A 55,613-nucleotide genomic window follows, 5' to 3' on the forward strand; every position below is an offset into this window, starting at 1 on the left:
GGCACCGGTTGCACCGTTAGCACCCGTCTGACCCGTCGCACCCGTCGGACCAGCAGGACCGGTCGCACCATTGGCACCATTGGCACCCGCCGGACCCGTGGCACCGGTGGCACCGTGAGCACCCGTCTGACCCGTCGCACCCGTCGGACCAGCAGGACCGGTCGCACCATTGGCACCCGTCGGACCCGTCGGACCCATGGGTCCCGTCGGGCCGGTGTCGCCCGAGCCCGGGTAGTCGTCACAGAACGGCACTGTGGTCTGCGTCGAGATGTAGCGGGCGCTCATCCAGCCGCTGCCGTTGGACAGCAGGTACCAGAACGAGTTCCCGTCGACGTTCTGGCCGACCACCTTGCAAGCGATGGACACAATGCCGCCGGACGGCACGTTGCCCACGATCTGCGACTGGGTGGTGGGGCCGCTACGGATGTTCTGAGAGGTCTGGGAGGTGACTGTCCCGGACACGCTGGCCGCCACCCTGCTGGCCATCACTCGGTTGGCAGCCGCCGAACCCGTGGGGTTCGGCGCTCCATGAGCGATGTCCATGGGGCACAGCGTCAGGGTCACACCCAACGACATGGCACCCAGGGTTGAACGGGACAGGATGTCCCAGCTTCTCGATTTGTGCATCTTCGGATTCCTTACCGGGTCTGCGTGGATCGGAGCCGTGACTGTGACAGCCGCAACAGGGTAGGGGCATATGCGCCACGCCGATGATCAACCGTCTGAGTAGCGACAGCTCCCCTTGTGAGTGAGTAAAGCTTCGGCCATCTGCCCCTATTCGCATATCGGTTAGGCCCGTTGGCCATTTCGGCCCGACCACCCACACACCCCCGAGAACTCCGTGTCGCGCCGCAATCGCCGGATTCCGGCGCACTAGCGTCACTTTCCTCGGTGACCGGATCGGCCGATCCCTTACACCGCACCAATTCGCCGTGGAGCGTTACTCCATAGAAGTCAGATCGGGAGATGTATATGACAAATCTGATCGACCGTCCTACCGAAGAACGGCCGCCCGCCCTGCTCCGCAAGCCGTCGATCTGCCTCTGCATGATTGTCAAGGACGAGGCGAAGGTCATCGAGCGATGCCTGAACTCCGTACGCGACCTGGTGGACACGTGGGTCATCTCCGACACCGGCTCCCGTGACGGAACACAGGAACTGATCCGGGCCACGATGAAAGGGATTCCGGGAGAACTCCACGAGGACCTCTGGGCCAACTTCGGTCACAACCGCACCCTGAACATCCAGCGCGCACGCGGCAAGGCCGACTACCTCCTGCTCATCGACGCAGACATGGCCGTCCGACGAGAGGGCCCACTGTCCGAACTGTCCGAACTGAGCGCCGATTCCTACATGTTGCGCCATCTCGGTTCCCTCGAATACCGCATCCCCCGGCTGGTCAAGGGGGACATCCCATGGCGCTACGAGGGTGCGACACACGAATTTCTGACCACCGCCCAGCAGCACACGGTTGCCGATCTCTCGGCCCTCAGCATCGAGCATTTCGCCGACGGCGGCTCGCGCGGGGACAAGTTCACCCGGGATGCCCGCCTGCTGCGCGAGGACCTCAAGCGCAACCCGGACAATCCCCGCACGGTCTTCTACCTCGCGCAGACTCTCCGCGACATGGGTGAGACCCGAGAAGCGATCGCGGCGTACGAACGTCGGTCCGGCATGGGCGGATGGGACGAGGAGGTGTACTACGCCCTGTTGCAAGTGGGAGTGCTCAAGGCCGACTCCGGTGACTGGCCCGGCGGCATGGACGCTCTCACCCGCGCATGGGAGAGCCGGCCGCAGCGGTTGGAGGCCTGCTACGAACTGACCAGCCGGCTGAGGAAGATGGGGCGCTATCAAGCGGCCAACGCAGTCGCCGTCGCCGGTCTCAATCGGCCCACCCCCAAGGACTGGCTGTTCATGGAGCCCTGGATCTACAGCTGGGGCCTGCTCTTCGAGCACTCCATCACCTCCTACTGGACCGGCGACGCGCGCGGATCGCTGGCTTCCTGCGACCGCCTTCTCGCGCTGCCGGACCTTCCGGCCGAGTACCGCGAACAGACCGTCAGCAACCGCAAGTTCGCGGCCGACCTCGTCGCAGCACGCTCCAGCCGGTCAGCACCCGCCACCTTTGCCCGCCCGAAGACCGCATGACAGGCGCGCGGGGCGGCTGAGGGGGAATGCGGGAGGGGCGCGGATGCGGATCAGGTGTCCGGCCTCGGTGACGATGTGCCGCCGCTTATGCGGTCACTTCCGGTACAGCGCCTCGATCTCCTTCTCGAAGTCCCGTGCGATCACATCGCGTTTCAACTTCAGCGACGGCGTCAGATGCCCGCTCTCCTCCGTGAAGTCCCCCGGCAGCACAGCGAACTTACGGATCGATTCGGCGCGCGAGACCAGACGGTTGGCCTCGTCGACCGCGCGCTGGAGCGCGCTGCGCAGCTCCTCGTCCGCCACCAGTTCGCGGATCGGCACGTCCTGCTTCTTCTTCATCTGCCGCCAGTGGGCGAGTCCGTCCGGCTCCAGGGTGATCAGCGCGGTGATGAACGACCGGTTTTCGCCGACCACCATGCACTGGCTGACCAGCGGGTGGGCGCGCAGCCAGTCCTCCAGTGGTGCCGGGGTGACGTTCTTGCCGCCGGAGGTGATGATGATGTCCTTCTTGCGGCCGGTGATCGTGAGATAGCCGTCCTCGTCCAGCGCGCCGAGGTCGCCGGTGGCGAACCAGCCGCCCTCCTGTACGGGCACAGCCTCGCCGCGTTCGGCGTCCCAGTAGCCCCGGAACACCTGGCCGCCGCTGAGCAGCACCTCCCCGTCGTCCGCGATCCGTACGGCGGTGCCCGGCAGCGGCCAGCCGACGGTGCCGAGGCGCGGTTTGAGCGGTGGGGTGACGGTGGCGGCCGCGGTGGTCTCCGTCAGGCCGTAGCCCTCGAAGATCTCGATGCCGGCGCCCGAGTAGAACGCGGCGAGCCGGCGGCCCAACGGGGAGCCGCCACAGATCGCGTACCGGACGTGTCCGCCGAGTGCGGCCCGGATACGGCGGTAGACCAGCGGGTCGTACAGCGCACGAGCTGCGCGCAGCCCCCAGCCCGGTCCGGGGCCGGTGCCGTGTTCGGCGGCCTCGACGGCCTGTCCGTACCGCTGGGCGATCCTCGCGGCGCGGTCGAACGACGAGGCGCGTCCCATCTTCTCGGCCATGGCGCGACCGGTGTTGTAGACCTTCTCCAGTACGTACGGGATGGCCAGCAGGAACGACGGCCGGAACCCGGCCAGGTCGGCCAGGAGGTCCTCGGTCCGGATGGACGGGGCGTGGCCGAGGCGGACCCGGGCGCGCAGACAGCCGATCGCGACCATGCGTCCGAAGACGTGGGAGAGGGGGAGGAAGAGGAGCGTGGACGCGGGGTATTCGCTGACCGACTTGAAGACCGGGTGGAGGAGTTCGATCGCGTTGTCGACCTCGGCGAAGAAGTTGCCGTGGGTGAGGACGCAGCCCTTGGGGCGGCCGGTGGTGCCCGAGGTGTAGATGAAGGTGGCGGGGGTTGCGGGCTCCAGCGTGGCGCGGCGGGCGGTGACGGCGTCGTCGGGGACGTCCCGGCCGAGGCTCTTCAGCCGGCCGAGCGCGCCCGTGTCGAACTGCCACAGGTGGGTGAGGTCGCCGAGCTGCTTGCGTTCCTGGCTGATCAGTCGGCCCTGGTCCGCGGTCTCGACGGCGCAGGCGGCGGCGCCGGAGTCCTGGAGGATCCAGCGGGCCTGGAAGGCGGAGGAGGTCGGGTAGATGGGGACGGTGACGAGTCCGGCCGCCCAGGCGGCGAAGTCGAGCAGCGTCCATTCGTAGGTCGTACGCGCCATGATCGCGATCCGGTCGCCGGCGCCGAGGCCCTCCGCAATGAGGCCCTTGGCGACTGCGAGCACCTCGTCGGCGAACTCCGCCGCCGTCACGTCCTGCCAGCCGCCGTCGGGCTGCTTGCGGCTGAGGACGGCGTCGGCCGGTGCTTCGCGGGCGTTGTCGAAGGGGATCTCGGCGAGCGAACCGCGCCGTACGGGAGGCGCGAACGCGGGTACGGAGACCTGCCGTACGGAACCGTCCTCCCCCCTGACCTTCGTCGGCTCGACCAGGGCGGGTACTGCGGACGTCACGGCGGGTGCGGTGGCGGAAGCGGGCGTGGACACGAGCGGCTCCTCAACTCGGGGGTCGGGCGGTGCGCCGGTTCTGTCCGGTGACCGTCTCGTCCTCGGTCGCCGAACGGTCTTGCACAGGCCTTCAGCCGCGCCGGGCAACCTGACGCCGGCGGGCACGAAACGTCAGGGTGTCAGGGCGTCACGGGCGTCACAGGAGAGCGCGGGGGATCAACTCGACCAACTCATCTCGACCAGCTCCTGACTCTTAAGTAACCTTACTCTGGAGTAAATTTACGACCGCGCAGGGAGTCTGGACAATGGCCGACCGCTATCTGCACGTCACCGGCACAGCACCCGGCCGATTTCTGGCCCGGAAGCTCGGGCTGCCGCAGCCCGTGCCACTGCGCCGCTGGACGCTGGAGAACCAGGCGCTGGACGGTCCGCTCCTGCACCTCACCGCCGGGGACTCCTCGGTCACGGAGGAGCTCGCCGCACTCCTCGCCGCGACCGGCCTCCCGGTGACGGACCGTGCCGAAGCGGCCGCCCGCCCGGCCGGAATCGTCCTGGACGCGACGGCAGTTGCCACCGCCGCCGGGCTCGGGAACGTGCACGGCGCGCTGCACCCCGTCATACGTTCGTCGGCGCCGAACGGACGGATCGTGGTCCTCGGGGAGCGGCCGTCGGCCGACAACCACCACCAGGCGGCCGCGCAGCAGGCCCTCGAAGGGTTCGTCCGCTCGCTCGGCAAGGAGATCGGCAGGGGCACCACCGTGCAGCTGCTCCGGATCACGCCGGGGGCCGTCGCCTCGGCCGAATCCACTCTCCGCTTCCTGCTCTCACCCCGGTCCGCGTACGTCAGCGGCCAGGTCGTCGAACTCACCGGCGCCGCGCCCGACCCGGTCACCGACTGGGCCGCGCCGCTCACCGGGCGCACCGCACTGGTCACCGGTGCGGCGCGCGGCATCGGCGCCTCCGTCGCCTCGGTCCTGGCACGGGACGGCGCCCAGGTCATCTGCCGGGACATCCCGCAGTCCGCCGACGAGTTGAAGCACACCGCCGAGCGGCTCGGCGCGACCGCCCTGCCACTGGACATCACCGCGGACGACGCGGCCGAACGGATCGCCGCCGCAGCCCCCGACGGCCTGGACATCCTCGTCCACAACGCGGGCATCACCCGCGACCGGCGGCTCGCGAACATGCCCCCCGACCGCTGGGCCTCGGTCATCGAGGTCAACCTCGGCAGCGTGCTGCGCACCACGGACGCCCTGCTCATGTCGGGCACCGTCAACCGGGGCGGCCGGATCGTCGCCACCGCGTCCATCGCCGGTATCGCGGGCAACAACGGGCAGACGAACTACGCGGCCGGCAAGGCGGGCATCATCGGCCTGGTCCGCTCCCTGGCCCCGCGTGCCGCCGCCGACCACGGCGTCACGGTCAACGCGGTCGCCCCCGGCTTCATCGAGACGAAGATGACCGCCGCGGTCCCCCTCCTCATCCGGGAGGCGGGCCGTCGCATGAACTCGCTCTCGCAGGGCGGCCTTCCGGTGGATGTCGCCGAGACGACCGCATGGTTCGCCCAGCCCGCGTCGACGGCCGTCAACGGCCAGATCGTCCGGGTCTGCGGCCAGAGCCTGCTGGGGGCGTGACGTCCGATGACGGCCGCTGCCCCTTCCCGGACCCTGACGGCATCACTCGTACGGGGTGCCCTCACGTCCCCGTTCAAGCGCGCCGGCCGGTCCGGTGCCACGCTCACCGCCGACCGGCTGACGGCCGGGAACGTCCGCATCGCCCCCGGCGCCCTCGCCTCGTACAGCAGGATCTGCGGCTTCCCCGAGCCGGGCCCGCTGCCGCTGACGTACCCCCATGTGCTCGGATTCCCCCTCGCGATGCGGCTGATGACCGGGCGGAGCTTCCCGCTGCCGGTCGTCGGACTGGTCCACACCTGGATCGAGATCACCCGGCACCACGCGGCACCCGTCACGGATCCGTTCGAACTGACCGTGTACGCAGACAGGTTGACGCCGCACCGACGTGGCACCGAGGTCACGATGGTGACGGAGGCCCGTTCGGGCGGTGAGCTGGTCTGGGAGTCGCGCAGCGGCTATCTGTCCCGTCACCCGACCACGACCGCTGTTGCTCCCGGCGCCGTCGGCGCGGCCCACGCCACCGAGCTCCCCACCGTCACCCAGTGGCGGCTCCCCGGCGATCTGGGACGTCGCTACGGTGCGACGTCCGGTGACCGGAACCCCATCCATCTGTACCCGCTGACGGCCCGGCTGTTCGGCTTCCCGAGGGCCATCGCGCACGGCATGTGGACGGTCGCCCGCTGCCTGGCCGAGGCCGGTGATCCGGGCCGGATCCGTTCCGTACGCGCCGACTTCAAGGCACCGGTCCTGCTCCCGGCGACGGTGACGTACGCGGCCGACGGATCGCGCTCCGCCTTCCAGCTCCGCACCGGCAGCCGGGTCCATCTCACGGGGTCGACGACGCGGGACGGTGGAGGAGCGGATTCGTGACCGGCCGCTGCTACCTCTGACCGGCGGACTGGCTCGGCGGCAGCCACGGGCGCCCCTGCATGAGGTTCTCCAGACCCGCCCAGGCGAAGTTCATCAACGTGGCCGCGGCTTCCTTCGCCGAGACGCCCGGGGTGTCGTTGGCCCAGCCGGCGAGCGACTCCGCGGCCCCCACGAGGGCCTGCGCCAGACCCGCCACATCGCGGTCCGGCAGTGCCGGATCACGGTGGGCCTCACGAGCCGCCGCACCGATCAGACCCGTCACGAACGCAACGATCTCGTCGCGCATCACCATGACCTCGGTGGCGAACGGTTCCCCGTGCGTACGCGCCTGCCGGTGCAGTACCGCCCAGCCGTCCGGGTTCTGCGCGGTGTGCGTGAAGAACGCCCGCAGCCCTGCCCACAGTTGCCGATCCGCCGGAAGCCCCGGCTCCACCCCCGACCGCACTGCTGCGACCAGCGCTTTCGCCTCACGCTGGATGCAGGCGGTGAAGAGCTCCTCCTTGGAATTCAGGTACAGATAGACCAGCGGCTTGGACACTCCGGCCAGCTCCGCGATCTCGTCCATCGAAGCGGCCCGGTATCCGCGCTGCCCGAACGTCCGCACCGCGGCGTCCATCATCTGCTGCTCGCGCACGGCACGCGGCATCCGTTTGCTCTTCACAGCACCCACGTCCGACTTCCTCCCGCCCCCGCTGCACTGCTCCCCGGCAAGAGTACGGCGACCTGAGGTGCCGGCCGGAGCCCGCGCAAGGGCGAGCGCCCCTGGTCCGTCGACGGACGGACCAAGGGCGCTCGGCGCAAGCAGCAATCGTTATGCGGCGACCGGCACGCGCTCCGGCTCGGCGTCGCGCACCTCGGCGTCGTCGACCGGGGAGGACGAGGCCGAGTTGTACGCGTCGTGGTCGAGGATCTTCTCACGGGCCGAGACGATCACCGGGACCAGCGCCTGACCCGCCACGTTGGTGGCCGTTCGCATCATGTCCAGGATCGGGTCGATGGCCATGAGCAGACCGACGCCCTCCAGCGGGAGGCCCAGCGTCGACAGCGTGAGGGTCAGCATGACCGTCGCACCGGTCAGACCGGCGGTGGCCGCGGAACCGATCACCGAGACGAACGCGATGAGGACGTAGTCACCGACACCCAGCTGGACGTCGAAGATCTGCGCGATGAAGATCGCCGCCAGCGCCGGGTAGATCGCCGCGCAGCCGTCCATCTTGGTGGTCGCGCCGAACGGGACCGAGAAGGAGGCGTACTCCTTCGGGACGCCGAGGCGCTCGGTGACCTTCTGGGTGACCGGCATGGTGCCGACCGAGGAGCGGGAGACGAAGGCCAGCTGGATCGCCGGCCAGGCGCCCTTGAAGAACTGCAGCGGGCTGAGCTTGGCGACGGTGACGAGCAGCAGCGGGTACACCCCGAACAGCACCAGGGCGCAGCCGATGTAGACGTCGGCGGTGAACGTCGCGTACTTGCCGATCAGGTCCCAGCCGTAGTCGGCGATCGCGTAGCCGATGAGGCCGATGGTGCCGATGGGAGCGAGGCGGATGACCCACCACAGGGCCTTCTGGAGCAGTTCCAGGACGGACTCGCTGAGGGTGAGGATCGGCTGGGCCTTCTCACCGAGCTGGAGAGCTGCGACACCGGCGACGGCCGCCATGAAGACGATCTGGAGCACGTTCAGCTCGGTGAACGGTGTGATCACGTTGTCCGGGATGATGCCGGTGAGGAAGTCGAGCCAGGAGCCCGCGTGCTCCGGCAGCTTGCCGTCCTTCGGGGTCAGTCCTGTACCGGAACCCGGGTTGGTGATCAGGCCGATCGCGAGGCCGATGGCGACCGCGATCAGCGAGGTGATCATGAACCAGAGCAGGGTACGGGTGGCCAGCCGGGCGGCGTTGTTGACCTTGCGCAGGTTGGTGATCGACACCAGGATCGCGAAGAAGACGAGCGGCGCGACGGCCAGCTTCAGCAGCTGGACGAAGATGTGGCCGACCTTGTCGAGCGTGGTGTAGAGCCAGTTGATGTCGTAGGAACGGGCAAGCCACCCGAGCACGACACCGAGGACGAGACCGGCGACTATCTGGGCCCAGAACGGGACCTTGGGTATACGGAAACCAGAACCGGAGCCGGACGGGCTGTCGGTCGCGGCGGCGGACGCGGGATTCGCGGACACGGACACACTCCAGATGTGACGCATCGGGGCGCACGGGGACGTCGTGCGGGGGGACGGGGGTGCGGCGCCCGCGTCAGGGGCGGCGCCGCTGCATGGTGCCGGTTCAGACGTTGCGGCAACAGACCGCGGACATACAGCGGCATAGATCGACATGCAGGCGCTCCACGAGCGGGACGCTCGCGGCGGATCGATGGCGCACTGCTGTCTTCATGTCGAACACGTTAACACTTGAACTTTGAGAACCTCAAAGGACTCCTTTGAGTCGGAAAACGGTCCCAGGAGCGCCCGGCACACGCGCGGGAACGACGAAACCCCAGTACAGGAGCGCTCGCTCCGGCACCGGGGTTTCGTACGGAAACTGTGCGGGGTGTGAGGAACCTTACGTTGTCCTTACGTCATCCTCACCGGGTCGTCACGAGGTGACGTGGTCCTCGCGGGTCCGGTTCTCTTCGAGCCGCGCCTTCGCGCGGTCGACCTTGGACACGATCTGCTCGGACATCTCGTCACGCTGCTTGCGCAGCAGCACGAAGCTGAGCGGCGCGGACAGGACCAGTGCGAGCAGGATCACCCAGATGAAATTGGAGCCACTCACCCCTGCGGGAAGCAGACCGAAGTGGACGGCCACGGCTGCGACGGCGAAGCAGCCGACGAAGATGCTGAGGCGCATCGCGGTGTACCGAATCGTCGCGCTCGGCTTGGCAGCGGACACAGTTGGCCTCTCTCTCTACGTACGACAGTCCTGCGATCCTGCCCGACCAGTGAAGCATGCCCCGGAATCGATCACTTCGGAGGGCTGCACCAAAAGAGGGCCGACGGGCCGCGTGCCCGGCCGGTGGACCGGGGCCGAGGACCTCAGCCGAGCGGCAGCAGCATGATGATGTCGTCGCGGTCGTCGCCGTCCGCCACCCGTATCGCGTCGGGCACCCGCCCGACCTCCTTGTACCCGCACGAGGCGTAGAAGCGGTCGACACCGGTGCCGCCACGGCAGGTGAGCCGGATCGCCTCGATCCCCTCCATCCCGCGTGCGGCCTCCGCCGCGGCATCCATCAGGTCGCGCCCGTAGCCCTTGCCCTGGTGACGGGGATGGACCATCACCGTGTAGAGCCAGAGCCAGTGGGTCATCAGCCGGTGTGTGTTGAAGGCCAGGAAGGCCGTGGCCGCGACGGCGCCCTCCTCGTCGTGACCGACCAGCAGCCGGGTCCGCCCCTCGGCCATGGCGACCAGGTGCTTGACCAGTTCGGGCCGGACGTCGTCGGCCGTGACGGGCGGTACGAAGCCGACCGCACCGCCCGCGTTGGAGACATCGGTCCACAGCTCGGCGATGCCGTCCCGCAGAGTGCGGTCGAACGTGGGATCCAGCTCAAAAGTAAGCGCCATAGAGGGAGATTAACTATTACCGATCCTTCGCCTCAAGCCTTGTCCGGTACGCGAGAGAGCCCCGGCCGACGGCCAGGGCTCTCGTGCATCTGAACAACTGACGGCGCGGCAGCCGGACGGGTCAGACGCGCATCGGCTGCGGCGACTCGCGGCGCTCCGCGTCCGGCCCCGGGTACTCGCGGATGATCTCGTACCGGGTGTTCCGCTCGACGGGGCGGAAGCCCGCGTCCCGGATCAGGTCCAGCAGATCGTCGCGGCCGAGCTTGTTCGGCGTGCCGTAGTTGTCCGCGTCGTGCGTGATCTTGTACTCGACGACCGAACCGTCCATGTCGTCCGCGCCGTGCTGGAGCGCGAGCTGGGCGGTCTGCACCCCGTGCATCACCCAGAAGACCTTGACGTGCGGGACGTTGTCGAAGAGAAGACGCGAGACCGCGAAGGTCTTCAGCGCCTCGGCGCCGGTCGCCATCGTCGTCCGCGCCTGGAGCTTGTTGCGGACCTTGCCGTCCTTCATGTCCACGAAGTCGTGCTGGTAGCGCAGCGGGATGAAGACCTGGAAGCCGCCGGTCTCGTCCTGCAGCTCACGCAGCCGCAGGACATGGTCGACGCGGTGACGAGGCTCCTCGATGTGGCCGTACAGCATCGTCGCCGGGGTCTTCAGACCCTTCTCGTGGGCGAGGCGGTGGATGCGCGACCAGTCTTCCCAGTGGGTGTTGTGGTCCACGATGTGCTGGCGGATCTCCCAGTCGAAGATCTCCGCGCCGCCGCCGGTCAGCGACTCCAGACCGGCCTCGATCAGCTCGTCGAGGATCTCGGAGGCCGAGAGCCCGGAGATGGTCTCGAAGTGGTGGATCTCGGTGGCGGTGAACGCCTTGAGGGAGACCTGCGGCAGGGCCTCCTTCAGCGCACTGAGCGAGCGCGGGTAGTAACGCCACGGCAGGGTGGGGTGCAGCCCGTTGACGATGTGCAGCTCGGTGAGGTTCTCGCCCTCCATCGCCTTCGCCAGCCGGACGGCCTCCTCGATGCGCATGGTGTACGCGTCCTTCTCGCCCGGCTTGCGCTGGAACGAGCAGTACGCGCACGACGCGGTGCACACATTGGTCATGTTGAGGTGCCGGTTGACGTTGAAGTGCACGACGTCGCCGTTCTTGCGCGTACGCACCTCGTGCGCGAGGCCGCCGAGCCAGGCCAGGTCGTCCGACTCGTAGAGGGCGATGCCGTCCTCACGGGTCAGCCGCTCCCCTGCGCGGACCTTCTCCTCCAGCTCGCGCTTGAGCCCAACGTCCATGCGGCTGCCTCCCAGTTGTCGACGCGCTGTGCCTTCCCGGTGATACCGGGCGAAACCCCCGGTCACCCGGGGGCTCCACCACGTTACGCCTACGCCTCCTCGGGAAGTTCCCCGACCCGGTTCTCCCACTTGGTGGAGAGCACGATCGTGGTGCGCGTGCGCGAGACGCCCTTTGTGCCGCTGAGCCGGCGGATGGTCTTCTCCAGGCCGTCCACGTCACCGACCCGCACCTTGAGCATGTACGAGTCGTCGCCGGCGATGAACCAGGCGTCCTCGATCTCCGCGAGGTCCTTCAGCCGGCGCGCCACGTCCTCGTGATCGGCGGCATCGGAGAGCGAGATGCCGATCAGGGCCGTGACCCCGAGCCCCAGGGACGCGGCGTCGACGGTGGCGCGGTAGCCGGTGATGACACCGGCGGTTTCCAGCCGGTTGATGCGGTCGGTGACGCTGGGCCCGGAGAGCCCGACGAGCCGCCCCAGCTCGGCGTACGAGGCCCTGCCGTTCTCCCTGAGTGCCTGGATGAGCTGCCTGTCCACCGCGTCCATGTGACTGAAACCTTCCATTGTTCAGCAGTATCGCGAGTTTACGTGTAGAATCTAAGGCATGCAGGCTTCAGGGCCTGCAAATCTTCCCGAGTATCCAAAAAATGCTTTCGAATCTTCAGGAGTGAGAACACCGTGTACACGATCGAGATGGCCTACGCCCGAATGCGCGAGCTGCAGGACCTGGCCAACCGCTCGCGTGCCCACCAGCCCGCCGCCGCGCACCGGGTCGACCGGACCCGCACCCCGCGCGCCAAGAAGAAGCGCTGACCACAGGCTCAGCCCCCGGAGCCGCGAGAGCCGCCACCGAGCTCTCCCTCCCACCGGCGGTACAGGTCGTGCGGCACCCCAGCCGCGTCCAGCACCCGCCCCGCGACGAAATCCACCAGATCCTGGATGTGCGTCGCTCCCGCATAGAACGCCGGAGAGGCGGGCAGTACGACGGCGCCCGCCTCGTCCAGGCTCACCAGATGCTTCAGCGTCTGCCCGTTCAGCGGTGTCTCCCGCACCGTGACGACCAGCTTCCGCCGCTCCTTGAGCGTCACGCTCGCGGCCCGCTGGAGCAGATCCTTCGAGAGTCCGAGCGCCACCCCGGCCACACATGCCGTCGAGGCCGGGACGATCAGCATCCCCTTCGCCGGGTACGACCCCGAGGACGGCCCGGCGGCGAGGTCACCGGCCGCCCAGTGCCGTACGCCCTCGACGTCCACATCGAAGGTGTGCGGCTTCCCGTCCGCCCCACGCGCCAGCCAGCTGCGCAGATCCTCCTGCCAGTGCGCGTCGCGGAACGCGATTCCGGTCTCGTCCAGCAGCGTCAGCCGTGACGCCCGGCTCACCACCAGATCGACGCTCTCCCCCGCGGCCAGCAGACCGCGCAGCACGGCGGCGGCGAATGGGGTGCCCGAAGCGCCTGAAACCCCGACAATCCAAGGCTGCCGCTGGTGCTGACTCACTGAAGTCCCGGAATCCACACAGCCGAGCCTATCCGGCTGCCCGAACCCGGAACCGAGTAAGGTGCCCCAGCCGTTCTGAGGGGTGGAGGCAGGGGCGACAGCAGGAGACCGGCAGGGGAGGGCGCGATGGCCGCATCGCCAGATCGAATCGCACCGGCGTGGAGCACGGGCGACCGCGCGAAGGCCGCGGCCAAGCTGATGCTGGGCTGGGTGGCGTTCCTCTGGATACTCGAAGTCGTCGACGTGTCGAGCGGCCATTCACTGGACACGTACGGCATCGAACCGCGCCGGCCGGCCGAACTGCTGGACGTCGTGCCCGCGTCCTTCATCCACTTCGGCTTCGGCCATGTCGCCTCCAACAGCGTGCCGCTGCTGGTCTTCGGCTTCCTGGCCGCGCTGGGCGGCATACGCCGGTTCGTGGCCGTGGCCGCGCTGATCACCGTGGTGGACGGTCTCGGGGTCTGGCTGGTCTCGCCGGCCGGCTCCAACACGGCGGGCGCGTCCGGGCTGGTCTTCGGCCTCTTCGGCTATCTGCTGGTCCGTGGCTTCGTGGACCGCAGAGTGCTGGATATCGGCGTCGGGCTGGTGATCGGCGCGATATGGGGCTCGTCGATCCTGCTGGGGATCTCCCCCGCCAACACCTCGGTCAGCTGGCAGGGCCACCTGTTCGGACTGGCGGCGGGCGTGGCGGCGGCGTTCGTCTTCCGCCGCCCCGCGCGCGGTCGGGGCACGGTGCCGCCCGCCCGGCCGCTCATACCGTAGAGCGCGGACGGATCCCCTGGTGTCCTGGCCTTGATCCGCCGGACACGACCCCGGGCAGGCTCAGACCGTCAGACCCCGCACCAGCAGATCCAGCAGCGCGCACGCGAACAGCGCTATTCCGATGAACCCGTTGACCGAGAAGAACGCCCGGTTCAGCCGGGACAGATCGTGCGGCCGCACCACCCGGTGCTCGTACACGAAGGCGACGGCGACGATCACCATGCCGATCCAGTAGAACAGTCCGGCCTCCGTGGCCAGCCCGAACCAGACGAGCAGCCCGGTCGTCACCACATGGCAGACCCGCGCACCCCACAGCGCGGCGGGAATCCCGAACCGGGCCGGCACCGACAGCACCCCGTGCGCCCGGTCCGCCTGGACGTCCTGGCAGCCGAAGATCAGGTCGAAGCCACCGATCCAGATCCCGACCGCGAGACCGAGGATCACCGCGTCCCACGACCAGCTGCCGGTCACGGCCAGCCAGGCGCCGATCGGCCCTATGGCCTGCGCGATCCCCAGGATGGCGTGCGGGTAGTGGGTGAACCGCTTCCCGTACGGATAGACCACCATCGGCACGACGGCGACCGGCGCGAGCGCCAGACAGAGCGGGTTCAGCAGAGCCGCCGCCCCGAGGAAGGCGACAACGGCGACGAGCGCCCCCGTCCACGCCGACTTCACGGACACCGCCCCGGTGACCAGTTCCCGGCTCGCGGTGCGCGGATTACGGGCGTCGATCTCCCGGTCGATGATCCGGTTGCAGGCCATCGCGAACGTCCGCAGCCCCACCATCGCGATGGTGACGAGCAGCAGCGTGACCCAGTGGATGGACTTGTCCGCCTGGAACATCGCGGTCAGGGCGGCGATGTACGCGAAGGGCAGCGCGAAGACCGAGTGCTCGATCATCACGAGCCGCAGAAACGCCTTGACCTTGCTGTTCGGTTGTACGGGCCCTGAGCCCAGTGCTGCTTCGGCGGCGCTCACAGTCCGTATTCCTTCCACCGGCGGTCGACCTTCGCCGCCGTCCGCGGGTCGGACTCGACCATGTTCGGCCAGCCCCCGTCCCGTGTGTAACCCTCCTCGGGCCACTTCTTCGTCGCGTCGATGCCCGCCTTGCCGCCCCAGAACTGCTGGTAGGAAGCATGGTCGAGGTGATCGACGGGCCCCTCGGTGACGGTGAGGTCGCGCGCGTAGTCCGTATTGCCGAGCGCCCGCCACGCCACCTCGTGCAGATCGTGGACGTCGCAGTCGGAGTCCACGACGACGATCAGCTTGGTCAGCGACATCATGTGCGCACCCCAGATGGCACTCATCACCTTCTGGGCGTGCTTCGGGTACTTCTTGTCGATCGAGACGATCGCACAGTTGTGGAAGCCGCCCGCCTCCGGCAGGTGGTAGTCCACGATGTCCGGCACGATGATCTTGAGGAGCGGCAGGAAGAACCGCTCCGTGGCCCGCCCCAGCGGCCCGTCCTCGGTCGGCGGCCGGCCCACCACGATCGACTGCAGCAGCGGACGTTTCCGCATGGTCACGCAGTCGATGGTCAGTGCGGGGAACGGTTCCTGCGGCGTGTAGAAGCCGGTGTGGTCGCCGAACGGCCCCTCGGGAAGCATCTTCCCGGGCTCCAGCCACCCCTCGATGACGACCTCCGCCTGTGCCGGGACCTGCAACGGCACGGTCTTGCAGTCGACCATCTCGATCCGCTTGCCCTGGATGAACCCGGCGAAGAGGTACTCGTCGATGTCCCCCGGCAGCGGCGCCGTGGAGGCGTACGTCACCGCGGGCGGCGCCCCGAACGCGATCGCGACCGGCAGCCGCTCCCCGCGCTTGGCGGCGACCTGGTAGTGGTTGCGGCTGTCCTTGTGGATCTGCCAGTGCATCCCGATGGTGCGCCGGTCGTGACGCTGGAGCCGGTACAGGCCCAGGTTCCGCACACCCGTCTCCGGGTGCTTGGTATGGGTGAGCCCCAGATTGAAGAACGATCCGCCGTCCTCGGGCCAGGTGAAGAGCGCGGGCAGCTGGTCCAGATCCACGTCATCGCCGGTGAGCACGACCTCCTGCACGGGCGCGCTCTCGGACTTCACCTTCTTCGGCGGCACATGCACCATCGAGCCGAGCTTCCCGAATGCCTCCCGCACCCCGACGAAGCCGTGCGGCAGCTCCGGCTTGAGCAACCCGCCGATCTTGTCGCTGATATCGGCGTACGACTTCAGCCCGAGTGCCTTGAGCAGCCGCTTGTCGGTCCCGAAGACATTCATGGCCAGGGGCATCGAGGACCCCTTGACGTTCTCGAAGAGCAACGCGGGCCCGCCCGCCTTGTTCACCCGGTCGACGATCTCGCCGACCTCCAGATACGGGTCGACCTCGGCCTTGATGCGCTTGAGCTCGCCCTCGCGCTCCAGGGCCCGGAGGAGGGAACGAAGATCGTCGTAAGCCATGCCGTCCAGTTTGTCATCACCCCGGTGGATCACCTGGGGTGCCCCACCTCTCCGCCTCTCCACAACATGGACGCGCGCGTTGAGGGTGGCCTCGATCGAAGCGACGTCATCAGAGGATGGGCGGCCTGCCGGCGAAAGCGAGTCGCGCCACGATGTCCCGGCTCATCGGTGACCGCTCGCCCCGGCCGCCGCGCAGTCCCTCCCTGAGGCCGTCGAGGGGGCCCGTAGCGTGGCGCGGTCGCGAAACCGCCACAGGGTCAGCAGGGCCCAGGTGGCGAGATACTTGGCCGGTCGGAGACGGATGTGCGGTCGGTCACGCAGGACTGGCAGCGGCTGGCCTGCCTGGCAGTCGTTGTTCGGGCACCGCTGATTGATGCATCGCCTGCTCGCGGAGGGCCTCGATGAACGTGGTGACGTGTGGGTGGTCGCGACGGCGGCCGATCGTGGCAACGCCGATGTGCCGGGTCGGAGTCGGCGGCTGGATCGGGACGGCGCGCAGACCCGGCACCGTCGGGACGAACGCGATGGAAGGGATCAGGGAGATTCCCATTCCCGCGGCGACGAGCGAGCGGGCAAAGAAGTAGTCGGTGGTGGTGCCGCGTACTTCCGGTTCGAAGCCTGCGCGCTCGGCGTAGCGGCGCAGGTATGTCTCGGTCTTGAGGCAGCCGAGTACCCAGGGCTCGGCCGCCAGCTCGGTGATGTCGAGCGAATCGCGGTCGGCGAGTCGGTGCTCCTCGTGCATGACGACGTGCAGGGGGTCTTCCAGGAGTGCGGCCCACCGCAGGCTGGAGCCGGCGCCCGGCCCGACGGGCAGCGGGCCGTCGAAATGGTAGGCGAGTGCGAGGTCGACGGCGCCCTGTCGGACGAGGGGCAGGGTCTCTTCGGGCTCGCCCTCCTTGACGTGGAGCAGGGTGCGGGGATGGGTTGCCATGAGCCGAGGGAGAGCGCCGGGCAGCAGGTGCCTGCCGCCGCTGGTGAAGGTGGCGACGGTGAGCTGTTCGTGACCCGTGCCGAGTTGCTCGACCTGTTGCTTTGCCTGTTCGAGCTCGGCTGCGACGGACTCGGCGGCCCCGACCATGATCTGGCCGGCCTGAGTGAGGGTTACCCCGCGCGTACTACGTGCCACGACCTGGGCACCGAGGCTGCGTTCCAACACCGCTACGTGCTGGGAAACGGCGGAGGGGGTGAGATGGAGAGCTGTCGCCGCCTTGCTGAAGCTGCCGTGGTCCGCCACCGCTCGCAGGACGCGGAGCCGCTGCACATCGATCAACAGTATTCCTTAATACGCTTTCAGTAAGTCGCCACTTCTGCTGATGACGGTAGGCATCCAGGGTGGGGGCATGCAAAGGATCTGTGTCATCGGCGGAAGCCGGTACTTCGGAAGGCTCCTGGTCGAGCGTCTGCAGGCCACCGGTCACACCTGGCCGCGATCATCGCCGCGCAGACCGGCCGCGAGCCCGTCCACCGGACCGTCGACGCGGGCGGGACCGCCTCACCTTTCTCCTTCGACCGCCACTACGCCATGAGTAACACCCGCGCGAAACAGCTGGGTTTTGCCTTCTCCCGTACTGCCGACCGGCTGCCTGGCGCCGTCGCCGAAGCCCTCACAGCATCCGCCGCCCCCGTCGCCTGAGGAACACGAGCCGCCATGGAACACCGCACCATCGCAGACATCACCGTCAGCGCCGTCGGACTGGGCGCCATGCCGCTGTCCATCGAGGACCGCCCGGACGAGACGCGGGCCATCGCCACCGTCCACGCCGCCCTCGACGCCGGCGTCACGCTCATCGACACCGCCGACAGCTATCACTGGTACGCCGACGAGGTGGGCCACAACGAGCTCCTGGTCGCCCGCGCGCTGGCCGGCTACGGCGGCGACACCTCCGGCGTCCTGATCGCGACCAAGGGCGGCCGCGGACGGCCCGGAGACGGCAGCTGGACCGTCACCGCCACCCCGGAACATCTCAAGCGCGCCGCCGAAGCCTCCGCCAGGCGACTGGGCGTCGAAGCGATCGGCCTGTACCAGCTGCACAAGCCGGACCCGGCAGTGCCCTGGGCGGAGTCCGTCGGCGCTCTGCGCGACCTGCTCGACGCCGGCACGATCCGCGCCGCCGGCATCTCGAACGTGACCATCAGCCAGATCCGACAGGCGCATCAGATCCTCGGCGACGGGCTCGTCTCGGTACAGAACCAGTACTCGCCCGCCGTCCGGGACAGCGAGCCCGAGCTGCGGCTGAGCACCGAGCTGGGCCTGGCGTTCCTGCCCTGGAGCCCCCTCGGCGGCATCTCCCGCAGTTCCCTCGACGGCCCCTCCGGCCCGACCTCCATCGGCACCGCTTTCCACCGCATCGCGGCCGAACACGGCGTCAGCCCGCAGCAGATCGCCTTGGCGTGGCTGCTGAGCCGCTCCCCCGCGGTGATCCCGTTGCCGGGAGCCAGCCGCCCGGCCTCGATCACTGACTCGGCCCGGGCCGCGGAGCTCACACTGAGCCCGGGGGAGCTGACGCAGCTCGACCACACGCTTCCGGGCTGATGCAGCTCCAGGCGTCGATGCCGAGTTCCTCGGCCGAGGACGGCCGCTCCCACCAGTCGACTCGGCCACCGCCCCGACGGCGGGGCGGGTTGCGCCAGTGCTCACGAGGACGAGCCCTTGCCCGGTCGAGCTGGGCCTGCGTGCCCGTCACCTTCATGTCACGTTGCCGACGGCGCCCCCGTATACGGCATCGAGGGCCCCGCCCGGGCGCTGTTGAAAACGGCCGAGCAGCATACCGGTGAGTCACTCACCGGATCACGGATGTTCACCTCCGCGCCGGCCGCGGCGCGCACGGCGGAGCCGTACTCCGGCCTGCTCGCTGCCGGTTCCCACCTGCTCACCGTGGGACGTCATCGGCACCGGTTACTCTGGGCCCGTCACCGGGGCGGGACAAGCCCCGCCAACTCTCCGCAGGGGGACCTTTCCATCATGTTCCGGGCCCTGATCTATCTCCTGCCTCTGGCACTGACGATCTACGCGTTCATCGACTGCCTGAACACCCCTGAGGACGAGGCCAAGCACCTGCCGAAGATCGCCTGGGTCTTCATCATCCTGCTGTTCTGGATCGTCGGCCCGATCGTCTGGCTGGCCGCGGGCAAGATGCGCCAGGTGCCCGCCGGGGGCCGTACGCCGTCCGAATGGCACCGCAATCACCGCTCGCAGTGGGTGGCGCCGGACGACAATCCGGAGTTCCTGAAGGCGCTGAAGGAAGAGAACAAGAAGGACGAGTCGCTCCTCAAGGACTGGGAGGCGGATCTGCGCCGCCGTGAGGAGGAGCTCAAGCGTCGCGAGAGCGGGGCGGGGCCGGAGGAGTCGGCGCCACCCGCTTAGTAATCACGAAGGGCCGGCCGGCCCTTGTCGGCGGCCCGTCCATGTCGTTGGACACGCTGCGGCCCTCGTGGGTGCCGGGAGTCCGCTGCCCACACGGTGGAGAGTGGGCGCGTGAACGACTACCGCGCCATGCTCGCCACCGCCCTCGCCGAGGCCCGTGCCGGGCTCGCCGAGGGCGGCATCCCCATCGGTGCCGCGCTCTACGGGCCGGATGGCAACCTCCTCGGCCGCAGCCACAACCGCCGCGTCCAGGACGGCGATCCGTCCATGCACGCGGAGACGGCGGCGTTCCGAGCGGCCGGACGGCAGCGCTCGTACCGGGGCACGACGATGGTGACGACGCTCTCCCCGTGCTGGTACTGCTCCGGCCTCGTGCGGCAGTTCGGGATCTCGCGGGTGGTGATCGGCGAGGCGGAGACCTACGCCGGCGGGCAGGACTGGCTGGCTCGGCACGGGGTGGAGATCGTGCTGCTCGACGATGCCGAATGCGTCGCACTCATGCGGGACTTCGTACAGGACCATCCCGACGTGTGGAACGAGGACATCGGCGTTGACTGATTTACCGCCCCGCGCCCCTGATCGTTCGAAAATCTTGCCCTTGCTCCAACACCCTGCCGATATCCTTGTGTTGACGGTGTGACAGGTCGGATGGGGTATCGGCGCTGGGAGTGCTGTGGAGAGAGAGCTGTACGGGCGCGAGGCGATCTTCGGCAACGACGGACTTGCGGCGCGTCTGACAGGTCTCACTCCGTACGGCTCCGCTCGGGTCGCCTACGAGCACCGTGACGATCCGCCGGTCGCCGTGCTGACCGGCGGCCGCGGCATGGGAAAGACGGCCGTGCTCAAGCAACTGCGCCATCTGTACCGGGAGATCACCCCGGTGGCCCTCGTCGACTGCGAGGCCGTCGTGCCGCCCGCGGACCCGGGTCCCGGCTGGACTCCGGTCACCGGGGCGCTGCCGGAGCTCGCCACCCAGCTGACGGCGAAGGTGCATGCCGCCCGGCCGGTGCAGTTTCCCCGGCTGAGCCTCGGCCTCGTGGCGGTCGCCTCGATCTCCTGGACACGGGAGGACGAGACGCGGGCGCAGCGGGATCTGCAGTCGCTCGGCCCGGTGCTGGCGACCGTCGACACGCGTGGGGACGCGGCGACGGGCTGGGTCACCAAGGTGCTGACGAAGCTGGCCGCGAGTGCTTTCGACTCGGTCGTCCCGCTGGCCGGGATGGTCGCCGAGGCCACGATCGAGACGGTGCTGGAGGAGACGTTCAGCCGGTTCCAGCGGCGTTCGGCGGACTGGTACGGGAGTTATCCGCACGCGGGCGGCAACGGCAGGATCGGGCTGCGGCAGCTGGCGGTCGATTTCGAGCGCGGCGGCGATCTGCGCCGCCGGGCCGAGGACCATCTGGTGCTCGCGCTGGTCGCGGATCTGGTGCGGGCGTACGGGGGTCTGGCGCGGGGCGCCCGCCGGGGCCGTCCCGTGCTGCTGCTGGACAACGCGCACACGTTGCTGGGCCGGCAGCTGGTCGAGCCGGTACTGCGGCAGCGGGCCTCCGGGGTGCGCGATCAGATCGCCCTGTTCGCCTCCTCGCGCGCCCGTGACCACGAGGGGCTGAGCCATGCGGTGCGTCGGCGGCTGCCCGAGGTGGCGCACGGCTCGCACTGGGCCCGTGGTTCGGAGGTGACGTCCGGGATTCTGGCCGTGGAACTCACGACGCTGGGCCCGGCGCACGTACAGGCGGCGTTCGACCGGCACGATCCGCTGGGCCGCACCCCGGCCGGGCTGGCACGTGGGGTGCACCGGCTGACGGGTGGGCGCCCGCTGGGTGTGGCGCTGTTGGCACAGGCGGCGGGCGAGGCGCTGGTGCCGGGGACGCCGCGGCCGGGATCACCGCGGCCGGGCAGCACGTCGCAGCTGGGCTCGCTGGTGCCGGGGGCGCTGCTGGACCGCACGGTGGAGCTGCGTGAGGACCGGGCGCCGGTGCGGGTCGCGGACGAGCTCCTGGCGCGGCTGCTGCCCGGGCAGCAGCTCGACGTACTGAGTGTGCTGGCCGCCGCGCACGGTGAGGACTCGGCGCGGCTGCTGGCCACGGCCCGGCTGCGCGGCCGGTCGCTGGACGGCGATGTGGCGCTGCAGGTGCGGGACGTGCTGCGGGCCCAGGACTGGCCGGTCGGTCCCGAGTACTTCGTCGCCGATCCGCTGCTGCGTGCGCTGCTGCTGCACCGGCTGCGATTCCAGGACGACGACCATCCGTACTACGCGGTGTGGCGTGCGGTGCACGAGACGCTGCGCTCGGCGTACGCGCCCGGGGGCCGCTGCCCGAGCGTCCCGCACCGGCTGCACCAGGAGCTGGTGCTGGGCAGGACGGGGGACTGCGTGACGCATCTGCGGGAGCGGTTCACCGACGGGGATGTCACCGCCTGGCTCGGCTCGTTGCGGTTCATCGCTTCGGCGCCGTATCCGCGTCCGCCCGGTCACGCCGGCCCCGATCCGCGGCGGGCGGTGGCGCTCGGCCGCGAGGCGGCCGGTTCGAGGGCTGACGGGGAGACGGGGCTCGCGGGGCTCGGCGAGCGGGCCGTGGAGCTCCAGCTGCAGCTGCGCCGGCTGCTGCACGCCGTATGGCTGCTGTCCGATCCACTGGCTCTGCCGGACGAAGAGGTGATCGACAAGATGGCGCACGAACTGCGACAACTGTCCGGCAGGCATCCGACGGGCAACAGCGTGCTGTGGGACGCGGCGACGCACTGGCCGCAGGACATCAGGGCCTGGCGGCCGCTGTCCATGCCGCCGGGGTCGGCGGACACGGGCGGAAGCGGGCAGCAGCGGGGGAACGGTGGCTCGGATGCGTAATCCACTGCGTTATCGCGTCTGGTACACGGCAAGGCAGAAGGTGGTCACCACGGTGGTGGCCGGCGCCCTGGTCGTCACGTCCGGCTGGTACGGCATCGGCCGGCTCACCGCCCCCGAGGACCGCTCCTGCGCGAAGGGGGTCGAGCGGCCGCAGGGCAGCGACGAGTGCATAGGTGTCTCCGGCGACGGATACGACTTCGGGCGGCCGAAACTGACCGAGATCGCCGCGGCCATCGCCCGGGAGAACGACACCCTGAAGCCCGGCCGGTACGCGACGGTCGCGCTGCTGCTGCCGCTGACGTCGACGGACGAAGCCATGCAGACCAAGATGCAGCGCGAGCTGCAGGGCGCGTTCGCCGAGCAGTACCGGGCCAACCATCTGTCGAACGAGCAGGTGCCGGGGATCCGGCTGGTTCTCGCCAACACGGGGAAGAACAACCTGCTGTGGCAGCCGACGGTGGACCGGCTGAAGAAGATGACCGGGGCCCCGGACCAGCTGCGGGCCGTGTCGGGGGTCGCCACCAGCAGTACGCAGGTCAGGTCGGCGGTCAAGGAGCTGACCGCCGCGCACATCGCGGTCGTCGGTACCACGATCACCGCCGACGACATCGCCAACGGCCCGGGCGGCGACCCGTTCCCCGGTCTGGCGCGGGTGTCGCCGACGAACCGGGACGAGGCGCGGGCGCTGGCGCACTTCGGGAAGGTGAAGGCGGACAAGGCGCTGCTGGTGCAGGACACCCGCACCGGCGACCACTACACGGACACGCTGCGGGCGGCGTTCACCTCGCTGGTGAAGGGAACGCAGTACGAGCCGCAGCTGTTCACCTCGCGCGAGGACCCCAACGACGAGGGCACCACGGCCAACACGTTCCAGCAGATCACGCACCTCATCTGCGACACGGATGCGGATACGGTGTTCTTCGCCGGACGCCACACCCAGCTGCGGCAGTTCATCAACGCGCTCGGGGCCCGCGGCTGCCAGAGCCGCCCGTTCACGATCCTGACCGGCGACGAGGGCTCGTACCTCGGCAGCGACAAGAAGCTCGACCGGGGCGCCCTGCGCCGCAAGGTGACGGTCCGCTACGCCTCGCTGGCGCACCCGGACGCCTGGGCGGTGGCGAAGGAGAAGGGCGGGGCGGCGACGGGCGGTTCCCCGGCGGACTACCGGAGCTTCCTGGACCTGCTGGCCACGGTGGCGAAGAAGCCCGTGGGACCGATCGGTCCGACCGGTCACCAGGAGCTGACCGACGGCCAGGTCATCATCGCGCACGACGCGATGTCGCTGGCGGTGCACGGCATCCGGCAGGCGACCCCGGACGGCAAGCGGCTTCCGCAGCCCGCGGACGTGGGTGAGCAGTGGCCGCGGGTGAAGGGTTCGCTGCGGGTGTCGGGGGCCAGTGGCTGGATCTGCCTGGACAACCACGGGAACCCGTACAACAAGGCGGTGCCGGTGGTGGAGCTGGCACCCGAGGACGCCCGTCAGCGGTTCGTGGCGATCGCCTGGCCCGAGCGCACGCCGCCGGACCCGAAGTGCCTGCCGCCGTCCTCGGCACCGTGACGTCGCGTCACCGCTCGGCCGCCGCGTACTCCTCACGCAGCCCCGCCCACCGGACCGGGGTCCACTTCGACCAGTCGGCGGGGTATCCGTCGAGCGCGTCGACGAGATAGCGGAAGTGGTCGTGCCAGCCGGCGAGGCAGTCCAGGCGCAGCTCGTCGTCGCCCCGGAACTCGTTGGTGAAGCGCAGCAGCACATGGTCGCCGCGCGGTGGCTCCAGGTGGAAGCGGATGCGGCCGTGGAGTCCTTCGAGGGTGTATTCGGCGACTCGCTCGATGTCCCAGGCGGTGACGGTGCCGGAGGCGACCGTGGCATGACCGTCGCGGCCGGTGTTCAGCCAGCGCAGCGTGACGGCCCCGCCGATGCGCGGTTCGAACGGGTCGGCGCAGGCGAGCCAGCCGGGCAGCCCCTCGGAACTGGCAACGGCTGCCCACACCCGTGGGACGGGGTGGGGCAGCCGTAGCGTGAACCGCAGAATGTGCTGGTCACCGTGGGTTTCGCTGGTGCCACGCTCGATGACGGGGATCGCATCGGTCATGGTTCCAGCGTGGCCCGGTGGTGCGGGATCCGCACCCGTACGGGACGAGGGCCGGTCAGACGCCCGCGTAGGAGTGCTTGCCGGTGACGAAGATGTTCACGCCGTAGTAGTTGAAGAGCCAGCAGCCGAACGCGATCAGTGCCAGGTAGGCGGCCTTGCGGCCCTTCCAGCCTGCGGTGGCGCGGGCGTGCAGGTAGCAGGCGTACGCGACCCAGGTGATGAAGGACCAGACCTCCTTGGGGTCCCAGCCCCAGTAGCGGCCCCATGCGTCGCCCGCCCAGATGGCGCCCGCGATGATCGTGAACGTCCACAGCGGGAAGACCGCGGCGTTGATGCGGTACGAGAACTTGTCGAGCGTCGAGGCGGCGGGCAGCCGGGAGAGCACGGACTGGGCGAACGAACCGGGCTGCACGCCGTTGGCGAGCTTGCTCTCGTAGCTGTCGCGGAAGAGGTAGAGCAGGGTGGCGACCGCACCGATGTAGAAGACGGCGCCGCAGATGATGGCGGTGGAGACGTGGATCCACAGCCAGTACGAGTGCAGTGCGGGCACCAGCTGGTCGCTGGAGGTGTAGAGCACCGTGGTCGCGATACCGAGGTCCAGCAGGACGGTGGTGACCAGGAGCAGTCCCATCCAGCGGACGTTCTTCTTCAGCGCGAGGAGGACCAGATAGGCGCCGACCGCCACCGTGGAGAAGGTGATGGAGAACTCGTACATGTTGCCCCACGGGGCACGCTGCACGGACAGCGCACGGGCGAGGACACCGCCGGCCTGCACGAGGAAGGCGAGCACGGTCATGGAGACCGCCATGCGTCCGTACAGGTCGCCCTTGAACGTGCCGCCGGCCGCGCCGGGCCCGTCCGGGACGTCGCGGGTACCGGCCGCGGAGCGCGTGATGATCTTCGGGCGGTCGAGTACGGCGGTGCCGCCGCCCTTCTGTGCGACCTGCACCTTCACCGTGGGGGCGGCCGCGTCCTCGGCACCGGTCAGCGCGGCGGCGGTGCGGCCGACCTTGCTGCGGCTGCCGAACACCCATTCCGCGATGTGCGCGAAGAAGGCCAGGGTGTAGACGGCCATCGACGAATAGATCAGCACATTGCTGGTGTGCGCCAGGTTCTCGTTGGTTGCGGCGGCGAGATTCACTTCTCAGCCCCTTCGGCAGGTTCTTCGGAGGATTCTTCGACGGAGTCGGATCCGGGGTCGGTGTCGGGGCCGGGCGCGGTGGGCGCGACGGCGTTGAGCGTGACCGCGAGATCGGCCAGCTCCTCGGGAAGCTTCGCGGACTCGCTGCGGCCGAGACCCGCCATTTCGACGACGGTGACGCCGTCCGCACCGCGTACGGCCCGCACCCAGATGCGGCGCCGCTGGATGAACAGCGAGCCCGCGAGTCCGGCGATCGCGGCGACGGCGCCGGTGAGCGCCCAGCCGCTGGCGGGCTGCTCGGAGATCTGGAAGCTGGCCCACTCCTCGACGCCCTCGAAGGTGATCGAGCCTGCGCCGTCGGGCAGCTTCATCGTGTCGCCGACCGCCAGGCGCTGCTTGAGCTGGTTGCCCTTGCTGTCCTTGAATTCCTTCATCTTGGACTTGTCGAGCTGGTACACGTTCTGCGCCAGCCCGGAGTCCGGCCCCAGGTAGCCGTGGTAGCCGTTGAGGGCGAGCCGCGGATTGTCGGCGGCGGGGAACTGGGAGAACATCGTGCCCTGGTTGTCGCCCGCGAAGCTCGGCACGAAGAAGGCCTGGAAGCCCAGCTGGGTCTTCTTGCCGTTCTCGTCGCGGTAACCGTCCAGCACCTTGATCGCACCGGTCGAGGTGACGTTGTTGTCGATGGGCAGCAGCGGTACGGCGTTGCGGTAGACCACCTTGCCGCTGCCGTCCTTGACGGAGACGACGGGCGCGTAGCCGTGCGCGTTCAGATAGACCTTGGTGCCGTCGATGACGAGGGGCTCGTTGACCTTGATGACGGTCTTCTGCGGCTTGCCGTACGCGCCCTGCTCGTACGTCACATGGGCCTCGTAGGTCCGGGGCGTACCGATCTGGGGGCCGCTGCGCTCGTACGTACCGGTGAACTTGTCGAGCTTGAAGCTGAAGGGGACGAGCGAGTCGCTGTCGAACAGCGAACCCGACTTGAAGTCGTCGTACTGCGTCAGCGTGTTGGAGAAGCCGTCGCCCTCGACGATCAGCTTGGCGCCCTCGGACTTGAAGAGCTGTCCGAAGGCGAACGCCACCAGCATCACGATCAGCGCGATGTGGAAGATCAGGTTCCCGGCCTCGCGCAGGTAGCCCTTCTCGGCGGCGACCGCGTCCCCCGCGGTGTGCGCGCGGTAGCGGCGCCTGCGCATCATGGCGAGCGCGGCCTCGCGGACCTGCTCGGGCTCGGCCTCGGTGCGCCAGGTGGTGTACGCGGGCAGCCGGGTCAGGCGCCTCGGGGCACCCGGCGGGCGGCTGCGCAGCTGGCCGATGAACTGGCCGGTGCGCGGGACGATGCAGCCGATGAGCGAGATGAACAGCAGGATGTAGATCGCGGAGAACCACACCGAGCTGTAGACGTCGAAGAACTGGAGCTTCTCGTAGATCGGCGTGACGGTGGTATGGGCGTCCTTGAAGGTCTGCACCTTCAGTTCGTCGACGCTGTTCTGCGGGATCAGCGAGCCGGGGACGGCGCCGAGCGACAGCAGGAAGAGCAGGATCAGCGCAACCCGCATCGAGGTGAGCTGCCGCCAGAACCAGCGGACCCAGCCGATGACGCCCATGGCCGGCAGACCGGCCGCGCTCTCCTCGCGGGGGGCGGTGGAGAGCTGGGAGCCGGCCGCACCGAGTTCGCGGGCGTTCTCCCGGTCCTGCTCGTCCCGGATCTCCCGCTCGTCCCGGTGCTCGCGCTCCGGGGCCGGGTTGGACTTGGTGTTGCTCATGGAACTCAGATCCCCACAGTGAAGCCGTTGGACCAGCCCTGCAATTCCTGCATCATGGTGTCCCAGACGCCGGTCAGCAGGAGCAGCCCGGTCGCGATCATCATGACGCCGCCGATCCGCATGACCCATGCGTAGTGGCGCTTGACCCAGCCGAAGGCGCCGAGCGCCTTGCGGAAGGCGACCGCCGCGAGCACGAAGGGCAGGCCGAGCCCGAGGCAGTACGCGACGGTCAGTATCGCCCCGCGTCCGGCGGTGCCCTGGTCCATCGCGAGGATGCTCACCGAACTGAGCGTCGGGCCGAGGCACGGGGTCCAGCCGATCCCGAAGAGGGCGCCCAGCAGTGGTGCGCCCGCCAGCCCGGTCACCGGCCTCTTGTGGATGCGGAATTCGCGCTGCGTCATCCACGGCATCAGACCCATGAAGAAGATCCCCATCAGGATCATCAGCACGCCGAGGATCTTGGTGAGCGTCCCGCTGTGCTCCTGGAGGGTGTCGCCGAAGAAGCCGAAGAGCGCGCCGCCGGAGACGAACACGGCGGTGAAGCCGAGCACGAAGAGCGAGGCGCCCACGACCATCCGCCCCCGCTTGGCCTGCGCCAGGTCCGTGCCGCTGACCCCGGTGACGTAACTGAGGTAACCGGGGACGAGCGGCAGGACGCACGGCGAGAAGAACGAGACCAGACCGGCGAGTACGGCGAGGGGCAGGGCGACGATCAGCGCCCCGTCCACGATGGTCGAGTTCTCGCCCTGGAGCGCGGCAAGGGTGTGCACGGAATCACTTCTCCGCGATCAGCGGGTCGATCATCTTGTGCAGCTTGTCGGCGTCGAGCGCGGCCAGCGAACGGGCGGCGATCTTCCCGTCCCGGTCGAGCACCACGGTCGACGGAATGGCCTGCGGACGCAGCGTGCCCTTGGGGAAGCGCAGCATGAGCTTGCCGGTCGGGTCGTAGAGGCTCGGGTAGGGGACCCCGTAGTCCTTCTCGAAGCTGATCGCGGGGCCCTTCTTGGGGTCCCGGGTGTTGATCCCGACGAACTGGACGCCCTTGTCCTTCGTCTCCTTCGCCACCCTCGCGAAGTACTGGGCCTCCAGACGGCAGGGTCCGCACCACGAACCCCACATGTTCAGTACGACGACCTTGCCCTTGTAGTCGGCGACGTCGAGCTGCTTGCCGTCGAGGGTCTCACCGTCGAGCTTCGGGGCGGCCTTGCGGTCCCCCTTGGCCACGGTGGAGATTCCGCCACTGCCCGTGACGAAGTTCGTGTTGCCACCGCCACCGACCTTGTTGTCGTCGCCACCGCACGCCGTCAGCGTGAGTGCGAGTGCGACGACCGCTGCGGGGGCGGCGAGCAGGGTGAAGCGGCGTCGAGGTGCGCGGCCATAGCTCATGTGAAAAGTTTCGCATGGCGGTTCCGGCGATCTCGGGCACCCCCCTCGGTGCCCGTAAAGCCCGTTGTCAGGCCTGTTTAAAGAAGGCGTTCCAGCCGCCTTCGGGCGACTGTCCGACTCCCAGCGTACGGAGCTTGTCGAGCACGGCCGGGGTCTGGACGTCGAGCCAGTCGACGAACTGCTTGAAGGAGACGAGCCGCACATCCGGCTTCCCCGCGATTTTCTTGAGCGCTTCCTCGACCGCGTCCATATAGATGCCGCCGTTCCACTCCTCGAAATGGTTTCCGATGTAGAAGGGTGCGCGATTCGTCGTGTACGCGCGGTTGAAACCGGCGAGATACGACTGGGCGGCCTGCTTGCGCCAGGCCGGATAACGCGAAGGCATGCCCTTGGTCGAATTCACCGACTGGTTGGCGAGGATGTTGTAGTCCATCGAAAGGACTTCGAAGGAGTGCCCCGGGAACGGCATGCCCTGCAGCGGCAGATCCCACACGCCCTGACGCTTCTGGGGCCACACCTGGGTACCACCGGGCGAGCTGGCGTCGTAGCGCCAGCCGAGCTTGCGCGCCGTGGGCAGCAGATTGTCCTGGCCGAGCAGACAGGGAGTGCGGCCGCCGACCAGTTCCTTGCGGTAGTCGAAAGGCAGCGGATCGAGGTCGCTCCAGCCGGTGTTGGTGCGCCATTCGGTGACGAAGGAGACCGCCTGATCGATTTCGCTCTGCCACTGGGAGGCCGACCAGTTCGCGACCGATCCGGAACCGCCGCAGAAATGCCCGTTGAAGTGGGTGCCTATCTCATGTCCGTCGAACCAGGCCTGACGGACACACTTCAGCGTCTCCTTTATGTGGTCATCGGTGAGATAACCGATGTCGGAAGCGCCGATCGGGTTGTTGGGCGGCCGGTACTTGGACTTCTTCGACTCGGGCAGCAGATAGAGGCCGGAGAGGAAGAAGGTCATGGACGCCTCGTGATCCTTGGCGAGTTCCAGAAAGCGCGGGAAGAGCCCGTTGCCGACCTCGCCCGCCCCGTCCCAGGAAAAGATCACGAACTGCGGTGGCGTCTGCCCGGGTTCGAGCGGAACCGGCGCGGAGGGCTGGTGCGGCTGCTTCCCGGTGTCCGCGGTGGAACCGTCGCCTATCTCGCGGACGTCCTTCTTCGCGGGTCCGGCCCCCGGGTGTGCCCGTCGGCACCCTTCTCCCCCGTACCGGCGCCCGGCAGGCCCGTATCGGAGGAACCGCACCCCGTCAGACCGATGGCGGCCGCGGCCCCAAGCCCGGCTCCGAGCAGACCCCTTCGGCTGATGTCGCGCATGAATTCCCCATCTGCGGTCGTTTTGCCTCAAGTCCATACAAACTGACAAAGGCTTAGATGAGGGAAGCAGCACAAGGGTTCCGCCATTTAGCATATTTTTCTGTGTGCGACCAGACCTCGGCCTTGGTCGAACGCATGACCGAGCGAGCTGGACGCGGCGGGAGCAGGGCTCAACCGCCACCTCGGAGCGCCGGTCCCGTGACGGCGGCAAAACGCCGGACGGGCGAAAAGATCTAGCCCGTCCGGCGATTGAGGACAAACCGGCAACCGGACGACCAAGGAAGCCGGCAGGCCGGACCCGGGGCTGGGGCTCGGGCGCACTCCACCCCACACCCCGCCGGCCCCGGGCCGGCTACGCGCCGAACGCCTTCGACTTCCCCTTCACCGGCTTCGCACCGGCCCGCAGATGCGCCGGCACCAGATCCCGCGCCGGCTCCGTGTACCCGACCGACACGATCTTGTCGCCCTGGTACGTGAAGCTGGTCAGCGAAGCGAGCGTGCACTGCCGCTTGCGCGGGTCGTGCCACAGCCGCCGCCGCTCCACGAAACTGCGCACGATCCAGATCGGCAGCTGATGGCTGACACACACCGCCTCGTGCCCGCGCGCCGCGTCACGCGCGGCGTCCAGGGCGCCCATCATCCGTACGACCTGCTCGATGTACGGCTCGCCCCACGACGGCCGGAACGGATTCGTCAGGTGCTTCCAGTTGTCCGGCTTGCGCAGCGCCCCGTCACCGACCCCGAAGGTCTTGCCCTCGAAGACGTTGGCGGCCTCGATGAGCCGCTCGTCGGTGGCCAGGTCCAGGCCGTGCGTCTTGGCGATCGGTGTGGCCGTCTCCTGGGCGCGCTCCAGCGGGGAGGCGACGACATGGGTGATGTCGCGGCCTTCCAGGTGCTCGGCGACCCGGTCGGCCATCTGCCGGCCGAGCTCGGAGAGGTGGTAGCCGGGGCGGCGCCCGTAGAGCACGCCCTCCGGGTTGTGCACCTCGCCGTGCCGCATGAGATGGACGACGGTGATGTCCTTGCGGTTTCCGTTCTCGCTCATGCGGTGGCCTCCGATGCGGCGCGGGCAGCGGCGGGCAGGGCGGCGGCGATGCGTTCGACGGCCTGCGTGTCGTGGGCGGTGGAGACGAACCAGGACTCGAAGGCGGACGGCGGCAGGTAGACGCCCTGCGACAGCATCGAGTGGAAGAAGGCGGTGAAGCGGAAAGCTTCCTGCTGCTTCGCGTCCTCGTAGTTCCGCACCGGCCGGTCGGTGAAGAAGACGGAGAACATGTTGCTCGCCGCCTGCACGGTGTGGGCCACACCTTCCTTCGCGAGCGCCTCGCCGACCAGACCGCGGATCTCCGCGGAGACGGCGTCCACCTTCGCGTACGCGGCGTCGTCGAGCAGTCGCAGCTGGGCGAGACCGGCGGCGGTGGCGACCGGGTTACCGGAGAGAGTGCCCGCCTGGTAGACGGGACCGACCGGGGCGAGGTGCGCCATCACGTCCGCACGCCCGCCGAAGGCCGCGGCCGGGAAGCCGCCGCCCATGACCTTGCCGAAGGTCATCAGGTCGGGCCGCACCCCGTCGACGCCGAACCAGCCGGCCTTCGAGGTACGGAAACCGGTCATGACCTCGTCGGAGATGTAGAGCGCACCGTTGGCGGCGCAGATCTCCTTGAGCCCGGCATTGAACCCGTCCAGCGGCGGTACTACGCCCATGTTGCCCGGCGACGCCTCGGTGATCACACAGGCGATCTCGCCGGGCTGGGCGGCGAACGCCTCCCGCACGGCGTCCAGGTCGTTGTACGGCAGCACGATCGTGTCGCCGGCCTGCGCACCGGTGACCCCCGGGGTGTCCGGAAGGCCGAAGGTCGCGACCCCGGACCCGGCGGCGGCGAGCAGTGCGTCGACGTGGCCGTGGTAGCAGCCGGCGAACTTCACCACCTTGGCCCGGCCGGTGAACCCGCGGGCGAGACGGATCGCGGACATGGTCGCCTCGGTGCCGGACGACACCAGCCGCACCTGCTCCACGGGCTCGACCCGGGCCACGATCTCCTCGGCGAGCGCGACCTCGCCCTCACCGGGCGTACCGAACGAGGTGCCGCGGGCGACGGCCTCCTGGACTGCGGCGATGACCTCGGGGTGGGAATGGCCGAGGATCATCGGCCCCCACGAGCACACGAGGTCGACATACTCACGGCCGTCGGCATCGGTGAGATACGGACCGGTACCGGACACCATGAAGCGGGGCGTACCGCCCACGGCCCGGAAGGCACGGACGGGAGAGTTCACGCCGCCGGGCGTCACGAGGGACGCGCGGTCGAAAAGCGTCTGCGAAACTGGGGCGTCATAGGGAAAGCTCACACAAGCCATGGTGTCAGAGCCACGGACGGTCTTGCGGACAGGTGTTTCACCGCACGCCCGTGGGGGAGGTCACTGAGACGATGATCGGGTTGCGCGGCGGGGGCTGTGTCTCCTAAGTAGTAGTCGGGTGGATGAGATATGCATCGCGGTGGCGGAGTGGGCGAAGGGACCGACGACCTGGGGCCCGAGCCTTCCCGGCGGGGTCGGCACCGGCGTGAGGCGGAACGCAAGCAGGGAATACAGGCCGGTGGCACGCAGGGTGTCGGAGCCGGAAGCAGGAGTGGTGGCCGGGTGGGGGTGACCTACAAGTATTTCGGTGCCCCCGACGGGGCGACCGCGGCACGGGTGCCCATTTCGATGCGCCCCGAGGAGCTCGGCGGCGACGAGCTGGGCATGGGCGGCATGTTCACCAAGATCAAGCCGGAGACGGTGGCGGCGATGGTCCTCACCGGCATCCAGGGCATACCCCTGCACAAGGTCCCACCGCTGGAACTGGTCGTGCTGCACCCCGACTACGCGGTGGTCAAGCTCCCGATGACGGTCGTCGACCCGCTGCGCGGCGTGGGCGAGGAGTCGGTGGGTGCCGCAGCCTTCATCTGGTCCACGGTCCCGGACCGCGGCGGCCCGCGCGACGCGTTCAACGTCTACCAACTGCTGCACGAGTGGCAGGATTTCAGCCATCGTCTGCATGACGCGGGGCATCAGGCGTACTGCCTGGTCTGGCCCTGACCCGGATTTCCATTCAGTACGGACGGCCCTCCGGAGAGCTTGCCCCTTGCGCGGGGGGCTGTCCGGGAACGCCCGTCAGGCCGCGTCGCCGGCAGACACTTCGAAACGGTGCGGCAACGACTCGCCCGCGCCGTCGCAGCCCACGACCGGACCACCCACGCCGCAGCCCGGCCCGGAGGCCGGTCCGCCGTCACTTCCGCGGTGTCGGCGAGGGCGCCGAACGCCCCGGCCCGGCCGATGGATTCGGCGTCACCGCTGCTTCCGTGGGGTGTGGGTCAGCCGGCCCATCGTCCGGAGAGGAAGGTGACGGCGAAGACGGTCATCAGGGGTGCTGCGACGACGAGGTAGGCCGTCTGGATGCGGGCGTTTCGCAGGCTCCAGGCAGCGAGGCCGGTCCACAGGGGCCACCACAGGAGGGTCGCGCGGGGGATGGACGTGTACCAGTAGGAGGTGCCCAGGGCCCACAGGCTGAGGCCGATGTACACCGCTTCCGGCCAGCGCCGCTGTCGGAGCAGCAGGCCGCACAGGCCGATGCCGACCAGCATGGTGAGGAGTTCGGCCTGGCTCATCAGGGCGTACCCGGTGCTCTGGGAGTGCCCGAAGGCGGCATGCCAGGTGTTCTGCCAGGCTTCCCAGGGGGCGTGGAAGTCGCGGTACCAGCCGCGTTCCTCGGCGTGCTTCCAGGCCATCCAGTCGCCGGTGTGCGTCTGCAGGTACCAGCTGTAGAGAAGCGGCGGGAGGGCGGGCAGGGTCAGCCAGGGAAGACGTCGCCAGTGGGCGGGGGTGCGGGCGGTGACCAGGAAGTGGACCGCGAGAGCCGCGGCGAGGAAGAGGCCGCTGACACGTACGGTGGTGGCCAGGCACGTCAGGACGGCTGCGAGCGGCCAGTTGAGGCGCTGAGCGGCCAGCCAGGCCGGCAGGGCCAGGGCGAGGAAGAGCGCTTCGGTGTAGCCGGCGGCCAGGAAGACCGCGCACGGGGAGAGCAGGAAGAACAGGGCCGCGCGCTGCCCCGCATTGTCCTGTGGCAGGTGCAGCCGGGCGATCCGGGCCAGGGCCAGTACGGCGACGCCACCGGCAACGAGGGAGATCAGCGCACCGGCCGCGGGCCAGCTCGGGACGACCGTATGGACGGCCCGTAGTACGAACGGGAAGCCGGGGAAGAAGGCTTCCCTGTTGTCCCAGCCGGATGTCCAGGGGCCGGACCCGCCCGGGAAATAGCCGTCCTGGGCTATGTGCAGGTAGTGCCACCAGTCCCAGCGCTGCCACAGTGAGAAGAACGAGGCGGCGTGGCGGGCCTGGTGGTCGTCGGCGAACAGCCGGCCGGTGCAGTAGGCGGTGATCCAGATGCCCGCGCGGGTCAGCAGGTACAGCCACAGCACCTCGCGGTCAGCGGGCTTGAGCCGGAGGAACAGCCGGCCGGAGGATGCCGTGCTCGGTGACGGTGTATCGCGGGGCGGCCCGGGAACGGTCCTGGTCCGGGCCGGCGGACGTTCACGCTGCCGATGGGGGGACGAAAGGCTCACAACAGGATCTCCTGCGTCGAATGCGCGTGTACCGAACGGCCCCGGGCAGACGTCGCCCGGGGCGCGGGAATCGGAAGGTCAGCGGGGCGGGTTGCTCTGGCTCCGGCTGGGGGTTGTCGATGTGCCCTGGCCCGGGGACGGGCTGCTCATCGGCGGCGGGCTGGTGCGGAGCGAGGAGGGCAGGGAGGGCACAGGAGAGGGCCGGGGGGTGGAAGGAGTGGTGGCCGGGACGGTGGTGCCGGTGCTGTCGGGCAGGAGTGCGGCCACGGCCGCGCCCGTGCCGGAGAAGACCAGGCAGACTCCGACAGCCAGCGCGAGGATCCGGCGCCTGCGCACTTGCTCCGCGCGCTCGGTGATGAAGGAGAGCGGAGCGGAACGGGCGCGGGACTGGCCGGTGGCGGCAGCCTCCTTGAACAGGGACCGCAGCGGGTCTTGGGGTTCAGACACGGGTCCCCTCCTCGGTACGCGGATCCTGCAGACGATGCGAGAGCGTGGCCCGGCCCCGGGCCAGATGCGTCTTGACGGTGCTGGCCGCCAGACCGGTCTCCGCGGCGATCTGCTCGACAGTCAGATCGCATACGTAGTGCAAGGCCAGCGTGCGGCGCTGTTTGGGCGGCAGATCCCGCAGCACTTCCACCAGGGCCACCGACTCCGGGCCGGGAGCCTCCATATGGGGCGGGGCACCACTGCGCTGCCAGGCATCCGCCATACGGCGCCGCCCGCGCCACCGGCTCACCGCCAGTCGCCAGGCGACCGTACGGATCCACGCCTCGGGCTGCCCGTCACGGTCGAGCTGACGCCGTCGGCTCCAGCCCTTGGCGAAAGCTTCCTGCACCACGTCCTGCGCCTCGTGCTGGTCGCCGAGCATCACAAACAACTGCCCCGTCAGCCGAGCGGCCGTCTGCGCATAGAACTCTTCGAACTCCTCGACGGTCAACAATCAGCTCCTGGATCTCCTCGGTCTCACCGGGCATACGCCCGGCACCCCGCATCCGGACGACACCGAAACCGAAATGATCAGCGTGACGGTCATCACACGGACCCGGCGGCCCGGGGAATCGGATTGCGGTTCGGTCAGCCCGTTCTCACAAATGATCGCCTGTGCGTGCTCTGTGAAGACCCGGAGCCCGCCCCGTTTCCGCAGGTGAGCGCATGCGGAAGTCCCCCGGAACCCGCGCGCTGCGCGTTTCCGGGGGACTTCCGCCATGGAATTCGAGGCCCTGGAAGCCCCCTCCGCACCCCGGCAGACACCGAAGGGCCGTCGCAGCGCTCTTCTCGTGCTGCGACGGCCCTTCGGTGAGCCAGGGAAGTCCGGGGCTTCCGCCTCGGCTCGGCCCGCACGGCGGTGGCGGTGACGCCCCGACCGGTGCGGCCGTCCTTCGTCGGCGCCTCGACGAGGCGCACGCGAGGGGGTCAGGCAGCCGCGGAAGCGGCCTGCGAGGACACCTGCTGGATGACCTCGGTGAGCGCGGTGACGACCTCGGCGTCGTCCGCCGGGTGGGTGTCGGCGAAGCGCGTCACGGAGCCCGGGATGGACAGCTTGACGTCCTCCAGGACCACACCGCCCGCGATCCCGGCGGACTTGCGGGCGTCGTCCTGTGCCCACACTCCGCCGTACTGGCCGAAGGCGGTGCCGACCACGGCGACCGGCTTGCCGGAGATGGCGCCGGCACCGTACGGGCGGGACAGCCAGTCGATGACGTTCTTCAGGACGGCCGGCATGGTGCCGTTGTACTCGGGCGAGAACAGCAGGAACGCGTCGGCCCGGCCCGCCGCCTCACGCAGTCGGGCGGCAGCGGCCGGGACGCTTCCCTCGACGTCGACGTCCTCGTTGTAGAAGGGCACGTCGGCCAGGCCCTCGTACAGCTCGATGTCGACACCCGCGGGGGCGTGCTTGGCGGCGGCTTCGGCGAGCTGACGGTTGTGCGAGCCGGCGCGGAGGCTGCCGACGAGCGCGAGGATGCGTACAGACATGGAGAACTCCCGGAAGGCGGAATCTGCGGAACAAGCGGACCATGGTCCGTTGAAAGTTGTACCACTTAACCGGACTGCGGTCCACTTATGTTTCCTGGCGCTACTCTGAGCCCATGACCGGTCACGTTCCCCCGCCGCTCAGGACGCCCGACCCCGGCGAGGTGCGGACGAGTCTCCCGCTCGCCCCGACCGGTGGACCGCCGCAGCTACGGGCGGACGCGGCGCGCAATCGCACGCGCCTGCTGGACGCCGCTTCCCGGCTCCTGACCGGGTGCGGAGCGGCGAACCTGACCATGGAATCGGTGGCCGCCGCCGCAGGGGTGGGCAAAGGCACCGTCTTCCGGCGCTTCGGCGACCGAGCCGGACTCCTGCTCGCGCTCCTGGACCATCGGGAGGAGCAGCTCCAGGCCGCCTTCCTCTCGGGTCCGCCGCCCCTGGGTCCCGGCGCCCCCGCGGCGGAGCGTCTGCACGCCTTCGGGCCCGCCGTCCTGCGCCACGAACGCGATCAGCACCCCCTGATCCTGGCCAGCCGGACGAACCCGCTGCGCAACTACACCGTCCCGGCCCACCATCTGCGGCTCAGCCACATCACGATGCTGCTGCGTCGGGCGGAGGTGGCCGGCAACCCGGAACTGCTCGCACACGCCCTGCTCGGATCCATCGACACCGCCCTGGTCCACCACCTCACCCAGGAGTGCGGCATTCCGCTGGAGCGCCTGGAGGAAGGCTGGCATCACCTGGTGACGCGACTCGGGGCGACCCGGTAGTCGACGGCCGCAGCTGGTGCTGTGACCGGAAAGGTTTGCCGGAAAGCTCGCGGCGTCCGGTGCGGTGCATCGCAAGGCGGAGCATTGCCCGCGTACTGGATGTACTCCGGTGATGCGACAACGCGGCGAGGTGCCGTGCCGGGCGTCGCGAGCCGGTGAACCTTTCCGGTCACAGCACCAGGGCGTGCGTCAAGGCCGTCGGCGGCCGAACTGACCGCCGGGACGGTGGACGCCGGGGCGGTGGGTTCGGGGCGGCGCTCGCACCACGGTGCCGGCACGGACCGCATCCTCTCCGTGGCCCGGACGGTCAGTGGCCGGGCGGGGCAGCGCCGTGCCCGGCCGGGGGCAGATCGAGCCATCGGGCCGTACCGGGCGTGATCACATGGGTATGGCCTCCGAGGACGACCCGGACGGCCGGGTGGTGCGAGTCCGGCACGGCGATCCGTAGGCGCTGGGCACGGATGCGCAGGTCCACGTCCCAGTGCCGGCGGAATCTGATGCGCATCCCGAGTTTCGAGAGCTGGGGCAACGTGGCCGGCGCGAGCCACAGTGCGTCGTCGCGGGTCTCCAGCCCCGTCATCCCGCGCTGTACGAAGTCGAGGGTGCCCGCCATCGCCCCCAGATGGATGCCCTCCTCGGTGGTACCGCCCTGGATGTCGGCCACGTCCCCGGTCAGCGCCTCCTCGCAGTACTTCCACGCCGCCTCGCGGCGTACGCGCGCCAGCACCCAGGCATGGACCAGGGAGCTGAGTGTGGAGCCGTGGCTCGTACGGGCGAGGTAGTAGTCGACGGTGGCGCGCCAGGTGTCGTCGTCCAGCACATGCCCGAGCTGCCGGAAGAGGCCGGCAAGTTCCTCCGGCGAGAAGAGGTAGCCGAGCATCAGCACATCGGCCTGTTTGGACGCCTGGTAGCGGTTGGCGGTGTCGCCCTCCGCCTCCAGGATCCGATCCAGCCTCCGGATGTCCCCGTACCGCTTCCGGTACCCCTCCCAGTCGAGCTCGGCCAGCTCCCCGTAACCGGCGAACTGGCTGATGACACCCCGGTGATACGGCACATGCAGCCGGTGGGAGATGTCCTCCCAGCGTTCCGGTTCATCCGGATCGAGCCGGATCCGGTCGAGGAGCCGGCGGCGTCGTGTCCCGGACAGGGCGCGGTACAGCTCCGTCGAACGTGACAGGACCCAGGCCGCTGTCACGTTCGTGTACGCGTTGTCGTCGAGGCCTGCCGTCCCGGTTCCCGGATAGGCGTCGTGGTACTCGTCGGGTCCGACGACACCGCGGATGCGATACCGGGCCAGGGACGCGTCCCATTCGGCACTGTCCGCCCAGAACCTGGCGATCTGCAGCAGCATGTCCGCGCCCTTGGAGTGCAGGTACTCCGTGTCCCCGGTGGCCTGGCAGTACTGCCAGACGTTGTATGCGACGGCCGAGCCGACATGATGCTGCAGCCGGGAGCGGTCGGGCAGCCAGCGCCCCGAGTGCGGGTTGAGGTGGAGTTCCTGGGTCTCCTCGCGTCCGTTGTCGGCGCTCTGCCAGGGGTACATCGCCCCGGCCCTGCCCGCCTCGCTCGCCGCTCGGCAGGCTGCGGGCAGCCGCCGGTGGCGGTAGTCGAGAAGTCCTCGGGAGACTTCCGGGAGATGCAGATTCAGGAACGGCAGTACGAACAGCTCGTCCCAGAAGACATGGCCGCGGTACGCCTCGCCGTGCAGTCCTCTCGCCGGTACCCCCACATCGAGTCCGGCGGTGTGCGGGGAGAGCGTCTGCAGTACGTGGAAGAGATGCAGCCGGAGGATGCGGCCCGCTTCGCCCGGGACCTCCAGCCGGACCTGCTGCCACAGATCGGCCCAGGCCCGCTGGTGCGAGGAGAGCAGATGCGGGAAGTCCGGGGCTCTTCGGACCTCGGCCACGGCTGCCCGCAGGGGGCTGCCGATCGCGAGGTCGCGCGAGGTGTACAGCGCCACCGTCTTGTCGACGACGGCGTCGGAGTCCGGGCTCAACGGGAGCTTCAGCCGTTGGAAGACCGCCTTCGCCGTGTGCCGGGAACCCGGGCCGACCCGCTGTTCCTTCCCTTCGCCGCCGCACCCGGCCCGCGTGCGGGCCGCCAGCGCGATACCGATGTCCGACTCCACCGTGCGGCACCTCAGCGACACCGCACCGTCCTCCTCCGTCGCGGTGACCCAGCCGGTCAGGTGCCGGTTCGACAGATCCCGGTACCGCGCGACACCGGAGTTGCGGACATCGCCGTCGATCCCCGCCTCCACCTCGATCGCGCCCGCCCATCCCTCCGCCCGGAACACCGTGTGCAGGGCGGCGAGATGCGGATCACCCATGTGCACCAGGCGGCACTGCTCCACATGCAGCCGCCGGCCCGCCCCGTCCTCGTAGACGGACCGGCGGGTCAGCGTGCCCCCGCGCAGATCGAGTGACTGGTGGTGTTCCACGAGGTGCTCGTGATCCGGGCGGAGCCACGGTCCCGGGGCGGTACCGGCGGGGTGGATGCGGTAGCGCAGCGGCAGCCAGTTCGGCAGGTTGACCAGGTCCTCGTTCTCCACCCGGCGGCCCCGGACCGAGGAGGCCAGCCGGTTGTAGCAGCCCGCCGCATAGGTGCCGGGGTAGTGCGAGGGGCCCTCGGACGTCTCGGGCGCGGCTCCGCGCGTGGCGAAGTATCCGTTGCCGAGCGTGCACAGCGCCTCGCGCAGCCGTTCCTCCTGCGGCTCGTACCCCTCGTACGACCAGGTCCAGGCCCGCGCCATCAGTCGTCCCCGGCCGTCAGCAGGTCCCCCGGGTCGGGCACCACGATGTCGGCACCGTGGCGGCGCAGCTCGGCGGCGCCGGCGGGGGTGCCTGCACGGTCCACGCCGACCACGAGTCCGAAGCCGCCGCGTCGCCCGGCCTCGACCCCGGCCAGCGCGTCCTCCACCACGGCGGTGTCCCGGGCCGGGGTCCCAAGACGCCTCGCCGCTTCGGCGAAGAGCGAGGGGTCCGGTTTCCCGGGCAGCCGCAGCCGGCGCGCCTCGTTCCCGTCGACCACTGCGTCGAACCGGTCGATGAGACCGGCCCGCGCCAGCAGTTCCGTCGCGTGCCGGGACGCGGAGACGGCGGCACAGGGCACCCGCTCACGGCGGAGCACGCCGAGGAGACGGACCGTGCCGGGCCAGACGTCGACCGGGTCGGTGCGCAGACTCTGCGTGAACAGCTCGTCCTTGCGGGCGGCGATCGCCCATACCGTCGCGATTCCCGGTGGGTCGTCGGGGCTGCCTTCGGGAAGGTCCAGTCCCCTCGATGCCAGGAAGGCCGCCGCACCGTCCCTCCGCGACCGGCCGTCGACGTGGCGCAGATAGTCGTCGGCGGCGTCGAACGGCCGCTGCCCCCCGACGGCCGACAGACAGGCGTCGAACGCCTTCTTCCAGGCTGCGGCGTGTCTCCGGGCGGAGTCGGTGATCACTCCGTCGGTGTCGAAGACCACGGCCCGCACGGAGCGCAGGCACGGTGCCAGGGACGGTGCGGCTGCCATGACCTGGGCGGTCCCTTCGTCAGGGGCTCCTCTTCATGGCACCACGGTTCCGGCGCACGGGCGCGTCGTGGACTCCGTACGGCATCGCGGCCGAGCGTCCCCCTGAAATCGCGCATATCGTTCACAACGGGCAGTCGCGGCCGGGCCCGCGCGGCCGCCGCCCGCAGCCCTCCGGGGACTCGCCACGGACGGAGGATTCCATGTCAACGACCAGGAGTCTGCTCGACGCGATCCCGCCCGACGGCCGGACACGCCTGCTCGACGAGGCGGCCCGCGAAGTGCCTCTGGCCCTCGACGAACGCCTCTTCGAAGAAGGCAGACGGGCCGACCACTTCTGGATCATCCGCTCCGGACAGGTCGAGGTCGACATCCGTGTGCCCGGCCGTCGTGCGGCGGTCATCGAGACGCTGGGCCAGGACGATCTGCTGGGCTGGTCCTGGCTGTTCACACCGCACGTGTGGCACATGGGTGCACACGTGATCCGGGCGGGAAAGGCCGTGGAATTCGATGCGGCCGCCGTCCGCTCGTTGTGCGAGGCCGACGCGAAGCTGGGCCGGGCGGTGTACAAGTACGTCGCGGAGACGGTGGCGGAGCGCCTGTACGGAACACGGAAAAGGCTGCTGCAGCTGTACGGCCCCCGGGGTGCGTCCCTTGAGGACTGAAACGTTCCGGGGCGTGGGACCTTCCGGGGTGCGGGACCGTCCGGGCGCGGGACCCTCCGCGGCGGGACCCTCCGCGGCGCGCCCGAGGGACGAAAGGCCCATACCGCCCGGCCGATATCTGTTCCATGCTGAAGAGACCATCGACCGTTCCCGATCTCCGGGAGTTCCGATGCCCAGCCAGACTCTCGACGACGCGACGCTGGTCGGCCTCGTCGCCGATGCCACCGCCGCCCCGTCCATGCACAACGCCCAGCCCTGGCAGTTCCGCTACACACGCGCCGGCCGGACCCTCACTCTCCGGGCGGACCTCGACCGCGCGATGCCGGAGGCCGACCCCGACACCCGTGCACTGCACGTGGGCTGCGGCGCGGCGCTGCTGAACCTGCGGGTGTCCGCCGCCCATCACGGCCTGAACGCGGTCACCGCACTGCTGCCCGAACCGTCGGACCCTGCCGTACTGGCCGCCGTCCGTCTCGGCGTCCGCCCCGACGCTCCGCAGGAGCCCGCCGATGAAGCGCTTGCCGCGCTCCACCCCGCGATCCGGGACCGGCACACCAGCCGCTATCCGTTCGACGAACAGACGATCCCCGAGGACATCCGTGCGCAGTTCGCCGACGCGGCCCGTATCGAGGGCGCGGACTTCGCGTTCCTGGCCCCGATCCATCTGGAGACCGTGCTCGAACTGATCCGGGACGCCGAGGGATACGACCGCGGGGACCCGGCACGGGAGGCGGAGCAGGAGCACTGGACCCGGAACACGAAGACCGAGGCGCCCGTGGACGGAATCCCCGACTACGCCTTCGGCCCCCGCGACGCCTCCGAACGCGCGACCACCCGCGACTTCGCGGGAACCGGCGTCCTCCCGGGCCGGGCACGCGTCCGGTTCGAGAACCGACCTCAACTGGCCCTGCTGAGCACCCCGGGCGATCACCCCACGGACTGGCTGAGCGCAGGACAGGCCCTGGAGCGCGTACTGCTCACCGCCACGCTCCACCAGGTGTCCACCTCGTTCGCGACCCAGCCCCTCGAATGGCCGGACCTGCGGTGGCTCCTGCGCGACCCGGTCTACGGCACGGGACACGCGCAGATGATCATCCGCCTGGGGTACGGGCCGAGCGGGCCGCGTACACCACGCCGCCCCCTGGACCAGGTGCTGACGATCGAACCGTAGGAACATCCGGGCTCACGCCCGGACATGCGCCCGAGCAGTTCGCCCGAGCCCGAGGTGAACCGAGTACGAAAGGCGGTGGGAGCGATGCGGCTCCCCGTAGTCGTCGGTGTGGACGGATCGGAGGGCAGCCTCCGCGCCCTGGACTGGGCAGCGGCGGAAGCCGCACGTTCGGGGCGCCCTCTGCGTATCGTCCACGCGTCGCTGTGGGAGCGCTACGAAGGCACGCACTCCCCCTCCGACACCGAGCGCCCCACCGAACAGGTTCTCGCGGAGCGTCTCGTCGCCGACGCCCAGGAACGCGCGCAACGGCTCGGCCCGGAGGTGCACGTGGTGACGTCCGTGGAGCCCGAGGACCCGGTGGCCACGCTTGTCAGGGAGAGCCACGAGGCAGCCCTGGTCGTCCTCGGCTCCCGCGGCCGGGGCCGGATCGCCGGGATGCTCCTGGGGTCCGTCAGCCTCGCGCTCGCAAGCCGGTCCCACTGCCCGGTCGTGGTGGTCCAGGCAACGGCGCCGAGCACCCCGCCGCAGACCGGCCGCGTCGTCGTCGGGATCGGCAGCGCCTCAGGACCCTCGGCAGCCGCCGCCTTCGCACTCGACGAGGCGGCGGCGCGCCACGGCGAGCTGATCGCCGTAAGGGCCTGGCGCTCCCCCGCCCACGAGGCCATGACCCATCCGCTCCGCGCGGGCTCCCCGGCCTCCGCACGCCGCCAACAGGCCGAGGAACACCTCGAAGAGGTACTGGCGGCGCTGGACCGGACCGGTTCCCCCGACGTCACCATCCACAGGTCGGTGGTGCAGGGCCCGGCGCACCAGGAACTGATCGAAGCCGCCTCAGGTGCCGAACTGCTGGTCGTCGGCGCCCGGCGGACCGGTGGATGGCACGGATTCCATCTGGGCCCGGTGAACCACGCGATGCTGCACTACGCGCCCTGCCCGGTCGCCGTCGTCCCCGATGCGTACCTTTCGTCCCGAGCCTGAGACGTACCGGACCTGACGCCGGCCGGGGAAGCGCTGCGGTCAGCAGCCGCCGGAGCCGGCAGCGGGGACACCGACACCGATCGAAGCACCCGAAGCAACCGCCGCCCGGCCGCACCCGCCGGTTCACGGCCCCGACGGGTCGTCCGTGCTCGGCTCCTCCGCGCTCGGCGTGGGGTAGGTGTCAGGGACGTACGTCGAAGCCGGCCAGGGCTCGTACGCCGGCACGGTGCTCCACGGCGTGGGTTCGGGGGCGCGAAGGGGCCCACGCGCTCCTGCATGAGGATCAGCATCACCACGGCGAAGAGCAGGCTGATCAGGATCAGTGCGAGGCCGACGGGGTTCCGGGGGTTGTAGACGTAGCGACTCGTCCCCCACCTGCTCCGTATGAAGACTGGCTCATCGTCACGGTCCACAAGCCGGATACTACGTCGAACACTTGAGCAGTCGAGGAGTTCGGGCACGCCGTGGGTCCGGGGCGTGCGAAGGACCCCGCGGGCGCGAGCGGCTGTCGGTCCCCGGCCGTACGGTTCTCCTCGTACCGATGCACTCATGTACGAGTCGATGGACTCATGTACGAGGGGGAGGGCCGACCCATGGCCAACGCTGCCGCCGCACGTCTTGTCACCACGCTCGCCGCACCGCTGGACCGCAAGCAGGACGCTGCGGACGCCCCGCACCTCCTGCGGTGGCCCGCGCATCAGGAGGACCTGCGGCCCGCGTCCGGCGACGAGCAGCCCGCCCCCGGCCGGCGTCTGCTCCTCCAGCGCAGCGACACCGAGTTGGTCACCGTCGACCCGGACACCGAGGGCGCCCCGGCGGTCCGCTTCCCCGCGCCCTGGCCCCGCCGCTTCGGTACCTGCACGGTGGCGCCGAGCGGTGATCTCGCGGTCTTCGCCGGGGTGCACGCACTGCGCGCGGTGGACCCGACGGGCGCAGTGCGCTGGGAGGTCCGGCACGGCTGCTGGGACGGCAGTTGCCGCACGCTCCACACGACGTACGAGGAGTACGCGACCGACCGTTCGCATCTGTACGCGGACAGCGGCTCGGCCGTGTTCTCGGCGGACGGGACACGGGTGTGGGCCCACATCCGCGGCCCCGTCACGGCGGCCGGACCCGACCCGGAGGCGCTGGACGAGTGGCTGGTCATCGACGCCGCCGACGGGCGGGTGCTCGGCCGGGCGGACGCGGAGACCGTCGCCGCGGGCTCGGACCATGTCCCGCACCCGGACCCCTCCCGGATGGGGCTGAGTGTCGGCGAGGGCCAGGACGGGGTACCGATGCTGTGGGGCCGGTGGGACGGCGAGAAGCTCTCCGTCGAGCGGTTCTGCGACGACGAGCGGGTCCTGATGGCGGTGAGCCCTTCGGGCGAGCGCTTCCTGACGGTGACTCATTACGAGGAGACACTCGGCGTGCACCGGATCGACGACGGGTCCGTACTGTCCGAACTCGACACCGAGAACGCCATTCCCCGCCACCCCGAGGCCGATCCCGAGGACAGGGACGCCGACGAGACGCTCTGGGACTACGAGTGCGGCTTCCTCGACGAGGAGACCGTCATCGCCGGTACGTCGGAGAGGGACGAGGAGTACGGCGAGGAGCGCCACTGGCTGGTGCGCACGGACGCCGCGCAGATGCGGGTGACCGCGCGGATCACGTACCCCTTCCCGATATCGGGCGGAGTCACGGCCCTCGGCGACGGCACCTGGTACACGGTGTCGGAGGCGGGCGACGCCGTGCATGTGTGGAGCCGGTAAGCCGGCCCCCGGCTCCAATCACCCGCATTCGGCCATTCATTGGCCGAAGAATGATCTTCAGCTGACCTGTCGATCCTGCCGATGCAGAAGACATCCACGTTGCTCCACGCCGTGAGGAGGCCCGTCATGGACGACACTCTGCTGGCCCTGTCCATCCCCGTGCTGGTCTTCGCCGGCGGTATCTACGCGGCGTGCGAGAGCTGGTGGCGGCGTCGGCACCCCGCGCCGCCGTCCCCGTACACGCATCAGGCGGCGCGGCTGGCCGAGCGCGCGATGCTGATGGAAGCCGAGGACATCGTCGACGGCGCCTGCACGAGGCTGGGCGGCCTCTACGACAGCCCGGGGTCGCCGGACACACACCCTCCGGCCCCCGGCGTCACGCGCCGGGAGGCCGCCAGCCCGGATCCCGGCCGGTCAGCGCCAGCACCTGTTCGAAGGGGCTAGCTCCGTCCCGTACCGGACGGAGCTCGCCGAACACCTTCGCCTCCCGGGCCATCGGCGCCATCGCGGCCAGCCCGGGACCGATCTCGCTCAGCACGGACTCGTCCGGAACGAACTCCTGGCCGGTGGCACGGGCCAGGTCCCAGGCATGAACGGTCAGATCGCCCAGCACCATGTTCCCGACGGTCCTGGCCGGGAGACCCATGGACCCCGCGGTCCCCTCGTCGGCGCCGGGTACGGCCCAGGCCGCCACCAGCTTCGCCGTCTCCTCGCCGAAGCGGGCCCGCCAGTCCCCCGTGACGGCGTCCGGAACCTCGCCGAAGTCGGCCTGCTCCCTGGCCGCCAGAGCCTGGAAGTTGACGACCACCTGGAAGAGATGGCTGATCAGGGCCCGCACGTCGTACTCCGCGCACGGCGTGGGGTCTCCCAGGCTGTTGTCGTCGATCCCGTGCAGCACGGGGACGGCCCGCCCGGCGGCCGCTTCCAGCAACTCGCTGATCCTCTTCATGCTTCGACCCTGCATGCCGGAGCTGCCCGGCGCTTGAAGAAACGCGACACCACCCACACGGAGTTCCGCGCATCGTAGGATCGCGGCCATGGCAGGTCCTCGACGCGACACCCGGGGCATCGTCGACGCCCCCGAACTCTTCGCGCAGGTACGTTTCCGCCGCCGCGAGCCGGCCCCCGCACTGTGGCCGTACCTGGAACACTACTGGCTCATCGACTGGGATCTGCCGCAGCCGTACGCCTCCCATCTGGTGCCGCACCCGTCCGTGAATCTGGTCTTCCAGCGGTACGGGACCGAAGAAGACCACGGCGCCGGGTTCGCGGAGATCTCGGGCATCGGTCCGGAGCTCTTCACGAAGAAGCTGGAGGGCCGGGGACGGGTCTGCGGGGTGCAGTTCCGGCCCGGTGGCTTCCGCCCGTTCGCACCGGACCGGCCGGTGTCCCGGTGGACGGGGCGGCGGCTCCCCGCGGACGAGGTGTTCGCCCCGCCCGCCCCGCCGTCGGCCGTGCTGGACCCGGCGGACGAGGACGCGCGGGTGGCGGCGCTCGACGCGTATCTGCTGGCGCTCGGCCCGGAACCGGACCCGCAGGCCGAACGTGCCATGGCCCTGGTCGACCTGGTCCGTACTGATCGCACGGTGCGTCGCGTCGACGAGCTCGCCCGCATCGAAGGGCTGTCGCCGCGCTCGCTCCAGCGGCTCTTCGCCGCGTACGTCGGCGTCGGCCCCAAGTGGGTCATCCTCCGCTACCGCATCCACGAGGCGCTGGAACGGGCCGAGTCGGACCCGGAGGTGGACTGGGCGGCACTCGCCGCGGAGCTCGGTTACAGCGACCAGGCCCACCTGATCAGGGACTTCACGGCCACGGTCGGTGTCCCGCCGACGACGTTCGCCCCGCACTGACGGCCGGAGGGACCCCCTCTGATTGCCCGAGCCCCGTCCGGCTGTCAGTGCCGCGTCCTACAGTTTCGGCATGGAACGCACCACTTCGCCATCCGTACGGATCGAGCCCTGGTCGGACGCCGACCTGGAGCTGCTCCGCCGTGCCAACGCACCGGAGCTGATGGACCATCTGGGCGGCCCCGAGACGGAGGAGCAGCTCATAGCGCGTCACGAGCGCTACGTGGCGATGAGCGCGGACCGGACGGGCGGAGGCAGGATGTTCCGCATCGCCCTGTCCGACGGGGACGAGGCCGTGGGCACGATCGGCTTCTGGGAGCGGACCTGGCAGGGCCGGGAGGTGTACGAGACGGGGTGGGCCGTCCTCCCCGGACACCAGGGCCTGGGCATCGCGACGGCCGCGACGACGGCCGTCGCCGAACAGGCCCGCGCCGAGCACAAGCACCGCTATCTGCACGCCTATCCGTCCGTCGACAACGGTGCGTCGAACGCGGTGTGCCGCAAGGCGGGCTTCACCCTGATCGGCACGTGCGACTTCGAGTACCCGCCCGGCAATGTGCTGCTGACGAACGACTGGCAGCTGGACCTCTCCCCGGATGCCCCGGACTCCCCGGACTCCCCGGACTCCCCGGACGCGGGACGCTGAACCTCGGCCCACGCCGGGCCCTCGATCTCAGTCCAGATCAAGGACCTTGTCGAAGTTGAACGCGACGATGCTCAGCCGCTCCCGCAGATAGAAGCGGTGGGCGTCGGTGCGCTGCGTGCCCGAGTCCAGGTTGAGGTGCAGACAGCCGGCCGCCCTGGCCCGCCCTTCGAGATGCCCGAGGAGCCGACGGCCGACGCCGGTGGAACGGGCGCCTTCGGCGGTGACCAGGTCGTCCACGTACAGCATCCGGATCTGACTGGTGTTGTCGACGATGCGCCAGCCGGCCGCACCCACACAGGCGCCCTCGTCGTCGTAGGCGGCGCTGAACCTCAGCCCCTGTGCGTGCCCCTTCTCGTACACCTCACGGAAGAGGTCCTCGGTGAGGTGCGGGCGGAGTTCGCGCAGGACGGGAAGCAGGTCGGCGGCCAGTCGGGCATCGCCGGGTTCGAGGTCGAGGATCTTCATGCGGGAACTGTAGGCGCCGGGCCGCCCGGCCCCATCCGCTTCCTCCCGGGCCCGCCCGGGTCTTTTCGCCTTCCACGTCCTGGACGAGGACGACAGGGGCGCGGGCGGGCGGATCACCACGCACTACCGCGTCGTGCCGCAGCCGCCACGCACCGCCCTCCCGGAGCCCTGCCCCGGGCCCGCCCGAAACCGTTTGACGGGCGGGCCCTCCTTCAGGATATTTATCTGCGTCACGCAGCTTATGTTCCTCACAGATAAAATGGTCAGAGAGGACTCCACCGCCATGCTCACTCTCGTCACCGGATGCCGAGGCCGTATCGGCTCCGCGCTCGTCTCACTCCTGCACCGGGCCGGCCACGCCGTACGTGCCGCCTCGCGCAACCCCGAGACGCTCACCACCCTGCCCGTCGACGTACCGATCGTGGCCTGCGATCTCGGTGATCCCACCACCTTCGCGACCGCTCTCGACGGGGTCGACTCCGTCTTCCTCTACGCCGAGGCGTCCGGCATCGACGCCTTCCTCTGCGCGGCCGAGACCGCCGGCGTCGGCCACATCGTGCTGCTGTCCTCCAGCTCGGTCCTCGGCCCGAATGCCCCCGGCAACCCGATCGCCGCCTCCCACCACGCGGTGGAACAGGCGCTGCTGGCCTCACCCCTCACCACGACGCTGCTCCGCCCCGGCGCCTTCGCGAGCAACGCGTACCAGTGGGCGGAGTCGGTACGAACCCACGGCTCCGTCGCGCTTCCCCACCCCCGCAGCCACACCAGCCCGATCCATGGGACGGACATCGCCGAGGCCGCCCTCGCCGTTCTCACCGACCCTCGGCTGCAGGGCGCGGCGTACCACCTGACCGGCCCCGAATCGCTCACCGCCGCCGAACAGGTCGGCCTGCTGGCGGCGGCAGCCGGGCGCCCCATCACCGTCGACACCGTGACCGGGGAGGCCTGGAAGAAATCCGTGGCCCCCTTCGTTCCCGAGCCGATCGCCGACGCGCTGCTCGCCCACTCGGCCGCCATGGACGGCTCACCGGCCGAGGTGACCGGCGACACGGAGAAGCTGACCGGCCACCCGGCCCGCACCTTCGCCACGTGGGCCGAGGAACACGCGGCCGCCTTCCGCCCCTGAGCCCCGCACGCCGACGCCGAAACCCCTGGCTGACGCACCCCGCGCGATGACATCCTGACGAGGTGAACGGACCGGAGATCCACCTCGAAGTCGACCCCGAGCTGCGGCTCTTCGTCGCCCATGAACGCCGCAGGGGACGCTCTGCCGTGACCACCGACGGCTCCTCCACCCTCGGCCATGTCGTGGAATCGCTCGGCATCCCGCTCACCGAGGCCGGACAGCTCCTGGTCGACGGCCGCCCCGTACCCGCCTCGCACATCCCGGGGGCGGGCGAGCTGGTCGAGGTGCGCGCCGTGGAACGCCCCCAGCGCGTCCCGGGCGCACCCCTGCGGTTCCTGCTCGACGTCCACCTCGGCACGCTCGCCCGGCGGCTTCGACTGCTGGGTGTCGACGCGGCGTACGAGAGCGAGGACATCGGTGATGCCGCGCTGGCCACCCGGTCGGCGGACGAACGCCGCGTACTGCTCTCCCGGGACCGCGGGCTTCTGCACCGGCGGGAGATCTGGGCCGGGGCGTACGTCTACAGCGACCGGCCGGAGGACCAACTGCACGACGTGCTGGAGCGGTTCTCGCCGCATCTGGCCCCCTGGACCAGATGCACCGCCTGCAACGGCCCGCTGAAGGCGGCCGACAAGGACTCCGTCAGCGACCATCTGGAGCATGGCACCCGGCGCTCGTACGACGTCTTCGCGCAGTGCACGGAGTGCGACCGCGTCTACTGGCGGGGTGCCCACCACTCCCGCCTCGACGCGATCGTCACGAAGGCGCTCGACGACTTCGCACCCGCTCCCCCGGACGACACCGAGGAGAGCGACCGCGACCGGGCGCCGTCAAGCCCGTCCGGGGCCGGGGACTGACGGGGCCCCCTCCCGCAACGCCGTGACCTGCAGTGCACTCAGCTCGACCGTCCGCCGCATATGGGCAATGAGCAGAGCCACTTCATCATCGTCGTACGCCTCGAACATCGCCGCCCATGCCCCGTTCAGCCGCTCCCACACCGCGCCGATCTCCGCCATCCGCTCCGGGACGGTCGTGACGAGCACCCGCCGCCGGTCGGCCGTGTCCCGCTCGCGCGTCACATAGCCGCCCCGCTCCAGCCGGTCGACCAGCCGGGTCGCCGACCCCGTGGTGAGCCCGGTCAGCTCCGCGATGCGGCCCGTGGTGACCGGCACCGTCTCCAGGCTCAGCAGATTGAGACACTGCAGATCGGTCGGGTGGAGCCGCAGATGGTCCGCGACGGCCTGGTTGAAGAGGGCGTACGCGGCCATGTAGCGGCGCGACTCGACGGTCAGCTCGGCCATCAGCGCACTGCGGCGGGCCCGGGACTTCTGCGGCATGCAGAGAGTGTACGAAGCAGACAGCAGCCCTCGCGGCCCCGTTACGGCCGCTTTACTCGTCCGCCCCGACGGCTGCATCGCCTGGGCGAGCGACCACGCCGACCCGGCGGCCCTGCAGGCCGCACTCACCGACGAGTACACGTCCATGACACGCTGACTCCATGGTCGTCGCCCGCTCCGTCGCTCTGTTCGTCATCGCCGCACTCTTCGAGATCGGCGGCGCCTGGCTCGTCTGGCAGGGCCTGCGTGAGCACCGGGGCTGGATCTGGATCGGCGCGGGCGTCATCGCGCTGGGTGCCTACGGATTCGTCGCCACGCTCCAGCCGGACGGCGAGTTCGGCCGCATCCTCGCCGCGTACGGCGGTGTCTTCGTCGCGGGCTCGATCGCCTGGGGCATGGTCGCCGACGGCTACCGCCCCGACCGCTGGGACGTGATCGGCGCGCTGATCTGTCTGGCCGGCATGGCCGTGATCATGTACGCCCCGCGCAACCACTGACCGCGCACCTGCCTATCCTGGCCCCGTACCGATCAGCTGCCCGAGGAGTCCGCCATGGCCGCCGTCCCGATCGCCGTCATCACCGGAGCGAGCAGCGGCATCGGCGCCGCAACCGCCCGACAGCTGGCCGCCGCCGGCTACCGCGTGGTCCTGACCGCCCGTCGCAAGGACCGCATCGAGGCGCTCGCCGCCGAGATCAACGAGGCGGGCCACCAGGCAACGGCCTACGCCCTGGATGTCACCGACCGCAATGCGGTGGACGAGTTCGCCACGGCGTTCCGCAGCCTCGCCGTCCTCGTCAACAACGCGGGCGGCGCACTCGGCGCCGACCCCGTCGCCACCGGCGACCCCGCCGACTGGCGCCAGATGTACGAGACGAACGTCATCGGCACGCTCAACGTCACCCAGGCCCTGCTCCCCGCCCTCACCGAGAGCGGGGACGGCACGGTCGTGATCCTCTCCTCCACCGCAGGCCTCGCCACCTACGAGGGCGGCGGCGGCTACGTGGCCGCCAAGCACGGCGAACACGTCCTGGCCGAGACTCTCCGCCTGGAGATCGTCGGCACCCCGGTCCGCGTCATCGAGGTCGCCCCCGGCATGGTCAAGACTGAGGAGTTCGCCACGACCCGCTTCCGCGGTGACACCGAGAAGGCGGCAAAGGTGTACGCGGGCGTCGAGGCCCCCCTCACCGCCGACGACGTGGCCGACACCATCACCTGGGCCGTCACCCGCCCCAGCCACGTCAACATCGACCTCCTGGTGGTCCGCCCCCGCGCCCAGGCCTCCAACGCCAAGGTCCACCGCACCACCTGACCCCGCACCGCCGGCCCGTACCACCCTGACCCGCACCGCCCGGGCCCGGCGAAGACCCGAAAGAGCCCGGAGACCGGAAGAAGCCCCGGACACACCACCCGCGTCCGGGGCTCCTCCGCTCAGAGGTCCTTCCGTCCGAAGGCCCTCCGTTCAATCGCGCGCAAAAGGCCTCAGCCCTTCACACACACAACCTGCTTGAGCTTGGCGACGACCTCCACCAGGTCCCGCTGCTGCTCGATGACCTTCTCGATCGGCTTGTACGCGGCCGGAATCTCATCCACGACGCCGGAGTCCTTGCGGCACTCCACGCCCCGCGTCTGATCCTCCAGGTCCCGCGTCGAGAAGCGCCGCTTCGCGGCGTTCCGGCTCATCTTCCGGCCGGCGCCGTGCGAGGCCGAGTTGAAGGACTTCTCGTTCCCTAGGCCCTTCACGATGTACGAGCCGGTGCCCATCGAGCCCGGGATGATCCCGAAGTCCCCGGAACCCGCACGGATCGCCCCCTTCCGCGTGACCAGCAGGTCCATGCCCTCATACCGCTCCTCCGCCACATAGTTGTGGTGGCAGGAGATGACCGGATCGAAGGTGACCTTGGCCTTCTTGAACTCCTTGCGGACCACGTTCTGAAAGAGCGCCATCATGATGGCGCGGTTGTGCTTCGCGTACTCCTGCGCCCAGAACAGGTCGTTCCGGTACGCCGCCATCTGCGGGGTGTCGGCGATGAACACGGCCAGGTCGCGGTCGATCAGGTCCTGGTTGTGCGGCAGCTTCTGCGCCTGCCCGATGTGGAAGTCGGCCAATTCCTTGCCGATGTTCCGCGATCCGGAGTGCAGCATCAGCCAGACCGAATCCGACTCGTCGAGGCAGAACTCGATGAAGTGGTTGCCCGAACCGAGCGTTCCCATCTGCTTCGTGGCACGTTCCTGACGGAACTTGACCGCATCGGCAACCCCGTCGAACCGCCCCCAGAAGTCGTCCCAGCCCGGCGCCCGGAGGCCGTACAGCCGGTCCGGCTCCACGGCCTCGTCATGCATGCCGCGGCCCACCGGAATCGCCTGCTCGATCTTCGACCGCAGCCGGGACAGGTCGCCCGGCAGGTCATTGGCCGTCAGGGACGTCTTCACCGCGGACATTCCGCAGCCGATGTCCACACCGACCGCCGCCGGACAGACCGCACCGTGCATCGCGATCACCGAACCGACCGTCGCCCCCTTGCCGAAGTGGACGTCCGGCATGACGGCAAGACCCTTGATCCAGGGCAGGGTGGCCACGTTGCGCAGCTGCTGCATCGCGACGTCCTCGACCGAGGCCGGGTCGGCCCACATGCGGATGGGGACCTTCGCGCCCGGCACCTCTACATACGACATAGTTCCTCGATTCCCCCGAAAAGCCTGAAAGCGCAAAACCGGTGCCAAGGTCGGCAAATGAGTCGGCCGACCGGCATTCACAGCGGCGCGTGCGATACACATTGTGTCCACCGGTCGCCATCGAGCGGCAACCGTTTTTCGCACGAAGGGAGCCCAGGACCGTGCGACGAATGGCGTACGTACCCGGCACCGCGCTACTGGCAACGCTTGTCGTCGGCTGCAGTGCCAGCACCGGAACGGGTAGCTCCGCCCCCGACAGCAAGCCCGGCGAGGCGACCGTCGCCGCAGCGGCCCCGGGCAAGTACCGCACCCTCCCGGACCCTTGCCGCGCCGTTGCGACGTCCGCGCTGAAGGACCTGCTCCCGGGCGCCGCCGAACTCCCCGAGGAACAGCAGAAGAAGGTGTACGAGGGCACGGCCACCGTCACCTACAACACCGACCGCAGGGTCGGCTGCCACTGGAAGTCCGAGGCCCCCGACTCCTCACGCACCCTCTTCATCGACTTCGAGCGTGTCGTGTCCTACGACCCCTCGGTGAGCGACGACGACCGCGCCCGCGAGGTGTACACGAAGAAGGAGACCGCCGCCGGTCTGTCCTCGCCCTCCGCCACACCCAGCAGCACGAAGGACGCGGAGAAGCAGACATCCCCCTCGCCGGACTCCGCGTCGGACTCCGCCTCGCACGCCCTGTCCGGCCCGGCCTCCGAAGACAAGAACGCGGGCGAGCCCGCAGGCGAGAACGGCAGCGCGGGCAGCGACACCGACGGCGGCACGGACGGCAGCGCAGGCAGCGCAGGCAGCGCAGGCAGCGCAGGCAGCGCAGGCAGCGCAGGCAGCGCCGACGAGAGCCTTCTGCCACGCACCCTCGACGACCTCGGAGACAGTGCATTTCTGGATGATCTGCTCACTCGGGCAGGTTCCACCGCAAAGAACCGCACGGTGAGCGTGGTATTCCGCACATCGAACGTCATCGTGACCGTCGAGTACACCGAGCAGCCGACCGTCTCCACCGTGCTCCCCGACAGCAAGGAACTGCAGGACAAGGCCCAGTCGCTGGCCCGGAAGCTGGTCGACCAGTTCAGCGAATAGCCCCGCCCGCGGCACCCCGGACCGATGTCGCCCACGCCCGCCGAGTACCCGGCCGAAGCGGCATCCGGTCGCCGTCCGTCGTACCGTGGCCCTCCGGAACACCCGCCGAACCACCCGCCGACCGCCGACGCCCGACCGCCCGCGCCGACCCCCTGGCAGCCCGCCCGCCGCGCCACCCGAGTGAAGGAACCATGCACCGTTCAGCCCCGCGACTCTCCCGCATACTCGCCTGCGCCACCGTTCCGGTGATGCTCGTCGTCGCCGGCTGCTCGTCGGACTCCGGCGACAAGAAGGACTCGGGTTCGTCCTCGTCGTCCGCCGCGCCGAGCACGAAGAAGTCGGAAGCGAGCGTCGAGCCGGCGAAGTTCGCCGCGCTGCCCGACCCGTGCAAGTCGATCAGCACGAAGACGGTCACCTCCCTGGTCCCCAAGGCGAAGTCCAAGGGCGGCACGGCTGCCGGCTCCAGCGACACCGCGTACCGCGCGGGCTGCTCCTGGAACGGCCTCGACGACAACGGCGTGAAGGGTTCCCAGTACCGCTGGCTCGACGTCGGCTTCACCCGCTTCGACTCGGACCAGGCCCTGGGCAGCGGCGCCGAGCGCGCGCAGCAGGACTACGCGAAGCAGGTCGCCAAGGCCAAGGCGGCCGAGGGGGCGAAGAAGATCGCCGAGGCGCCCGTCTCCGGCATCGGCGAGCAGGCCACCAAGATCACGTATGACCTCACCAAGACGAGCGAGGACTTCAAGTACGCAACGGTCGTGGCCCGTACGGGGAACGTCGTCGTCACCCTCACCTACAACGGTGCGGGTTACGCGGGCGCGAAGGCTCCCTCCGCCGACGACATCCTGAAGGGTGCCGAGAAGGCGGCCAAGGAGGCAGTGGCCTCGGTAGCCGCCGCCGACACGAAGTCGGACGCGCCGAGCGGGTCGGCCAAGCCCAGCGAGAAGGCCACGGAAA

At 69.7% G+C, this 55,613-nt stretch carries 55 protein-coding genes and 1 pseudogene (1 of these 56 running past the window's edge); 26 read left to right on the forward strand and 30 right to left on the reverse strand.

The features are described 5' to 3' along the window. On the reverse strand, window positions 1-543 hold a 543-nt coding region (locus GA0115254_RS47265), incomplete at its 3' end, for an SH3 domain-containing protein (RefSeq protein ID WP_176740358.1). Window positions 544-972: 429 nt separating this feature from the next. Here GA0115254_RS47265 and GA0115254_RS30170 point away from each other — a divergent pair. Continuing rightward, entirely contained in the window at window positions 973-2,148 is a 1,176-nt protein-coding gene (locus GA0115254_RS30170; RefSeq protein WP_256102854.1) for a glycosyltransferase, read from the forward strand. Between the two features lie 93 nt (window positions 2,149-2,241). On the opposite strand, the gene GA0115254_RS30175 is transcribed toward GA0115254_RS30170, so the two are convergent. After that, window positions 2,242-4,164, reverse strand: coding sequence for an AMP-dependent synthetase/ligase (locus GA0115254_RS30175; protein ID WP_093898445.1), 1,923 nt, complete (start codon window positions 4,162-4,164; stop codon window positions 2,242-2,244). Window positions 4,165-4,430: 266 nt separating this feature from the next. On the opposite strand from GA0115254_RS30175, the gene GA0115254_RS30180 reads away from it, so the two are divergent. Next, window positions 4,431-5,759, forward strand: a complete 1,329-nt coding sequence (locus GA0115254_RS30180) for a 3-oxoacyl-ACP reductase (protein ID WP_093898446.1) — start codon at window positions 4,431-4,433, stop codon at window positions 5,757-5,759. 6 nt (window positions 5,760-5,765) lie between these two features. After that, the gene (locus tag GA0115254_RS30185) at window positions 5,766-6,629 is read left to right on the forward strand and encodes a MaoC/PaaZ C-terminal domain-containing protein (RefSeq protein ID WP_093898447.1); all 864 of its coding nucleotides are present in this window, start codon (window positions 5,766-5,768) and stop codon (window positions 6,627-6,629) included. 10 nt (window positions 6,630-6,639) lie between these two features. Here the strand turns inward: GA0115254_RS30185 and GA0115254_RS30190 are convergent, their stop codons facing one another. From GA0115254_RS30190 to GA0115254_RS30215, 6 genes are all read right to left on the reverse strand, one after another. Further along, a complete protein-coding gene (locus GA0115254_RS30190; protein ID WP_093898519.1) occupies window positions 6,640-7,275 on the reverse strand; it encodes a TetR/AcrR family transcriptional regulator in 636 nt (211 codons plus the stop codon). A gap of 165 nt (window positions 7,276-7,440) precedes the next feature. Then, a complete protein-coding gene (locus GA0115254_RS30195) occupies window positions 7,441-8,796 on the reverse strand; it encodes a dicarboxylate/amino acid:cation symporter (RefSeq protein WP_093898448.1) in 1,356 nt (451 codons plus the stop codon). Between the two features lie 412 nt (window positions 8,797-9,208). Further along, window positions 9,209-9,463, reverse strand: a complete 255-nt coding sequence (locus tag GA0115254_RS30200) for a DUF4229 domain-containing protein (RefSeq protein ID WP_093898520.1) — start codon at window positions 9,461-9,463, stop codon at window positions 9,209-9,211. Window positions 9,464-9,648: 185 nt separating this feature from the next. Next, on the reverse strand, window positions 9,649-10,173 hold the full coding sequence (locus tag GA0115254_RS30205) for a GNAT family N-acetyltransferase (RefSeq protein ID WP_093898449.1): 525 nt from the start codon (window positions 10,171-10,173) through the stop codon (window positions 9,649-9,651). Between the two features lie 121 nt (window positions 10,174-10,294). Continuing rightward, entirely contained in the window at window positions 10,295-11,458 is a 1,164-nt protein-coding gene (mqnE, locus tag GA0115254_RS30210; protein WP_093898450.1) for an aminofutalosine synthase MqnE, read from the reverse strand. 89 nt (window positions 11,459-11,547) lie between these two features. Further along, window positions 11,548-12,003 carry an Lrp/AsnC family transcriptional regulator gene (locus GA0115254_RS30215; RefSeq protein WP_093898451.1) on the reverse strand — a complete coding sequence of 152 codons (456 nt, stop codon included), beginning with the start codon at window positions 12,001-12,003 and terminating at the stop codon, window positions 11,548-11,550. Window positions 12,004-12,135: 132 nt separating this feature from the next. Between GA0115254_RS30215 and GA0115254_RS46700 the strand changes: the two genes are divergently transcribed. Beyond that, window positions 12,136-12,270, forward strand: coding sequence for a hypothetical protein (locus GA0115254_RS46700; protein ID WP_256102855.1), 135 nt, complete (start codon window positions 12,136-12,138; stop codon window positions 12,268-12,270). 8 nt (window positions 12,271-12,278) lie between these two features. Here GA0115254_RS46700 and GA0115254_RS30220 read toward each other — a convergent pair whose 3' ends face one another. Then, complete coding sequence (locus tag GA0115254_RS30220; protein WP_093898452.1) at window positions 12,279-12,953, reverse strand: UbiX family flavin prenyltransferase; 675 nt, start codon at window positions 12,951-12,953, stop codon at window positions 12,279-12,281. Window positions 12,954-13,079: 126 nt separating this feature from the next. Between GA0115254_RS30220 and GA0115254_RS30225 the strand changes: the two genes are divergently transcribed. Continuing rightward, entirely contained in the window at window positions 13,080-13,715 is a 636-nt protein-coding gene (locus GA0115254_RS30225) for a rhomboid family intramembrane serine protease (protein WP_093898453.1), read from the forward strand. 60 nt (window positions 13,716-13,775) lie between these two features. Here GA0115254_RS30225 and mqnP read toward each other — a convergent pair whose 3' ends face one another. The 3 genes from mqnP to GA0115254_RS30240 form a co-directional block, all read right to left on the reverse strand. Continuing rightward, window positions 13,776-14,693, reverse strand: a complete 918-nt coding sequence (mqnP, locus tag GA0115254_RS30230; RefSeq protein ID WP_093898454.1) for a menaquinone biosynthesis prenyltransferase MqnP — start codon at window positions 14,691-14,693, stop codon at window positions 13,776-13,778. Then, window positions 14,690-16,147 carry a menaquinone biosynthesis decarboxylase gene (locus GA0115254_RS30235; protein ID WP_093898521.1) on the reverse strand — a complete coding sequence of 486 codons (1,458 nt, stop codon included), beginning with the start codon at window positions 16,145-16,147 and terminating at the stop codon, window positions 14,690-14,692. The genes mqnP and GA0115254_RS30235 overlap by 4 nt, the downstream gene beginning before the upstream one ends. A 313-nt stretch (window positions 16,148-16,460) precedes the next feature. Then, the gene (locus GA0115254_RS30240; protein ID WP_093898455.1) at window positions 16,461-17,417 is read right to left on the reverse strand and encodes a LysR family transcriptional regulator; all 957 of its coding nucleotides are present in this window, start codon (window positions 17,415-17,417) and stop codon (window positions 16,461-16,463) included. Between the two features lie 378 nt (window positions 17,418-17,795). On the opposite strand from GA0115254_RS30240, the gene GA0115254_RS30250 reads away from it, so the two are divergent. The 5 genes from GA0115254_RS30250 (at window position 17,796) to GA0115254_RS30270 (ending at window position 23,914) form a co-directional block, all read left to right on the forward strand. Next, on the forward strand, window positions 17,796-18,680 hold the full coding sequence (locus GA0115254_RS30250) for an aldo/keto reductase (protein WP_093898456.1): 885 nt from the start codon (window positions 17,796-17,798) through the stop codon (window positions 18,678-18,680). A 429-nt stretch (window positions 18,681-19,109) separates the two neighbouring features. After that, the gene (locus GA0115254_RS30255; RefSeq protein ID WP_093898522.1) at window positions 19,110-19,511 is read left to right on the forward strand and encodes a PLD nuclease N-terminal domain-containing protein; all 402 of its coding nucleotides are present in this window, start codon (window positions 19,110-19,112) and stop codon (window positions 19,509-19,511) included. A gap of 129 nt (window positions 19,512-19,640) precedes the next feature. After that, on the forward strand, window positions 19,641-20,069 hold the full coding sequence (locus tag GA0115254_RS30260) for a nucleoside deaminase (RefSeq protein WP_093898523.1): 429 nt from the start codon (window positions 19,641-19,643) through the stop codon (window positions 20,067-20,069). 115 nt (window positions 20,070-20,184) lie between these two features. Continuing rightward, window positions 20,185-22,356, forward strand: a complete 2,172-nt coding sequence (locus GA0115254_RS30265) for a hypothetical protein (RefSeq protein WP_093898457.1) — start codon at window positions 20,185-20,187, stop codon at window positions 22,354-22,356. Further along, on the forward strand, window positions 22,349-23,914 hold the full coding sequence (locus tag GA0115254_RS30270) for an ABC transporter substrate-binding protein (protein ID WP_093898458.1): 1,566 nt from the start codon (window positions 22,349-22,351) through the stop codon (window positions 23,912-23,914). The genes GA0115254_RS30265 and GA0115254_RS30270 overlap by 8 nt, the downstream gene beginning before the upstream one ends. Window positions 23,915-23,921: 7 nt before the next feature. Here GA0115254_RS30270 and GA0115254_RS30275 read toward each other — a convergent pair whose 3' ends face one another. The 8 genes and pseudogenes from GA0115254_RS30275 to hemL form a co-directional block, all read right to left on the reverse strand. After that, the gene (locus tag GA0115254_RS30275; RefSeq protein WP_093898459.1) at window positions 23,922-24,449 is read right to left on the reverse strand and encodes an SRPBCC domain-containing protein; all 528 of its coding nucleotides are present in this window, start codon (window positions 24,447-24,449) and stop codon (window positions 23,922-23,924) included. 55 nt (window positions 24,450-24,504) lie between these two features. Beyond that, on the reverse strand, window positions 24,505-25,590 hold the full coding sequence (gene ccsB, locus GA0115254_RS30280; protein ID WP_093898460.1) for a c-type cytochrome biogenesis protein CcsB: 1,086 nt from the start codon (window positions 25,588-25,590) through the stop codon (window positions 24,505-24,507). Next, window positions 25,587-27,356 carry a cytochrome c biogenesis protein ResB gene (locus GA0115254_RS30285; RefSeq protein ID WP_093898461.1) on the reverse strand — a complete coding sequence of 590 codons (1,770 nt, stop codon included), beginning with the start codon at window positions 27,354-27,356 and terminating at the stop codon, window positions 25,587-25,589. The genes ccsB and GA0115254_RS30285 overlap by 4 nt, the downstream gene beginning before the upstream one ends. A gap of 5 nt (window positions 27,357-27,361) precedes the next feature. Beyond that, window positions 27,362-28,126, reverse strand: a complete 765-nt coding sequence (locus tag GA0115254_RS30290; RefSeq protein ID WP_093898462.1) for a cytochrome c biogenesis CcdA family protein — start codon at window positions 28,124-28,126, stop codon at window positions 27,362-27,364. A 4-nt stretch (window positions 28,127-28,130) separates the two neighbouring features. Continuing rightward, window positions 28,131-28,742, reverse strand: coding sequence for a TlpA family protein disulfide reductase (locus GA0115254_RS30295; protein WP_093898463.1), 612 nt, complete (start codon window positions 28,740-28,742; stop codon window positions 28,131-28,133). Window positions 28,743-28,809: 67 nt separating this feature from the next. Then, window positions 28,810-30,053, reverse strand: a pseudogene (locus GA0115254_RS30300) (hypothetical protein). A 352-nt stretch (window positions 30,054-30,405) separates the two neighbouring features. Continuing rightward, complete coding sequence (locus GA0115254_RS30305) at window positions 30,406-31,098, reverse strand: histidine phosphatase family protein (RefSeq protein ID WP_093898464.1); 693 nt, start codon at window positions 31,096-31,098, stop codon at window positions 30,406-30,408. Further along, the gene (gene hemL, locus GA0115254_RS30310) at window positions 31,095-32,411 is read right to left on the reverse strand and encodes a glutamate-1-semialdehyde 2,1-aminomutase (RefSeq protein WP_370740966.1); all 1,317 of its coding nucleotides are present in this window, start codon (window positions 32,409-32,411) and stop codon (window positions 31,095-31,097) included. The genes GA0115254_RS30305 and hemL overlap by 4 nt, the downstream gene beginning before the upstream one ends. A 129-nt stretch (window positions 32,412-32,540) precedes the next feature. On the opposite strand from hemL, the gene GA0115254_RS30315 reads away from it, so the two are divergent. Continuing rightward, on the forward strand, window positions 32,541-33,131 hold the full coding sequence (locus GA0115254_RS30315) for a hypothetical protein (RefSeq protein WP_093898466.1): 591 nt from the start codon (window positions 32,541-32,543) through the stop codon (window positions 33,129-33,131). Window positions 33,132-33,406: 275 nt separating this feature from the next. On the opposite strand, the gene GA0115254_RS30320 is transcribed toward GA0115254_RS30315, so the two are convergent. From GA0115254_RS30320 to GA0115254_RS30335, 4 genes are all read right to left on the reverse strand, one after another. Further along, a complete protein-coding gene (locus GA0115254_RS30320) occupies window positions 33,407-34,654 on the reverse strand; it encodes a mannosyltransferase family protein (RefSeq protein ID WP_370740967.1) in 1,248 nt (415 codons plus the stop codon). A 78-nt stretch (window positions 34,655-34,732) separates the two neighbouring features. Beyond that, the gene (locus GA0115254_RS44795; RefSeq protein ID WP_093898468.1) at window positions 34,733-35,101 is read right to left on the reverse strand and encodes a hypothetical protein; all 369 of its coding nucleotides are present in this window, start codon (window positions 35,099-35,101) and stop codon (window positions 34,733-34,735) included. After that, window positions 35,094-35,591, reverse strand: coding sequence for a SigE family RNA polymerase sigma factor (locus tag GA0115254_RS30330; protein ID WP_093898469.1), 498 nt, complete (start codon window positions 35,589-35,591; stop codon window positions 35,094-35,096). Before GA0115254_RS30330 ends, GA0115254_RS44795 begins: the two co-directional genes overlap by 8 nt. 476 nt (window positions 35,592-36,067) lie before the next feature. Beyond that, window positions 36,068-36,628, reverse strand: a complete 561-nt coding sequence (locus tag GA0115254_RS30335) for an NAD(P)H-dependent oxidoreductase (RefSeq protein ID WP_093898470.1) — start codon at window positions 36,626-36,628, stop codon at window positions 36,068-36,070. Between the two features lie 113 nt (window positions 36,629-36,741). Between GA0115254_RS30335 and GA0115254_RS30340 the strand changes: the two genes are divergently transcribed. Then, a complete protein-coding gene (locus GA0115254_RS30340; protein WP_093898471.1) occupies window positions 36,742-37,395 on the forward strand; it encodes a TetR/AcrR family transcriptional regulator in 654 nt (217 codons plus the stop codon). A 307-nt stretch (window positions 37,396-37,702) separates the two neighbouring features. On the opposite strand, the gene GA0115254_RS30345 is transcribed toward GA0115254_RS30340, so the two are convergent. Both GA0115254_RS30345 and GA0115254_RS30350 read right to left on the reverse strand, forming a co-directional pair. Beyond that, window positions 37,703-40,147 carry a glycoside hydrolase family 65 protein gene (locus GA0115254_RS30345; RefSeq protein ID WP_093898472.1) on the reverse strand — a complete coding sequence of 815 codons (2,445 nt, stop codon included), beginning with the start codon at window positions 40,145-40,147 and terminating at the stop codon, window positions 37,703-37,705. Then, window positions 40,147-40,908: an HAD family hydrolase gene (locus tag GA0115254_RS30350; protein ID WP_093898473.1), complete on the reverse strand. Its 762-nt coding sequence runs from the start codon at window positions 40,906-40,908 to the stop codon at window positions 40,147-40,149. Before GA0115254_RS30350 ends, GA0115254_RS30345 begins: the two co-directional genes overlap by 1 nt. Before the next feature lie 200 nt (window positions 40,909-41,108). On the opposite strand from GA0115254_RS30350, the gene GA0115254_RS30355 reads away from it, so the two are divergent. From GA0115254_RS30355 to GA0115254_RS30380, 5 genes are all read left to right on the forward strand, one after another. Next, window positions 41,109-41,570 carry a cyclic nucleotide-binding domain-containing protein gene (locus tag GA0115254_RS30355; protein ID WP_093898474.1) on the forward strand — a complete coding sequence of 154 codons (462 nt, stop codon included), beginning with the start codon at window positions 41,109-41,111 and terminating at the stop codon, window positions 41,568-41,570. Between the two features lie 169 nt (window positions 41,571-41,739). Continuing rightward, window positions 41,740-42,741, forward strand: coding sequence for an Acg family FMN-binding oxidoreductase (locus GA0115254_RS30360; RefSeq protein ID WP_093898475.1), 1,002 nt, complete (start codon window positions 41,740-41,742; stop codon window positions 42,739-42,741). Between the two features lie 84 nt (window positions 42,742-42,825). Continuing rightward, window positions 42,826-43,719 (forward strand): universal stress protein, encoded by an 894-nt coding sequence (locus GA0115254_RS30365; RefSeq protein WP_093898476.1) that lies wholly within the window; start codon window positions 42,826-42,828, stop codon window positions 43,717-43,719. Window positions 43,720-44,312: 593 nt separating this feature from the next. Next, the gene (locus GA0115254_RS30375; protein ID WP_093898478.1) at window positions 44,313-45,473 is read left to right on the forward strand and encodes a hypothetical protein; all 1,161 of its coding nucleotides are present in this window, start codon (window positions 44,313-44,315) and stop codon (window positions 45,471-45,473) included. A gap of 126 nt (window positions 45,474-45,599) precedes the next feature. Then, complete coding sequence (locus GA0115254_RS30380) at window positions 45,600-45,917, forward strand: hypothetical protein (protein ID WP_093898524.1); 318 nt, start codon at window positions 45,600-45,602, stop codon at window positions 45,915-45,917. Here GA0115254_RS30380 and GA0115254_RS30385 read toward each other — a convergent pair. Continuing rightward, window positions 45,850-46,422: a TIGR03086 family metal-binding protein gene (locus GA0115254_RS30385; RefSeq protein WP_093898479.1), complete on the reverse strand. Its 573-nt coding sequence runs from the start codon at window positions 46,420-46,422 to the stop codon at window positions 45,850-45,852. The genes GA0115254_RS30380 and GA0115254_RS30385 overlap by 68 nt on opposite strands. 88 nt (window positions 46,423-46,510) lie before the next feature. On the opposite strand from GA0115254_RS30385, the gene GA0115254_RS30390 reads away from it, so the two are divergent. Together GA0115254_RS30390 and GA0115254_RS30395 are read left to right on the forward strand one after the other, a co-directional pair. Continuing rightward, entirely contained in the window at window positions 46,511-47,323 is an 813-nt protein-coding gene (locus GA0115254_RS30390; RefSeq protein ID WP_176740359.1) for a helix-turn-helix domain-containing protein, read from the forward strand. Window positions 47,324-47,393: 70 nt separating this feature from the next. Continuing rightward, window positions 47,394-47,966, forward strand: a complete 573-nt coding sequence (locus GA0115254_RS30395; protein WP_093898525.1) for a GNAT family N-acetyltransferase — start codon at window positions 47,394-47,396, stop codon at window positions 47,964-47,966. A gap of 27 nt (window positions 47,967-47,993) precedes the next feature. Here the strand turns inward: GA0115254_RS30395 and GA0115254_RS30400 are convergent, their stop codons facing one another. Continuing rightward, window positions 47,994-48,431, reverse strand: a complete 438-nt coding sequence (locus tag GA0115254_RS30400) for a GNAT family N-acetyltransferase (RefSeq protein WP_093898481.1) — start codon at window positions 48,429-48,431, stop codon at window positions 47,994-47,996. A gap of 283 nt (window positions 48,432-48,714) precedes the next feature. On the opposite strand from GA0115254_RS30400, the gene GA0115254_RS30405 reads away from it, so the two are divergent. Continuing rightward, window positions 48,715-49,557: an NAD(P)H-binding protein gene (locus GA0115254_RS30405; RefSeq protein ID WP_093898482.1), complete on the forward strand. Its 843-nt coding sequence runs from the start codon at window positions 48,715-48,717 to the stop codon at window positions 49,555-49,557. A 62-nt stretch (window positions 49,558-49,619) separates the two neighbouring features. Continuing rightward, on the forward strand, window positions 49,620-50,414 hold the full coding sequence (locus GA0115254_RS30410) for a Mut7-C RNAse domain-containing protein (protein ID WP_093898483.1): 795 nt from the start codon (window positions 49,620-49,622) through the stop codon (window positions 50,412-50,414). Here GA0115254_RS30410 and GA0115254_RS30415 read toward each other — a convergent pair. After that, the gene (locus GA0115254_RS30415) at window positions 50,388-50,894 is read right to left on the reverse strand and encodes a MarR family winged helix-turn-helix transcriptional regulator (RefSeq protein WP_093898484.1); all 507 of its coding nucleotides are present in this window, start codon (window positions 50,892-50,894) and stop codon (window positions 50,388-50,390) included. The two genes, GA0115254_RS30410 and GA0115254_RS30415, sit on opposite strands and share 27 nt — an antisense overlap. Here GA0115254_RS30415 and GA0115254_RS44800 point away from each other — a divergent pair. Genes GA0115254_RS44800 through GA0115254_RS30425 form a run of 3 tightly spaced genes read left to right on the forward strand, consistent with a single transcriptional unit; the run spans window position 50,893 to window position 52,204 of the window. After that, complete coding sequence (locus GA0115254_RS44800) at window positions 50,893-51,051, forward strand: aromatic-ring hydroxylase C-terminal domain-containing protein (RefSeq protein WP_176740360.1); 159 nt, start codon at window positions 50,893-50,895, stop codon at window positions 51,049-51,051. The genes GA0115254_RS30415 and GA0115254_RS44800 overlap by 2 nt on opposite strands. A gap of 4 nt (window positions 51,052-51,055) precedes the next feature. Next, window positions 51,056-51,391, forward strand: coding sequence for a YnfA family protein (locus GA0115254_RS30420; RefSeq protein ID WP_093898485.1), 336 nt, complete (start codon window positions 51,056-51,058; stop codon window positions 51,389-51,391). 54 nt (window positions 51,392-51,445) lie between these two features. Then, complete coding sequence (locus GA0115254_RS30425; RefSeq protein WP_093898486.1) at window positions 51,446-52,204, forward strand: SDR family NAD(P)-dependent oxidoreductase; 759 nt, start codon at window positions 51,446-51,448, stop codon at window positions 52,202-52,204. Between the two features lie 170 nt (window positions 52,205-52,374). Here GA0115254_RS30425 and GA0115254_RS30430 read toward each other — a convergent pair whose 3' ends face one another. Beyond that, window positions 52,375-53,568, reverse strand: coding sequence for an RtcB family protein (locus GA0115254_RS30430; RefSeq protein ID WP_093898487.1), 1,194 nt, complete (start codon window positions 53,566-53,568; stop codon window positions 52,375-52,377). Window positions 53,569-53,738: 170 nt separating this feature from the next. Between GA0115254_RS30430 and GA0115254_RS30435 the strand changes: the two genes are divergently transcribed. Continuing rightward, a complete protein-coding gene (locus GA0115254_RS30435; protein ID WP_093898488.1) occupies window positions 53,739-54,656 on the forward strand; it encodes a hypothetical protein in 918 nt (305 codons plus the stop codon). Window positions 54,657-54,847: 191 nt separating this feature from the next. After that, window positions 54,848-55,613: the 5' portion of a DUF3558 family protein gene (locus GA0115254_RS30440; RefSeq protein ID WP_093898489.1), read on the forward strand. 14 nt of this gene lie beyond the right edge of the window; 766 of the gene's 780 nt are visible here — the first part of the coding sequence; the start codon lies at window positions 54,848-54,850; its stop codon lies off the right edge, out of view.

The sequence above is a fragment of the Streptomyces sp. Ncost-T10-10d genome (assembly GCF_900091955.1).
Lineage (GTDB): Bacteria > Actinomycetota > Actinomycetes > Streptomycetales > Streptomycetaceae > Streptomyces.

Excerpts from the sequence above, each read along its gene's own strand:
- GA0115254_RS30260 (WP_093898523.1), top strand. The coding sequence starts at position 19,641 with ATGCTCGCCACCGCCCTCGCCGAGGCCCGTGCCGGGCTCGCCGAGGGC.
- GA0115254_RS30375 (WP_093898478.1), top strand. The coding sequence starts at position 44,313 with ATGGCCAACGCTGCCGCCGCACGTCTTGTCACCACGCTCGCCGCACCG.
- GA0115254_RS30250 (WP_093898456.1), top strand. The coding sequence starts at position 17,796 with ATGGAACACCGCACCATCGCAGACATCACCGTCAGCGCCGTCGGACTG.
- GA0115254_RS30170 (WP_256102854.1), top strand. The coding sequence starts at position 973 with ATGACAAATCTGATCGACCGTCCTACCGAAGAACGGCCGCCCGCCCTG.
- GA0115254_RS30305 (WP_093898464.1), bottom strand. The coding sequence starts at position 31,098 with ATGAGCGAGAACGGAAACCGCAAGGACATCACCGTCGTCCATCTCATG.
- GA0115254_RS30255 (WP_093898522.1), top strand. The coding sequence starts at position 19,110 with ATGTTCCGGGCCCTGATCTATCTCCTGCCTCTGGCACTGACGATCTAC.
- GA0115254_RS30285 (WP_093898461.1), bottom strand. The coding sequence starts at position 27,356 with ATGAGCAACACCAAGTCCAACCCGGCCCCGGAGCGCGAGCACCGGGAC.
- GA0115254_RS30430 (WP_093898487.1), bottom strand. The coding sequence starts at position 53,568 with ATGTCGTATGTAGAGGTGCCGGGCGCGAAGGTCCCCATCCGCATGTGG.
- GA0115254_RS30225 (WP_093898453.1), top strand. The coding sequence starts at position 13,080 with ATGGCCGCATCGCCAGATCGAATCGCACCGGCGTGGAGCACGGGCGAC.
- GA0115254_RS30215 (WP_093898451.1), bottom strand. The coding sequence starts at position 12,003 with ATGGACGCGGTGGACAGGCAGCTCATCCAGGCACTCAGGGAGAACGGC.
- GA0115254_RS30355 (WP_093898474.1), top strand. The coding sequence starts at position 41,109 with ATGTCAACGACCAGGAGTCTGCTCGACGCGATCCCGCCCGACGGCCGG.
- GA0115254_RS30405 (WP_093898482.1), top strand. The coding sequence starts at position 48,715 with ATGCTCACTCTCGTCACCGGATGCCGAGGCCGTATCGGCTCCGCGCTC.
- GA0115254_RS30365 (WP_093898476.1), top strand. The coding sequence starts at position 42,826 with ATGCGGCTCCCCGTAGTCGTCGGTGTGGACGGATCGGAGGGCAGCCTC.
- GA0115254_RS30380 (WP_093898524.1), top strand. The coding sequence starts at position 45,600 with ATGGACGACACTCTGCTGGCCCTGTCCATCCCCGTGCTGGTCTTCGCC.
- GA0115254_RS30295 (WP_093898463.1), bottom strand. The coding sequence starts at position 28,742 with ATGAGCTATGGCCGCGCACCTCGACGCCGCTTCACCCTGCTCGCCGCC.
- GA0115254_RS30385 (WP_093898479.1), bottom strand. The coding sequence starts at position 46,422 with ATGAAGAGGATCAGCGAGTTGCTGGAAGCGGCCGCCGGGCGGGCCGTC.
- GA0115254_RS30335 (WP_093898470.1), bottom strand. The coding sequence starts at position 36,628 with ATGTCTGTACGCATCCTCGCGCTCGTCGGCAGCCTCCGCGCCGGCTCG.
- GA0115254_RS30390 (WP_176740359.1), top strand. The coding sequence starts at position 46,511 with ATGGCAGGTCCTCGACGCGACACCCGGGGCATCGTCGACGCCCCCGAA.
- GA0115254_RS30435 (WP_093898488.1), top strand. The coding sequence starts at position 53,739 with ATGGCGTACGTACCCGGCACCGCGCTACTGGCAACGCTTGTCGTCGGC.
- GA0115254_RS30360 (WP_093898475.1), top strand. The coding sequence starts at position 41,740 with ATGCCCAGCCAGACTCTCGACGACGCGACGCTGGTCGGCCTCGTCGCC.
- GA0115254_RS30185 (WP_093898447.1), top strand. The coding sequence starts at position 5,766 with ATGACGGCCGCTGCCCCTTCCCGGACCCTGACGGCATCACTCGTACGG.
- hemL (WP_370740966.1), bottom strand. The coding sequence starts at position 32,411 with ATGGCTTGTGTGAGCTTTCCCTATGACGCCCCAGTTTCGCAGACGCTT.
- GA0115254_RS30425 (WP_093898486.1), top strand. The coding sequence starts at position 51,446 with ATGGCCGCCGTCCCGATCGCCGTCATCACCGGAGCGAGCAGCGGCATC.
- GA0115254_RS30275 (WP_093898459.1), bottom strand. The coding sequence starts at position 24,449 with ATGACCGATGCGATCCCCGTCATCGAGCGTGGCACCAGCGAAACCCAC.
- GA0115254_RS44800 (WP_176740360.1), top strand. The coding sequence starts at position 50,893 with ATGCAGAGAGTGTACGAAGCAGACAGCAGCCCTCGCGGCCCCGTTACG.
- GA0115254_RS30180 (WP_093898446.1), top strand. The coding sequence starts at position 4,431 with ATGGCCGACCGCTATCTGCACGTCACCGGCACAGCACCCGGCCGATTT.
- GA0115254_RS30315 (WP_093898466.1), top strand. The coding sequence starts at position 32,541 with ATGCATCGCGGTGGCGGAGTGGGCGAAGGGACCGACGACCTGGGGCCC.
- GA0115254_RS30270 (WP_093898458.1), top strand. The coding sequence starts at position 22,349 with ATGCGTAATCCACTGCGTTATCGCGTCTGGTACACGGCAAGGCAGAAG.
- GA0115254_RS30340 (WP_093898471.1), top strand. The coding sequence starts at position 36,742 with ATGACCGGTCACGTTCCCCCGCCGCTCAGGACGCCCGACCCCGGCGAG.
- mqnE (WP_093898450.1), bottom strand. The coding sequence starts at position 11,458 with ATGGACGTTGGGCTCAAGCGCGAGCTGGAGGAGAAGGTCCGCGCAGGG.
- GA0115254_RS30415 (WP_093898484.1), bottom strand. The coding sequence starts at position 50,894 with ATGCCGCAGAAGTCCCGGGCCCGCCGCAGTGCGCTGATGGCCGAGCTG.
- GA0115254_RS30395 (WP_093898525.1), top strand. The coding sequence starts at position 47,394 with ATGGAACGCACCACTTCGCCATCCGTACGGATCGAGCCCTGGTCGGAC.
- GA0115254_RS30190 (WP_093898519.1), bottom strand. The coding sequence starts at position 7,275 with ATGCCGCGTGCCGTGCGCGAGCAGCAGATGATGGACGCCGCGGTGCGG.
- GA0115254_RS30350 (WP_093898473.1), bottom strand. The coding sequence starts at position 40,908 with ATGGCAGCCGCACCGTCCCTGGCACCGTGCCTGCGCTCCGTGCGGGCC.
- GA0115254_RS30345 (WP_093898472.1), bottom strand. The coding sequence starts at position 40,147 with ATGGCGCGGGCCTGGACCTGGTCGTACGAGGGGTACGAGCCGCAGGAG.
- GA0115254_RS30400 (WP_093898481.1), bottom strand. The coding sequence starts at position 48,431 with ATGAAGATCCTCGACCTCGAACCCGGCGATGCCCGACTGGCCGCCGAC.
- GA0115254_RS30235 (WP_093898521.1), bottom strand. The coding sequence starts at position 16,147 with ATGGCTTACGACGATCTTCGTTCCCTCCTCCGGGCCCTGGAGCGCGAG.
- GA0115254_RS30420 (WP_093898485.1), top strand. The coding sequence starts at position 51,056 with ATGGTCGTCGCCCGCTCCGTCGCTCTGTTCGTCATCGCCGCACTCTTC.
- GA0115254_RS30205 (WP_093898449.1), bottom strand. The coding sequence starts at position 10,173 with ATGGCGCTTACTTTTGAGCTGGATCCCACGTTCGACCGCACTCTGCGG.
- GA0115254_RS30200 (WP_093898520.1), bottom strand. The coding sequence starts at position 9,463 with ATGCGCCTCAGCATCTTCGTCGGCTGCTTCGCCGTCGCAGCCGTGGCC.